The following is a 57,671-nucleotide window of genomic DNA, read 5'->3' as shown; positions in this document are numbered from 1 at the left end:
CATTAATGCGCATATAAAATGCTTTAATATCTTTTGGATAGTTCTGCATGATAATAGGCGCGCCAACATGCTCTTCTGCCAAATAGCGCTCATGTTCAGACGACAAGTCAACGCCCCATTCAACTGGGAACTCAAATGCCTTGCCGCTGTTTTGCAGAATTTCAATCGCATCGGTATAATCCATACGAACAAATTCAGAGTTCACCACGTTTTCTAATCGAGTAATAACGTCTTTGTTTACGCGTTGTGCAAAGAAAGTCATGTCGTCTAAACGTTCTTCTAAGACTGCTTTGAAGACATATTTCAATAGGTCTTCAGCTAATTGTGCAACCGTTGATAAGTCAGCGAAAGCGACTTCTGGTTCAATCATCCAAAATTCAGCTAGGTGACGACTCGTATTTGAGTTTTCAGCTCTGAAAGTAGGTCCAAAGGTGTAAACTTTTGACATAGCGGTGCAGTATGTCTCAACGTTTAACTGACCTGATACTGTTAAAAAGGTTTCTTTGCCAAAAAAGTCTTCTTTATAATCAACGTTACCTTGCTCATCATGTGGAATGTTCATCATATCAAGTGTTGAAACGCGAAACATTTCACCTGCGCCTTCCGTATCCGACCCGGTAATAATGGGCGTACTAATCCAAAAATAACCCTGCTCATGGAAGAAGCGATGTACCGCTTGTGATAATGAATTTCTAACGCGTGTTACAGCCCCTATGATGTTAGTGCGTGGGCGTAAGTGAGCATGTTCTCTCAAATATTCAATGCTATGACGCTTGGCGGACATTGGGTAAGTATCTGGATTTTCTACCCAACCCAATACTTCCACTGACTTTGCATCAATTTCAATGCTTTGCCCTTGTCCTTCAGATTGTTTCACTGTGCCAATCACTGACACTGAGCAACTGGTTGTGAGACGTATGATTTCATCATAGTTTTCAAGCGTATTCAGCGCAATCACCTGAATAGGGTCAAAACAGCTACCATCGTGCACGTTAATAAACGAAAGACCCGCTTTAGAATCACGACGGGTTCTTACCCAACCTTTAATTGTCACAGTGTCGTTGACACCATATTTGCCAGCCAAAACATCGGCGACTGGTGCATATGTCATATTATTCTCCATGGGCATAACTAGATTTCACCAATTCATTTTTTATTGCTTCACTAACCTGCTTTGCATTAAAGTTTGTATAAAAAAAATGCAAGTGTCAAAATTAGCAAAGTTGTACGCAAGGCGTGCGATATTAGAGACTTCTCATTCAGGTCTCAATTTAGCTGCCAAGTATACTTAACTATGCGGCACATAACAGTAGGCAAATTGGATTATGCAGGATATTCATAAAAAAAATCAGACTGAAAGAGAGGACGCAGGAAAACCTTCAGGGTTTACTAATCGTCGACACACGACTGTGAGCAAGGAACCTTTATTTAGGTGCATGGTTATTTTAAACGCTGCCGCCTGGGTTTCGCTCATAGTCGCACTGGTGCTGTTTCACTATGCTCGCCCAGAATTTATCAGTGGCATGCAAAAATTTTGGGGAGTTGAAGGTCGAGTATATTGGTCAAAAGAACATGTCGATGGCTTGTTGGCTATGTTGCAAGTCTGTTTGGGCTTAAGTTTGGTCTCAATGATCCTGCGCTTGCGAAGGAATAGACGAAAGAACGATAGCTTTGGTATAAATCTTTTTATTTTAGCGAGCATTACTATTATCAGTTTAATCACGCTGAACACAATTTTTTACACCACGCTGTAAGTTATAAGCTAATGTCATCAGCCGCACATCGCTGCGCTAAAGCACCGTATTTCTGCAAGACTCTGACGCTGGCTCTAATCAGTTGACTCAGTATCACGACTATTACAACTATCCTAACTATCACGACTATCGCAGCTATCACAACTATGCTTTGTCTGTTAATGGAGACACCGTTATGGTGAGCTTAAGTTGTTGTAAATTATGGTATTTATATTTAATTTAAATGAGGTTCCGCTTGCCTTTTAATTAAGTGTCTGTTTTTCGCTTCACATTAACGCTATAAAAAGGGTGTGTTTTTCTTAAATATCTGAATTTAATCAATTAAAAATATTGGCTTGTATTTTGTATAGGCATTGTCGAGAGCTTCTTTCACGCAGCCTATTACTGAGAATACGTTCGTTGTAGGTAGTAAATAACAAAAGCGCCACTGGTACTTGTAATTTAGAACGCATTTCACAGGCGCTAATTAAGGAAATAATATGGCTAATTTCAAAAAATTAATGACAATTGCTTTAACCATCATGCTGATGCAGGGTATTTTGGCACTACTTGTCTCGTCTGCGGCGCATGCTCAGGAAAGCCTGATGACGACGCTTGATAACGATCAAGACGGTCTAATATCTTTACGCGAAGCCGCCGGGCATGAGGCACTGCTTGAAAACTTTACTAAAATTGATAGCAACGAAGACGGCTTCATTAGTTTGGACGAACTAGAGGTTAGCAAGATAACCAAAGGCTGAACATTGATCATTGGGCTATTATTTTTTGTGTTATCAATATGCAACTATTGATGCTACGCCCCGGCTATGTAATGCTTGAAAAAATCCACTTGAAATTATTTCGCCACGTGCAAATACGGTCTCTCAAACAACTCATATTTGGTAGCTTCATTGTTGCACTCATTCCTCTGTTTACTTTGCTATGGCAAAGCCAAAATGACTTAGCCAAATTAAATCATAATACGGTAAAAGAGACGCAGTTTTTTGTTCAAACAGCGGGCACTATTAGAAACTTGGAAAACATGGCTCTTGATATCGAAAGATTGCTGCGACAGCACTTCGTTCTCCCCAATGCCACGCTTAAACGACTTAATGACGACTCTTTGAATTTATTGCAAGAACAGCTAACGCCATTTTGCCAACAACTAAATGATGCGGATGTATGCGGACACCTGCATCGACAACTCATCCAACTTGAAAATTACAGCTCAATGACTGATAAAATAGTGCTTGATGCGCATTTACAGTCGTTTCGGATAGCCGTTAGCACATTGAGCGATGGCGTGCGTGATACTGTCAATGAGCGCGTATCTAAACAGCAAGACTACCTATCTAAATTGCAGCAAAAACAGGCATGGTCAACGGCAGTGTTGACCATTCTCTCGTTGACCCTTATTATTTTCGCTACTAAATTGATTATTAAGCCGGTGAATAAGCTAAAAGACATTATTGGTGCTATTGCTGAAAATCAAAATGATCTACCTGCAAAATCTTCTTCGGGACCACGTGAATTAATTGCTGTTGAAAAAGATTTATTTGCCCTACACCAACGCATTCAACAACTTGAAAAAGTAAGGACGGCGCTATTGCGACATGCATCGCATGAATTAAAAACACCACTTGCTAGCTTCAAAGAAGGATGCGCATTGCTTGCAGAAGAAATGGTAGGGCCGTTGAGCATGCAGCAAAAAGAAGTCGTAACTTTGCTCCAAGCCTCTACCACAAGATTAAATTTGTTGATTGAAAAGCTGCTCGATTACAATGCCCTATTGCAACAAGCTGAACCTTCCATTGAAAATATTAAAAGTGCTAATATTATTCAAGAATGTTTGACTCAAAATGGCTTAGCATTAAAGCAATCTGGCTGTATTGTTGAGGTTGAAGTAAGTGATGGCGCACTGAATATACCCACTGATGCAGAATTATTTAGGCGAATATTGGACAATCTTATTTCAAATGCGATAGCGCATGGCGCACTTAAAACTAAAATTTATGTTTTAATTACAGTTGATATTAATAGTTACATTCTGGATATTGCTAATCATGGCAATCCAATCTCGGTTGAGGCACGCACTGACATTTTTGAACCTTTTAAGCGAGGCGACTTTATGCGCAATGACAAAGTTATTGGTGCTGGATTGGGCTTATCCATTGTTGCCGATTGTTCTCGATTACTCGGTGGTACAGTGACTATTGTCGATGTTGATTACGCAGAGGTGTGTTTCAGAATTAAATTACCAAGGAATGTTACACAATGAAAATTTTGCTTATTTTATTGGCTATGTTTTCACTCATCGGTTGTGGACTGCTAAAACCACTGAAGAGCGAACCAAGCGAAGTGGTTAGGTTAATGTCGACCAAATATTGTCAATCTCCAGAAACAATGGCTCGCTTTGGCGATTACTGTGAGCTTGACGCTTGGTCGGACAAATTGATCTTACTATCAACTATTTCATGGCCAATCAGGAGCGATATGATTGAAGCGTTGCCAAATGACCCCAAATCACTTATCGAAAAAGTGTTATTGAGCCAAGGCGACGATACGCCATACCGTAATCGATTACGCGCACAACAATGGATTGAAGACTTGCAAATGCTGACCGACACGTCGATGACACAAGTATTGGATATTCTCATATTCCAACCGAGCCAACAGTTATTGGAATTAGAGTCGGCGATCACTATTTTGAGCAAAGTTAATGCGCGTCAAGAAAAAACGATTACAGCTCAAGAAATTCAACTTGTAGAAAAAGATAAAGAGATAGAAAAACAACGTAAACAGGTTGAGCAATTGCTCGATATTGAGGCATCGATGGTGAATCAAAATAGGAGTGATAGCAAATGATCACAAGCCCAGTAAAAAATGATGAGTTGGCCGCTAGCCAAACTAAAAATATGCCTCGATTATTACTAGTGGAAGATGACGAAAATCTACTGCGCCTATTAACTATTCGCCTTCAAGGTGAGGGCTATGAGGTGACACCATCAAATAATGCAACTCAAGCATTACGTATGATGTTTAATAATACATTTGATGTTGTATTGAGTGACATTCGCATGCCCGGATTAGATGGTTTGAGCTTTTTTGATGAAATAATTCATCGTTATATTAATTTGCCTGTTGTGTTAATGACTGCCCACGGCACTATTAAAGACGCCGTTGCGGCAACACAAAAAGGGGTCTTTGGATTTCTTACAAAACCCATAGACCATGACGAACTAAGAAAAGTATTGGCTCGAGCAACACAGAAAAATACAACCAGCAATATTGGTGATTGGTGCAAGGATATAGTCACTCGTGCACCTGAAATGACCAAGTTATTGCATCAAGCACATCGTATTGCAGGCAAAAATGTGAGTGTGCTAATTAACGGTGCTAGCGGAACGGGTAAAGAATTACTAGCAAAAGCGATTCATCGCGCGAGCGATCGTGCAAATAAGCCTTTTGTGGCAATAAATTGCGGAGCGTTACCAGAAAACTTACTCGAATCTGAATTATTTGGGCATACCAAAGGGGCATTTACGGGCGCAGTGCAATCATCAACCGGATTATTTCGCGAAGCACACGGTGGTACCCTGTTTTTAGATGAAATTGGCGATATGCCAACGTCTTTACAAGTCAAGTTGCTGCGCGCGATACAGGAGAGAACAGTTCGACCCGTAGGCAGTGCGACTAATATCGATATTGATGTCAGAATTATTTCAGCAACGCATAAAGATTTGCAGCTTGAGATGGAAGAAGAGCGTTTCAGAGAAGATTTATATTACCGTTTGAATGTAGTCAATTTACGCATTCCGTCACTCAAAGAGCGGTTTGAGGACATTCCTTTGTTGACCAATCATTTGCTAAAACAAAGTGCTGAAAGGCACGGCGTAAAGGTGACTCGATTCTCATTAGATGCGTTAAAACGTTTGGCAACCAGCGATTGGCCGGGTAACGTAAGGCAGTTAGTTAACGTTGTTGAGCAGTGTGTCGCATTAACACATACTCCCGTGATCCCCCTGAGCCTTGTGGAACAAGCGTTATCTGAACTGTCACAAAATTGGCCAACATTGACACAAGCAAGAGATTCTTTTGAATATCAGTACTTGTGCCGATTACTACAGTTAGCCGACGGCAATGTGACGCGCGCTTCTGATCTAGCGGGTCGCAATCGTACCGACATGCACAAACTATTGAAAAAGCATGGTCTAAATGCCGCTGATTTTCGCGGCAATAAAGACTAATTTGGATATAAGCGCTGAATTGCAAAATGAATTGCAGACGTGAGTTTTTTTAATTGCTCGGGCTCAATAATATACGGAGGCATAATATAAATTAGTTTACCAAATGGTCTTATCCATACGCCTTGTTCTACGAATATTTGCTGAATTTCAGCTACATTGACTTGCTGTTTCATTTCTACCACGCCTATAGCGCCGAGCACTCGGACATCGGCGACAGATTCGTAGTCGTTGAGGCCCGCAAGCTCTTCACGTAGTTGTTTTTCTATACGAGGAATTTGTTGCTGCCATGCACCTTCGAGAATCAAATCAATACTCGCATTGGCAACGGCGCATGCCAATGGGTTACCCATGTAAGTTGGTCCATGCATAAATACGCCAGGGTCGCCAACACACGTTCCTTCGGCAACTTCGTCGGTGCATAACGTTGCCGCCATCGTTAAATAGCCACCCGTTAATGCTTTGCCTAAGCACATAATATCTGGACTGATTTGAGCATGCTCACAAGCGAATAATTTACCCGTTCTGCCGAAGCCCGTGGCAATTTCATCGCAAATCAGTAGGACGTTAAATTCATCACAGAGCTTTCGACAGGCTTTAACATATTCAGGGTGATACAAGCGCATTCCGCCGGCACCTTGTACTACTGGTTCAAGTATTAAGGCGGCTATTTCATGATGGTGCTGTTCTAGTATTTCTCGCATCGGCAATACATCATCCGCGTTCCACGTTTGATCGAACTGGGTTTGCGGCGCAGGAGCAAAAAAGTGCTCAACTAGGCTTTTTTTAAATAAGCTGTGCATACCGTTGACTGGATCGCAGACCGCCATCGCAGCAAAGGTGTCGCCATGATAACCATTGCGTGGGGCGATAAGTTTGACCTTTTGTGAGCGTCCTTGACATGCCCAGTACTGTAACGCCATTTTAATTGCGACTTCAACTGCAACAGAGCCAGAGTCTGCCAAGAATACTCTGTTTAAACCGTCGGGCGTCATGTCGATTAACTTACGACATAAATCAATTGCCGGTTGATGGGTAATACCACCAAACATAACGTGTGCAAAAGCGTCGATTTGTTTATGTGCTGCCTGATTAAGAGAAGGATGATTATAGCCATGAACTGCTGCCCACCATGATGACATGCCATCAACTAACTTTTCACCGCCTACTAAAGTCAGTTCAACACCACTGGTGCCAACGACTTCATAACATGGGAGAGGATTTATTGCTGAGGTATATGGGTGCCAAATATGGCGTTTGTCAAATTCGATATTGTTCAATTTTCAGCCTGCTGTACAGTTTTTTATTTTAGTAAAGTTGACAACTTTGTCGGTGTGCATAGACTAGAGGACATAATAAGAATAGTAAACCCTACAAGCACGATAAAACGTGATGGGACTAACCAGGATAATAAGTATTCATGAACACTTCCGCGACGTCAGCTAAGCCACAAAATAATAAATTTGAACCAAGACATGATTGGACTATCCCTGAAGTAAATACCTTATATGCGTTGCCCTTTAACGATTTATTGTTTCAGGCACAATTGGTGCACAGAGCTCACTTTGATCCTAATTACGTTCAAGTAAGCACATTATTATCGATTAAAACGGGTGCTTGTCCTGAAGATTGCGCGTATTGTCCTCAAAGTGCTCGTTATGACACTGGTCTTGAAAAAGAACGCTTGATGGAAATAAATAAAGTTATTGAGCGTGCTAAAGAGGCCAAAGAAGCCGGTTCCACTCGTTTTTGTATGGGTGCGGCTTGGCGTAATCCAAAAGCGCGTGATATGCCATATGTCACAGACATGGTGCGTGAAGTGAAAAAACTGGGACTAGAAACCTGCATGACTTTAGGGATGTTAACTCGCGAGCAAGCGATAGAGCTTAAACAAGCAGGTCTGGATTATTATAACCACAACTTAGACACATCGCCTGAATTTTATGGTGACATTATTACCACCAGAACTTATCAAGACCGTTTAGATACACTGGGTAATGTGCGCGGTTCCGGCATGCATGTTTGTTCCGGTGGTATTGTAGGTATGGGTGAAACCGGTGACGACCGTTCTAGTTTATTAGTGCAACTAGCGAATCTTGAGCAACATCCAGAAAGTGTACCCATCAATATGCTGGTAAAAGTAGAAGGCACGCCCCTAGACTCGGTAGATGATTTAGAGCCATTTGAATTTATTCGCACAATTGCGGTTGCACGCATTATGATGCCGCAGTCTTTTGTGCGCTTGTCAGCTGGACGCGAATCAATGAATGAACAAATGCAGGCCTTGTGTTTCATGGGAGGCGCGAATAGTATTTTTTACGGATGTAAACTGTTAACAACGTCAAATCCAGAGACCCAAGAAGATGTGATGTTGTTTAATAAGTTAGGAATTAATTCAAAGCAAACTAAAGACTATTCTGATGAAGCATTTGCAGCGGCGTTAACTGATGAAATAACGCAAAAGCAAAATGCGTCGCTATATGTCGATGCAAGCGCTAAAACAAGTAAGCCCAGCGCTGAAACTAAAATAATGGACGAAAAAACAATGGACAAGAAAATTAAAACGCAGACTGAGCAGTTGATTAGCTAATGTCATTTGATTTTATAAAGCGAGAGTTGGCGCAAAGAAGGGCTGATTCATTGCTCAGAAAGCGTGTTGAAGTTGTCAATAATACCCAAGGTATTATTGAGGTCGATGGTAAGCATTATATTAACTTTTCGAGCAACGACTATTTGGGCTTGAGTCAACATCCTGACGTGTTGCAGAGCTTTGCTGAAGGCTTAAGTCTATACGGTGCTAGCAGCAGTGCCTCTTCTGTAGTCACCGGATACTCTCGTGAACATCGATTATTAGAAGAGGATATTTGCAAACACACGCACTTTGATAACGCATTGCTATTTTCAAGCGGTTTTGCGGCCAATCAGGCCTTATGTCAGGCGCTTTTTCAAACTGCTAATTTAAGCACGCAAGTGCCGCGCAGCATCGTCGCGGACAAACTAATGCATGCATCATTCATAGACAGCGCCATGCAGCTTAACAATGGCCCAAAAAAGGCCGTATTCTCAAGATTCAAACATAACGACCTCCAGCATCTGCAATCTACGTTAACGCCGAAGACGGACACCTTAGTTGTCACTGAAGGTATTTTTAGCATGGATGGTGACAAGGGCGATATTTCAGGTATTGCAGCAATCTTAGATAACACAAATTCAAATGCATGGTTAATGGTTGATGATGCTCACGCAATAGGTTGTATTGGTGAAAATGGGATGGGTAGTTCTGCACTACCGGTGCACAAAATAACTCGCCGTGCACCAAAGATCGATGTGTTAATGGGCACTTTTGGTAAGGCAATTGGCACTCAAGGCGCATTTATAGCGGGTTCAAATGAACTCATAGAATACATGGTGAATTTCTCCAAACATTACGTTTACAGCACCGCAATGCCTGCGGCACAAGCGCGAGCAACTAGAACCAGCTTGCAAATAATGCGAAAGGGGATAGAGCGTGAAGCACTGTATAAAAATATTGCTGTGTTTAAAAAGCTGGCAACTCAAGCAGGTTTGCCTATCTTACCTATTGATGGGCCTATTCAGCCTATTATTATTGGTGACCCAGTAAAAGCAGTAGCATTGAGTGAACATCTAAAAAGCTTAGGTATTTGGGTTAGTGCAATTAGAAGCCCAACCGTTCCTAAACATGCTGATCGACTGCGAATTACCCTCAGCGCACTTCATCAGACCCAAGATATTCAGGCATTGGTAGATGCATTAAGTATCAGTATAAGCTCGCTAAAAACTTCGGAGCACAACAATGCGCGTGAAGCAATGAATGGCGCAAGCAATGAATAGCGCAAGCAATGAATAGCGCAAGCAATGAATGGCGCAAGCAATCAAGTGCATGAGTTTATTCAAGTTGTGCAAACCAACAGTGCACAGGATCTCACTCAAGAAGTAAATAAAAAGCGTGTTGCTGAGCACTTTTCAGCCGCTTGTGGTAACTACGATCAGTATGCACAAGTGCAGAAGCAAATTGCTGAAGTGAATATTGAGTTACTTAGCCACGTTATTACTGGGCGAAGCAAATTTTCAGTAGATTTAGGTTGTGGCACGGGTTTACATACCGGCTCGCTTGCCAAAATGTCAGATAATTGTTTAGCAATCGACATCTCTCATGGCATGTTGAAAGTCGCCCAGATAAATAATGCTGATGTGACAACGTTTACCAATAAGGCAATTCTGTATTGCAGTGGCGACGCTGATAGCTTGCCGCTTCAGTCGCAATCAATTGACGTACTTCATTCCTCAATGGCATTGCAGTGGTGCTCCTCGCCTAGTTTCGGGATCGCTGAAATTACTCGGGTGTTATCAACTGGCGGTTCGGCGCAACTGGCTATTATGCTGGATTCTTCACTGTATGAACTTCGAGATGCATGGGAGAACATTGGCATAACGCCAAGAATAAATAATTTTTTTAGTCAACAGCAATGGCTACAAGCAACTCAAGATTTGCAGATTGAACAAATTAATAAAAATTCAAATGTGAAAATAAATATTCAACAACAGGTGCGTAGCTTTACAGAATGGCATTCCAGCAGTTTAGATATGTTAAGGGCATTGAAGCTAATTGGTGCGGCGACAAAATACAACAGCATGGAAATAGCCGAAAATAGTCATTTACAACTCTCTCCAGTAACAGTCTCCAACGCTATTAGTAAACAAGAATTGATTGAACTCGACAAACAAATGCAACGGCAGGTGTGCGCTCTGTCTGAGCAATATCAACAACGAAACGCCGGTGATAAAGGCGAGGGTAATCGGGGTTTGCCGTTAACTTACCAGATTTTATTTCTAACTATTCAAAAGACACAGAGTTAAGCATGAAAAGTGTATTTATTACCGGCACTGATACTGATGCAGGAAAAACCTATGTCAGCGTTTTATTGCTCAATGCAATTAATAAGGCAGGCTTTAAAACTATTGGTTTTAAACCGATAGCAGCTGGGTGTGAGCAAACACCACACGGTTTACGAAATGACGATGCCCTAAATTTGCAGGCTGCTGCGAGTCATAAAGTGCCCTATGCTATGGTCAATCCGATTGCTTTTTACCCGCCGATTGCACCGCATATTGCTGCTGCTCAGGTGGGTGGAAAGATTGATATGCAGCGAGTAGCGGGTGCGTTAAAAGCATTACAAAACGAGGACGCAGACTTTTTGCTGGTAGAGGGCGCAGGTGGTTGGCGCTTGCCCACATCATTGCCATCAACGCCCTTACGATCTTCATTATCGAGCGCTTCAGATGATAGTAAATGTACTCAATTAAACGACAACAAAAAAGTGGAATTCTTATCTGACTTTGTAGCCAAGTCAACGTTGCCAGTAATATTGGTTGTTGGGGTGAAGCTAGGGTGTTTGAATCATGCAGTGCTGGCGTTTGAACAAATTAAGCGCGACAATTGCGATATCATCGGCTGGGTTGCAAATCAGATTGATCCAAATATGAATTGTTACGCTGAAAATCTCGCATCCCTGCATGCACTTCTTGACGCGCCCTTTCTTGCTGAAGTTAAGCATGCTCAGCAAAGCATCGAATTTACTCATAGTACGCTAAGGCATATTCTTGGCTAATTATAGATAAACCGACATATCACTGCCTGCAGGCACTACTTTTCGCTGCGTTCCAGTAAATACAACAGCATCAAGTTGACCCATAAGCGTTAGTTTTTGACCATCACGCAGCAATGCACTGCCTTCACGAATGCCGATAACTGGAACTTCAGGATATAAAGTACAGAATTCGGTTATGCGTTGGTCTCGTGTTTCACCATTGTGATGAGGAGCAACGTAGTCGGTGTAATGCGGGTTTATCTGTGCTGCAATGAAACCAAAAGTATCGAAACTAAGCGGCTGAATGATTGGCATATCATTTGATGTTTTGATACTTAAACCACATAAGTTTGACCCCGCACTCCAGCCAATATACGGCATACCCTTAACAACTCGTTGCTGAATAGGCAGCAGTAAATCTTGATTATATAATTCATTGAGTAGATTAAAGGTATTGCCGCCACCGACTAACACAGCTTGGGCACTTGCAATAGCGTCGCCTGCATTTGCATGTCGATGAATACCGCTAACGTTGAAGTCGGGTAGTGCTTCTTGGACTTTTGCAGTGTAATCATTCCACGGCAATGTTACACCAGCAAACGGGATGAACAACACGTCGGTAATCCCGATTAAATGTTGTTTTATCATCGATTGAGCATGATATAGATATGGCTCATCGTCCTTCTTGGAACTGCTTAGCATCAGTACTTTAGCTAAATTAAGCATATTTAATTGTTATCCTTTTAAATTGATATAAAAACTGATGTTAACAAGAGAGCTAATTGTTATAAACTTAGTTCTCATTTTTATTTGAAAAAAGGTCTGTTGACCTAAAAATAAGGCAAAGGTAATCGATGTCGTCGCCAGCAATACTTTTCGTATGTTTAGGGAATATTTGTCGTTCACCCACGGCAGAGGGAGTGTTTACTCTAAAAGCGAAGCGCTTGGGCCTTGATTTTAAAGTTGATTCAGCCGGTACGGCAGGTTATCACAAAGGGGCAGCTCCAGATAAGCGTTCTCAAGAGGTCGCTAGTGCTAGAGGCTATGATCTTTCTCGTTTAAAGTGCAGAAAAGTAAACGAGCAAGACTTCACCGATTTTGACCTAATTTTAGGTATGGACGAAGCTAACGTAAGAGATTTAAAGCGCAAATGTCCTGAGGAATATCATGTCAAGATTGCGCTATTTTTAGATTATACACAGTCCGAATTTGATGAAGTTCCCGATCCTTATCACGGCGGCAAACGAGGCTTTGAACTCGTTCTTGATCTGATTGAAGATGCATCAGATGGCTTATTGACGCATTTGACTCGATAAGAACCTCAATGAGTCAACGTAAAACTATTGTTTCATCCGTCGTCGTATTTATCCTCGTTGTCATCTTGTTTGTCTTCGCCGATGGGCTTGCTTGGTTCACGTCGGATATTGAGCAACATATTTTTATCAATATTCGGCTGCCGGTGCTGCTAACCGCTATTGGCGTTGGTAGCGCGATCTCAATTAGCTCCGCTGCACTGCAAATTCTATTGAGAAACCCGTTAGCTGACCCTGGTATTATCGGCATTAGTGCTGGCGCAAGTTTAATGGCGGCGATCGTACTGCTGACTGGAAGCATTGCTTTTTTACCTCGCGTTTTTGATTCTGTAGCTTACTACGTGCTTCCCATTGCTTGTTTTATTGGTGCTTTGTTGAGCAGTTTTATCATTTACGGATTAGCTCGAAAGCTGCAAGCATCAGTTAGTGCGGTGATTTTAGCCGGTATTGGTATTTCGACGATTGCGGGTGCAATCATAGGTTGGCTATTTATATATGCTCCTCCCCAGTCGATTAAAAACTTGAGCTTTTGGTTAATGGGGAGTTTGCACAATACCAACTTCACCAGTCTTGCCTTCGCTCTTCCTATCATTAGTATTTCAGCAATATTACTGATAATGCAGGGGAAAAAGCTTAATTACTTATATCTCGGTGGCGCATCGGCACAACTTAAAGGTGTCGATCCGATTCAGTTTGAACGAAAAATACTCCTCCTAACGGCATTACTAGTAGGAACGAGTGTTTCTATTGCCGGCAGTATTGCTTTTATCGGACTGCTTATACCGCACTTTGTCAGGCAATTAGTTGGCCATGATAATCGTATAGTGTTGCCTATATCCGGACTAATGGGCGCAACATTACTTATCATCACAGCATTAATTAATGAATGGTTATTCAGTATGATTGTGCCTGTATCAATGTTAACCGCCACCATCGGCGGTCCATTGTTTATTTATAGTCTGTTAAAGCAGCCTAGCGCGCTCACAAATGCTAACCGCGACTAAGCGCGACTAAACGCTAGGGTGCATTCCACTGCTTTGTGCCACTGTCCTAATAATTTTTGTCGCACGTTCTCATCAATATTAGGTGTGAAGCGTTTCTCGATTTTCTTTTGCGAAGCAATATCAGCAAGATCTTTATATAAACCGAGTTTTAAGCCAGCTAAATAAGCTGCACCGATTGCTGTTGTTTCCATATTTTGCGGACGTTCAATTTCAACTTGCAATATGTCCGACAAAAATTGGCATAACCAGTCATTTGCTACCATTCCGCCATCAACCAATACTTTAGAAGAAGCAATGCCATCACTCTCCATTGCTTGTTGCAAGTCATAGGTTTGAAAGCATACCGCTTCAAGGGCAGCGCGTGCGAAGTGCGCTTGCGATGTGCCGCGTGTCATACCATACAGACTAGCCCTAGCATCAGGGTCCCAATGCGGAGCACCCAATCCAGCAAAGCCTGGGACTAGAAATACGCCATGGTCGTAGTTGAGTGATTCCGCGAGTGTCTGGCTTTCTTTAGCGTCGTTAATGACACCTATACCATCGCGTAACCATTGAATATTTGCTCCTGCGGTGAATATTGAACCTTCTAATGCATAGGTGGTTTCACCATTCAAGCTATAGCCGATCGTTGTTAGCAACTTGTGTTTTGATTTAAGTGCTCGATTACCCGTATTTAGCAATGCAAAACAACCTGTTCCATAAGTCGATTTTACATCTCCTTGGGCAAAACAACACTGGCCGAATAATGCAGCTTGCTGGTCACCTGCAACACCAGCAATTGGTAATGAGCGTCCAAATAGGCTGGCTTCAGTGTGGCCAAAATCATCTGCGGATTCTAATACTTTGGGCAAAACAGATGCTGGCACATCAAACAGGCTAAGCAAGTCATCATCCCAACATAAACCATGAATATTGAAAAGATTAGTGCGCGACGCATTTGTTGTATCAGTTACATGATTAGCGCCACCGGTTAAGCGCCAAATTAAAAAAGAGTCGATGGTACCAAAAGCCAGTTTGCCTGCGTTTGCAAGTTGTCTTGCACCATCTACTTCATCTAACAACCATTTTATTTTTGACGCTGAAAAGTAGGGGTCTAGCAATAAACCTGTTTTGGAGGAGACGTTATCTTCATGTTTTTTTATACTATTGCAAAAAGCAGAGGTGCGGCCGTCTTGCCAAACAATCGCGTTGTAAATTGGTTTGCCGGTGTCTCTGTTCCAAATTACGGTTGTTTCACGCTGGTTGGTAATACCTATACCAGCTACGTTAACGCCTTTTTGCTGTGCTTCATGCAACACCGATTTACATGTTTCAACAGTCGTTTTCCATATCTCTTCAGGATCGTGTTCAACCCAACCATTGTTGGGATAAAACTGCGTAAATTCTTTTTGAGCAACAGCTATTTTAGTACCGTCCAATGCAAATACGATAGCCCTAGTCGATGTTGTTCCTTGGTCTATTGAAAGAATACCTGATGTTTTAGACATGTTGTTCCGCCTTTATTGTATGATATTGCGTAAGTCAATCTTTGTATTAGATTAAGCAGTTTTTAATGGCCTTGCAAATTGATTACGGTGTTAATACGTCATTTAAATCGTTAATTTGGATATTATATTTGCATAGGAACGCCGTTAACAGTAGTCAAAACTAAATGTGCTATGCGCCCTGTAACAGCGCTCTTTTATTAAAAGTAAGTGAACAAAATATAATCTTAACAAACGTCGAAATAATAATAAATCATATATATAATATTTTATTGAATGGTTTATCATGGTGAGGTGTAGAAATGGCAATCGCTAAGGGGTCTAACTGTGATTTTGAGAGAAACGAATATAACCAAGCTGTCGGCTGAGGTATTCGATGTGCTTGTATTGGGCGCGGGTATCAATGGTGCTGTGTCAGCGGCTTCTTTATCAAGAAAGGGTGCAAGCGTGGCGATGATTGATAAAGGCGATTTTGCTGGTCACACTTCGTCTAATTCGTCTAATCTTGCCTGGGGGGGGATTAAATATTTAGAGAACCATGAGTATTTTCTGGTTAATAAATTATGCAAAAGCCGCAATCATTTGATGCGCAGTTATCCTTCAACGGTTCAAGAAATTCGTTTTTTAACCACATTACAAAAAGGCTTTCGTTTTCCTGCCTGGTTTGTTTTTATTGGTACTTGCCTATATTGGTTAATGGGAAGGTGCTTCACTCAAATGCCTACCTTTATGTCTTCAAAAAAAATAAAACATACCGAACCCGCTATTGATATATCAAATGCACAAGGCGGTTTTGAATATTCAGACGCGTTCTTGCACGATAATGACGCTCGTTTTGTTTTTAACTTTGTGCGTAGCGCAATGGACAACGGTGCTGTTGTGACCAATTATGTTGGTGCACACGGCAGCGAAAAAATAGAGGGTATTTGGCACACAAAAGCGGTCGATGAGCAATCTGGTAAAACATTTACCATCCAATCCAAAGCAATTATTAATGCCTGCGGCCCGATGGTGGACAACTACAATGACGACGCCAATCAAGTCACTGAGCACAGCCATTTGTTTTCCAAGGGCGTGCATTTAATTGTTAACAAGCTCACTAAAGTTGACAAAGTGTTAGCCTTTTTTGCATCTGACGGGCGTTTATTTTTCGTTATTCCCATGGGCCAGAAAACCTGTATTGGCACCACTGACAATCAAGTAGAAAATCCGATGACATCTGTCACCGAAGAGGACCGCGACTTTATTCTTGATAACGTAAATGCGCTGTTAGATTTACCCAGCCCATTAACGAGAGATGATATTATTTCTGAACGTTGTGGTGTCCGCCCATTAGCTGTGAAGGGCGCAGGTGGCAAGGCTGATTGGGTTCAGTTGTCTCGCAAACACGCTGTAGACGTTAATAAAGAAGACAAGTATGTGAGTATTTTTGGCGGCAAACTGACCGACTGTATTAATGTAGGGGAAGAGATAGCTGACCTTGTGCAAAATTTAGGTATCGTATTGCCAAATAAAGATGCTATTTGGTATGGCGAGTCTTCAAATGCGATTAAAGAAGAATTTGAATATAGGGCGGGCTTGATTGGTTTAGACGATATGACGCCAAGTTACAGCTCAGAAAAACTCACGGTGAGACTGTGGCGTCGTTATGACATTTATGCATTGCAAATTTTAGATGAAATTCAACGTGACCCAGCGCAAGCTGAGCAATTGATGCGTAACGCAGAATATTTGCGTGCGGAAGTTCACTATGCGGCAAGAAGAGAAATGATTACAAACCTCGAAGACTTTCTACGTCGACGTTCTAAAATTGAAATGGTGTTAAGAAAGACGGAAATTATCAATACACCGGGAATTATTGAGGCATGCCAAATCTTGTTTGGTGATCAAGCTGAACAAAAGCGTAAAGAGTACGTTGACAAAGTACTCAAAGATTACCCTGATGCACCTGTGGCTCAGTCAAAAGTAGCATCTTAGTAAACTATATCGGCTTGCTTTACAGGTCTCAAATAGAGACAATAACGGCCTTATGATATGCACACAAAGCCGTTTTTTATTTTAAGGTATAACTTCCTGTATGCTAACCGTTTCTCAAGTCGTTCTCGAACATCGCTTAGAAAATATAAATATCAGTATGCATGCTGGTGAATGTTGGCACGTGCTGGGTCAAAATGGCGCAGGCAAAAGTTCACTATTTGACGTGATAGCGGGGCTAGTAGAGCCTGATAGTGGCGTGGTTAAGTTAAATGGTCGAGATATATCTGCATTTCCAATTTCAGCGTTGGCGACTAAGCTGACCTATTTGCAACAGCACTATGCGCTATCATTTTCGCTAAATGTGTCGGAAATTTTAACTTTTTACGCCGGGCACACTGATATTCCGCATGACATTGAGCAAGCACTTTTAATCAAGCCACTGTTGCATCATAAATTAAACAATCTCAGTGGCGGCGAACAGCAACGTGTGCACATTGCGCGATGCCTAATGCAAGTTTGGCATACCGTTAAAAATGGCGACGCCTTGATTCTTTTAGATGAGCCGATCCAAAGCCTTGACGTGGTATTTCAAGAACAAACCTTAGCGATGTTTAAAGCGCTATCACAAAAGGGAAATTTGGTGGTGCTGAGCATTCATGATGTGAACTTGTCTCTGCGTTACTGTGATCATGTTTTGATGATAAAAAACAAATCGGAATTTTGTAGTGGTGCTGTCAAATCTGTTATGACCGCTGAGAACATAACCGAGCTCTATAATTATCCGTTCACTGAAGTTATAAATCCCAATAACTCAGAAAAACTCTTTATTAGAAGCCCACTTTAACCCCCCCTTATGATATGCTTGAAGTCTTGTTGTGGTTGAGCTAATCGATTGTTAGTCAGTACTCAAATAGCTTCTGATAACTAGCTTCTGATAACTAGCTTCTGAAAAGTAGCTTTTAATAAGTAGCTTTTAATAAATAGCTTTTAATAAATAGCTTTTAATAAATAGCGTGTGACAAACAGTTATTGAAACGCACACATAAACATAAAATATATTATTCATCAATACGAACAATACATAACAGAGTAAAAGGAAACACAGTGAGTCAATGGAAACCCGATAGTTGGAGAGCAAAGCCGATACTTCAACAACCCACATATCAAAACCAACAAGCACTTAAAGAAGTAGAAGCTAAACTAGCGGGTTATCCACCGTTGGTATTTGCTGAGGAAACACGTCAACTTTATAAGCAACTTGGCGATGTATGTGAAGGTAAAGGGTTTTTATTGCAAGGCGGTGATTGTGCCGAATCATTTGATGAGTTCAATGCGCCAAAAATTAGAGATACGTTCAAAGTTATTTTGCAGATGGCTATTGTATTGACTTTTGCGGGTCGTTGTCAGGTGACAAAAGTAGCTCGTATGGCTGGGCAATATGCTAAACCTCGATCGTCTGACGTTGAAACCATCAACGGCGTTACCTTGCCAACTTATCGCGGTGACATTATTAATGGTTTTGATTTTACAGAGGCTTCTCGCCAACCGGATCCTAATCGTTTACTCGAAGCTTATAATAAAAGCGCTGCGACACTGAACTTGTTGCGAGCATTCGCGCAAGGTGGTTTGGCCGACTTACATCAAGTTAATCGCTGGAATATGGCGTTTTTAGAAAATAATCCATTAAGAGAACGTTATCAAGATATGTCTGATCGTATTCAAGACACATTGTCGTTTATGGATGTGATTGGCATAAATGCACAAAACAACAGTGCATTGCATGAGACGTCATTATTTACCTCGCACGAAGCCTTATTATTGAATTATGAGCAAGCATTAACGCGCATCGATACGTTAACGGGCAAACCTTACAATTGTTCTGCGCACATGTTGTGGATTGGTGAGCGCACTCGTCAATTAGATCATGCGCATGTCGAATTTTTCAGCGGTATTAACAATCCTATCGGTGTTAAGATTGGCCCAAGCATGCAAGAAGATGAATTGATCCGTTTAATTGATGCCTTAAACCCAAATAATACGCCTGGGAGATTAACCTTAATCACCCGTATGGGAGCAAACAATTTAGGTGAAAAGCTACCGCGATTACTTCGCCGAGTCAAAGCTGAAGGTCGCAATGTTGTTTGGAGCTCAGATCCAATGCACGGAAATACCATTACGTCTAAAAGCGGTTATAAAACGCGTAATTTCGATGCTATTTTGTCTGAAATCATTCAGTTTTTTGATGCTCATAAAGCAGAAGGAACACATGCCGGTGGTATCCACTTAGAAATGACTGGTCAACATGTAACTGAGTGCACAGGTGGTGCATATAAAATAAGTGACGCTGACTTATCCCAAGCATATCAAACTCAGTGTGACCCGCGTTTAAATGCCGATCAAGTGTTAGAAATGGCCTTTTTAGTCGCAGATCATTTAAAGAGCGCAAAAGTGTAGCCAATTAATAAGGCTCGGCAGCGAGCCTTACAATGAGTCAATGAGTCAATGAGTTACATAACTCATTGATTTATATAATTACAATATTTATATTTCCCTCCAATCCTTGAAGTCCGGTGACGCCGTTAATTGTTTTTATCAAAGCAGCATAAAAACATGACAAAAATTTAATTTTTTTGAGCGAACTGTTTATTATTTGCACCAGTCTAATCGAGTATTATAAAATTAAAAGAACCTACCATGTTAAAACATTTATTGATAATATCTGTTGTATTTGTCCTTGCTGCTTGCAGCAGGAATGATACTGACATCATTGAACCTGCAGAAATATTTAGTCCTAGCGGTAGTTTCGACGCTACGCTTAACGCTGGCCAGCAAGTTCCACAAACGGGCAGTGCTGATACTGCAACGGCGTCTATCGAATATGATTCTGACGGTAATTTAATAAAAATAATGCTAGATGTAAGCTCTGTAAATATGCTGACAACGGCCACTTTACATATCGGTGCAATAGGACAAAATAGCGCATCATTGTTTACGTTTGAAAATAACGACACTGACATGCTTGAGCTATCTAATGTGGTTAGTCCGCAGCAAATTAGTGCCTTACTTGACGGTTTAATGTACATCAATATCGCTACGATCGAGTTTCCTGATGGAGCGATACGTGCGCAAATATTGGCGCCGGATGTAGTAGTAATCGGCTTCTCACTAGCCGGTTCTCAACAAGTCCCTGTTGTTGCAACGTCAGCAAATGCAGACGGCTATGCAAGCTATAATAAAACAACGCAAGCACTAACGCTGAAAGTTAACACAACAGGGGTTGAAGACGCCACTATGGCGCATATACACACGGGTCCAATTGGCGAAAACGGGCCAGTTTTAGTTGCTCTTGAACAATCAATCGATGATGTTAATGTTTGGTCTGTACCTGAGGGTACGACGTTGAACGCAGAAATATTTGGCGTCTTAGCCTCCGGTGGACATTACGTTAATGTGCATACACCAGCTCATCCATCGGGTGAAATACGTGGACAGATTGAGTAAATAAGTGCTACTTCACAATAGACACTTAACAATAAAGGAATGGTTATGCATGCCAGTAAAGAAGGTGTTGGTATCCTATTTGCCTCTTATAATGAAGAGTTCGGAACGATGTTGGAGCAGGAAATGATTCAAGCGGGTAATAACAAAACAGACACTTGAGTGATAGTAGCCCAGCGGTAAGAGTCGATGTATCTGATCTATTCAGCCGGCGTTTATAACGACAATACGCTCTTCTTCTGTCAGTACTTGAGTGAAAACCGTTGCTCGACGCAGATTGCGCATTTTCACTGATTTCTCCAAAAGTGCCGCGATTAACTGCTCTGGTTTATCTTTCAATTCAAGAATAGATAACCAAGTTAAATAAGCCCCATAACTCATTTGTCGTGCGGCATAGCGCACTTCTATTCGGGCTTGAATCTCAGAAAATAAATCAGGGTGTGCAAGGCATTTTTCTATCATTGCTTGGTGTAAATTAAGAATTTGATGGTCAATGCCTACATCTTTTACTGGTACTTTTTCATACTGGGGTTTGCGCTTCGATTGCGCGCGACGTTCAGAATTAAAAAAGCGCATATTAATATCGGTTTTTATCGCGGGTTTTCACTGCTTCTATATCTTTAGAGTGTAAAAATGCAGCTCGTGTGGTGTTTCTATTTTCGTAAAGTAAAGGAGCAAGTAGTGGCTCCAAGCCATTTAGTTTGATTTCATACATTGATGCTAATTGCTCTCCTAGTTTGCCACTAGGAAAACCTTGCTTATGAAACCAGACTAAGTATGGCTCCGGTAAGTTGAGTAGTTTGGTGCCAGCATATTTACCAAAAGGCATAACGGTATTAACTAATGTTAACAGGGCTTCCTGCGACTGACTGCCAAAATCGATGTTCATATTCTACTCTTCTTATCTATATTCACGGTTAAAATTGCTTGCAGCTATAATACGTGAACAATGGTACGTAAAAATAGCACGTAAAAATAGCACGTAAAAATAGTCCGTAAACCAATAATGTCCGCAGTGACACGAAGCATGTCACCCAGTGTTAGTGTTTTTTTGTTGTGCTTGCCATAAATTCGTATATATCCCATTTAGCTTAAGCAAGTCGCCATGTGAACCCTGTTCTGCAATTTGTCCCTTGTCCATAACAATAATCATATCAGCATCAACAATAGTCGAAAGTCGATGTGCAATCATAAAGCTCGTATAGCCTTTGGCTATTTCTCGCAAGGCCGACAGTATTGCTTGCTCCGATTGTGAGTCAAGTGAAGATGTGGCCTCATCGAACACCATAATAGGAGGGCGTTTTAATATTGTTCTAGCAATCGACACACGTTGTTTCTCGCCACCACTGAGCTTTAGACCACGTTCACCAACTTGGGTGTCGCCTTTGTCCGGGAGAAGGCCTACGAATGTATCTAAGTGGGCTAATTCTATTGCTTCTTGAATTTCTTTTTCAGAGGCATCAGGGCGTCCATAGCGAATATTTTCATAGAGAGTGTCGTTAAATAAAACGGTATCTTGGGGCACGATCCCAATATGTTGTCTAACCGAATCTTGGGTATATTGCGCGATATCCTGACCATCAATTTTTATACTTCCCACAGTGGGGTCATAAAACCGAAACAACAATTTTACTAGGGTTGATTTTCCCGCTCCACTCTCGCCAACCACAGCGACTTTGGTGCCTGCTTTGACTACAAAATTAACATTTTCGAGTATCTGACGCTCTTTATGATAAGCAAACCCAACGTTCTCAAAGACAATTTCACCCTTCGTCACATGCAGCTCTTTTGCATCCGCCTTATCAACAATAGCAGGCTGTTGTTCTAACAAGGTAAATAGGTTTTCAATATTAGTTAATGAGCCTCTAATTTCACGATACACAAAGCCTAAAAAGTTCAATGGCATAAATATCTGCATGGTAAACGCATTCACCAATACAAAGTCACCAATGGTCATGTTGCCGTTCGCCACATTAATTGCAGCTAAAGCCATCATCGAGGTCATCGCACCAGCAATAATAAAAGCTTGACCGCCATTTAATGCAAATAAGGATAGGCGATTTTTTCGCCGTGCATTTTCCCATTTTTCAAGGTCAACGTCGTAGCGGTTTGCTTCAAATTTTTCATTATTGAAGTATTTGACGGTTTCGAAGTTGAGCAGACTATCGATGGCACGCGACGTCGTATTATTATCCGCTTGATTTACCTGTTTTACATATTTTGTACGCCAATCGGTCGCTTTCATCGAAAAAAACACGTACAGCACAACAGAAATAAAAATAACCAAAGCAAAACTGGCACCGTAATTATAAAACAAGAGTCCGACTACCATGCCGATTTCAAGCAGAGTAGGGCCGATATTAAAAATTAAAAAGCGCATTAAAAAACTAACACCCGATGTGCCGCGCTCAATATCGCGCGACAACCCCCCGGTTTGACGAGAAAGGTGAAAATCGAGGTCCAGTTTATGTAGATGATTAAATACGGTTAGGCCTAGTCGACGCATTGCGCGCTCGGTAACACGACCAAATAGGGTATCTCTTATTTCACCGAACAATACGTTAGCAAATCGCAGGACACCGTAAGCAATAATAAGACCGATTGTGGCGGCCATTATTACTTCTTTTGTGGTGTTTAAATTAAGGTTATCTACCGTATCTTTTAATATAAAGGGGAGTGCTACACTGGCAACTTTGGCAGCCACTAAACAGCCGATGGCAAGCCACACTCGGGTTTTAAATTCAGTAAGATAGGGTAATAGTTTAGTGAGAACGCGCCAGTTTATTGCGGCGTCTTCTGGATCATTGTAGCGGGATTGTCGCATAGTTTTGTTGTATTACCTTTGATAAAGAGGAGACATTCTAGTCATTAGATACTACGTGAAATATCCGTTAAACGTTTAACAGATTGCGCAGTTTTTTGTATTTTTGAGATTGTTCAAAATTAAGTTTTTTCTGTTCGAGAACATTTATGTTGCGGCTAACGTGTAAACCCAACTCTGAAATAGCCGTACTCATTTGTAGTTTTGAAATGACATGCAACAAATTTAACGCAATCGCGGTATTTTTCGGCATTAATGCCGATGCTTGTGAAAATATTTCAAATGCTTTGCCAAAATTACCGGTATTAAAGGCCTGGATCCCTTCCTTGTTTAACTCTTTTGGATTCAATTGAATACGTTGCTTTTCTGTTTTTTCCTTACTTATTAACTTTGATAACAGCGAGATATCGGAAAGTTGACCGTCACTATAATTAATACGCTGTTGAGCGCGCGCTTCCAACACGTTATAGAGTGCAATAGCATCGTCTTTTAATCCGATTTCGTGTAAGGCTTTTGCCTTATCTATTAGAGCTTCATCTGACATCAATGAATTATCTCTACTAAATTGTTCGACAATGTCGAGTGCCTTTTCATTTTCGTTTTGCAAATACAAGATGCGAGCCTGCATCACTTTTACTTCTTCAGCATGTTCTTCGATGACATAGTTTTTTTTCAATTGAGTTAAAAATTGCTTGGTCGCATTCATAATATCGTGCAGTTGTTTTGGTTCAGCACTCATCGCATAGTCGATACCCGCACGCACCGCATTCTTATATAACTCGGGTGATTCTTTTACTGAATTTTTTGCAAAAGCCAGCATGCGTTTAGTGATATCAAACTCGGTTTCATGATCGTGTGATAATTTAGCCAATAAACGAGCTGTATTTTGACGCTTAAAATTTTTGGGTGAGCTCTCGGTAGCCATTAATGCACTTTCAAGTGCCTCATCAAATTTATTATGCTTAACGTGTAATATAGCTAAGAGCTCATAACCTATTGTTTTAGTTTCTCTTTTACAAGCCAAGTTAATGATTTTCTTTTCAGCTTCATCATCTTGATCAAGTGCAATGAGGCACTTAATAAATCCAACTTCAGCCCAACTAAGCGCTTGTATTTTTAGCATTGATGTAAAAAAGGCACCTGCGTCAGTGTAGCGTTGGCTTAGCAATAACACGTCACCTTTGGTTTTGAGCGCGATTGGAAAAAGTTCTCGATTATTTTGAGATGAGAGCACTTTGTCAACTTCAGTGAGGGCTGAGTTATACTTTTGTTGCTCGATAAATTCGCAAGTCGCACTCATTAGCTGCTTTTTTTTGTATACGCGGTTAATGCGTTTCTCAAGCTTTTGAGTGTCGACTGGTTTCGCAATAAAGTCGTCAGGAGGTAAATCGACAATACTTTGAATAATTTCAAAGCTAGTGGTGGTGCTAGTAAAAATAAATCCAGTTTTGCTATTTAACAATTTTAACTGCAATAACTGCTCGTAAAAATACAGGCCGTCATGCTCAGTTTGAATACTATATGCACAAATAATTAAGTCAAAAGGCAGCTTCTCAATCGCCAGCAGGGCACGACTAGTTGATTCGACATATTGGATATCTCTAAAACCAATTTTCTCTAAAGGTGATGTAAGATATTTTTTAGCGCTGACCACATTGTCAATAATGAGGATACGTATTCTTGTTATGACAGCCACATCCATGATCTTCTACTATTAATTCTTATTACTGAATTTATTATCGTTATATCCTTAATATACTTGAATTAAATCTTTTTTAGTATGCCTAAATTAAACAATAAAAAATCAGCTGATTGAAATTAGAAAAACAGTCGCAGATACTATATCGCGGTAGCGGTGTTAGATAAATAAAGTGGTGGCAAATACAGAGCAGGAATGGGCGCGACAGCCACCATTTGGCTTATTGAGGCAAGGCTATTTTTTGTGAAGTATTGATGGCTGTTATGCGTGTTGCTTAAAAGTTTCAGTAACACACCGATTACAAAGTTGAATGACAGGCCGTAGCTCATATTTCAACTGCGTTTGATGGTATTTAATCAGAGTCGTCAAAGTAGCTTATTGTTTTTATTACATTTATGCTGAAATTAGATGCGGGGTTATTATGAACTCATAGTAACAACGATAAAAAGCAGTGGAAATTGTCACCTAATCAGGGCAAGCTATTGATATCAATCAACGAATGCAGAGCTTATTAGATGAAACAACCTGCATGGCTCAGTTCAACAAATGATTCTTTTGCCGTTATGACAAAAGAATACTAAAGCGTTATGTAACTAAGTAAGGGAAGCAGTTGAAAAAAGAAATTATAGGGAAATACGTTGCAATCTCGGGATTACTGCTTTTTTGGGCGCCACTTTGGGGAATCGCTGATTACGTTTTCATTATGGCATCTTCATTCCAGGAGATAACTCTGTTCGGAACTAATGAGCCTAGAATACCGGCAGACGAGATGTCATCAGCAGCGATCTCTACAGCTATAGGGTTTCTCTTATTTCCGGTAGCGTTAATCCTTTTGGCAGTTTCCGTTGTGGGCCTGAATTATCGAACGCGTTGGCTGTTTTGGGCGCTAGTAATATATTCAACTTTATTACTATTCATGATCCCAATCGGTACTTTGTTCGGGTTAATAGTGTTGACACTGCTAGTTTTAAATAGGAAAAAATTTGGACCAGTCAATCACGTTACACAACAATAGTGAGCGTTTTTTGCAGCTCAAAAAATTATTAGCTAAAAAAAGTTGTGGCCGATGAGCGTCTGTTTTATCCCGGTTGTTAATTTGCATCGGCAATTGACTCACCCTTGTATTCACTAGCCAAGTTCAGCTACAGCGATGTCGTCACAAAATCAAGCTGAGCTTAAATAATTTGCTTGGTTTTTGGCTTCACCAAACAAGCGACGATCAAAACTACGATGCCAATGGTAGCGCTGACCGTGATGACGGTATAGCTTGGGTCTGAATTGAGGCGCCTGATAACGATAAATACCAAACCCCAAATAATGGGGAAGGCGTAAGCCCGATTGCCACCGCTTTTAAGGATGATAAATACTCCCCAAATAAGCGCAAGCGCGAGGATAATAGTATGGGAGAGTTGAGCATCTACCCCAGCGTTTGTCATTAATGTCACCGTTTGAGTGGTCCAGTTTAAGAACACGGCTATTGAGCACCAGCCTGCGATTAGCGACAGGCCCAACCATGTCACGATTTTCTCAAATCCTTTAAGATTCCCCTTCTCGGTGGTCACAATCAGCATGGCTTTGACCAGCAGTAACATGGTCGGGATAAATATAATTGCGGTGCTCAATAGTGCCCAGTTAAAGGGCTGCATTGGTGCGAAAGCATTGACAAGTCCCCACAGGCAAACGCCCGCAAAACCAGCTGCGCTCCACCATCCTAGACGTCTAAACACACCATGTTCGCGGTTTCTCGGACGTGCTTGAACAAGGCCGTAAGCAATGCAGAGCAAAAATATCGGCAGCCATATTGAAAACGCCGCGCCAAACGGTGTTAACAAATTCGTGTTGGGATCTGACATATCGCCTGGGCTGTTCGCTCCCTCAATGACAAAACCAAGGCTGGAGCAAATCCACATCAGCGGCGCGAGGATTACGTTAGATATTTGACGTAGGCTATCGTTCATGATTTCACTCTGTATATGATGGAATTGAATTTATGTAAATTGTGAATATTAATTACCTATAATTTGCCTAATTCCTGTTACAAGCGAGTTTAAGTCCGCTTGTATATTATTAAAGTCTTGCCTGCGTGTATCAGGACAATAAACGGCATACCTGATCTATGCAACAACCCAAGCCTTCGTTGTAAGAGTTCGCGTTCAATTAATAGTATACTGCGCATGTCTTTTCATTGTGTGAGTAGCTATGGAGTATCTTAGCTATGCTTCACTGTATGACGAATTTGATTTGGCCTGTTACCCATATTCAATTGACCCTGTGTAGTCTAAAATGATATGCATCGGTAGTGATCCCTAAGGCGGTGTGAATTCGTTTAAACTGTCATACAGTTCTTTGCGGACTGACTGGGAAACAGGCCAACAGACCCCTGTTTATTCAAGTGAGACGCATATCTCGCAAATTAAGTTATTAGCATGAATCATAAAGTAGGTTATTAGCATGAATCATAAAATATTTTACGTCGTCTTGGTCCTCAGTCTGAGTTTTATTGGTTTCAAGGCCATTGGACTCAATAATGTGGCTTCTCAAGAACCGCAGTATGCACCATCCGATCCATCTCTCAAAGTAGCCACGTTCGCAGGGGGCTGTTTTTGGTGTGTTGAGGCCGGTTTTGAACAAATTCCTGGTGTAGCCGAAGCAGTCTCCGGCTACAGCGGAGGTATTGAGAAAAATCCGAACTATCAGCAAGTTGCTAGTGGTGCAACGGGTCATACTGAGGCTGTTCAAGTTTATTACGATCCACAGATCATCACTTATGAGGGACTGCTACAAGCACTTTGGCGAATGATGGACCCGACTGATGTCGACGGTCAGTTTGTAGACCGAGGCAAACAGTATCGTCCCGCTATTTTTTTCCACAACGCTGAACAAAAACGTAGCGCTGAAGCTTCTATTCAGGCTTTGCAAAACAGTGGTCGTTATGACAAACCAGTGGCGCTGGAGGTTACCCAGTTCGAGTCATTTTATGACGCAGAGGAATATCATCAGGATTATTATAAAAAAAATCCGATAAGGTATAAGTACTACACTTTTAACTCCGGCCGCTATCAGTTTATTGATAAGATATGGGGCGAGGACCGTGAAATTGACTATGCCCAATACCGGCCCAAAACCAGCGAAGCTGCTGATAGAGGCCAGCAGGGTGGACTTGATCAGCAGGCCTTTCAAAAGCCAAGCGACGAACAACTTCGTAAACAATTGACCAGTATTCAGTACAAGGTTACCCAGCAGGATGCGACCGAGCCCTCCTTCAACAATAAATACTGGGATGAAAAACGTGCCGGTATTTATGTGGATGTGGTTTCTGGTGAACCGTTATTTTTGTCCACCGACAAATACAAGTCAGGCACAGGATGGCCTAGCTTTGTTCGGCCAATTAGTTTGAATGCTGTGGTGGAGAGAGAAGATCGCTCTTGGTATGGGGGAGTGCGCACCGAAATTCGCAGTGCACTGGCAGATTCCCACTCAGGCCATGTTTTTAAAGATGGCCCGAAACCAACGGGATTGCGCTATTGTATGAACTCAGCCGCGCTGAAATTTATTTTAAAAGCTGATATGGACGAAGCCGGATACGGTCAATACGTTGACCTAGTGAAAAAACCCATCAGTTAGGGTTATTGGATACCTATGAAAGCAACACGGCATACGCTTATTCTCGCCGGCGCCGGCCATGCTCACCTTGTCGCTTTGCGTGGCTGGGTCGATAATGGATTTCGACCCCCACAAGGCACAATATTACTCAGCCCCAATTCGCACGCTTGGTATTCAGGAATGATGCCTGGCCTCGTTGCCGGCCGCTTTACTCAAAACGAGTGTGCGATCGAACTTGCGCCTTTATGCAAGGCCTGCGGTGTTGACCTAATGATTGGTGAAATAGCCACATTAAAAGCAATAAGCCGCAAAGTGCAGTTGCTTGATAAACGAGAACTTGAGTATGACTATCTTTCATTAAACGTAGGTTCTGTGCCACCTCAGCCCAGTCTAAACGACGGTAGTATTAATGTCGCCCCAGCGAAACCGTTTGCGGCTTTTAACAACCATTGGCAAGCGTGGCGAGTGCATAACGACCCAATACAGATAGCGATACTGGGCGGTGGTGCGGCAGCATTCGAGCTTGCACTAGCTTTGCATCAGAGTTTACCCCAGGCGCAGTTATCATTGATTTGCAGCGGTGATCTGCTGGATGGCTATTCGTTGGGGTTACGCAAACGAGCCAGCAAAATACTATATAAACGCGGTATTGACCTGCGTAAAGGCACTCGAGTCGATTGTATCGCGGATGGTTGGCTATTGAGTAACAAACAACGAATACAAAGTCCCGATGCGCTTGTGATTGCAACAGGCGCTGCACCTCAGCCATGGCAGTCTGCCTCTGGTCTTAGTTGCGACAATTCAGGCTTTGTGCGAGTTCGGGCAACTTTACAAAGTGAAAGTCACCCCGAGGTCTTAGCGACCGGAGATTGTGCAAGTCAGCCTGGTGCATTCCATTCTGGCGTTTATGCGGTGCGACAAGGAGCGGTGTTGAGCGAAATCATTCCCGAGCTGTTGGCAGGCAGGACATTGCGTGAATACCAGCCCCAACCACGTTCGTTAGCCTTGCTTTCCACTGCTGATGGCAGCGCACTCCTGAATTATGAGCGTTTTAGTGTGGGTGGACGCCTCTTAGGCATGTGGAAGGACTATCTAGACCTGAGCTTCATGAAGCGTCATCGGCTGGACTGAATTGCGCAGGCCCGCAGCGTATTTTGAGGCAGTTAAGTGCGCAAATATGTTCAGCCTGAACAATCTCATTTGTCGCACGATGCCTTCAAATCTTGCTCTTTTAAGGTATAATAGCCACCGTAAATTCTGGTGAATACAGTGATACTTCCCGCGATTGCAAAACCATAGGCTAACCATGGAAAATGTTCTGGCCAGATGCAAAACGCGACAAAAATTAGAATGGTCTCCGTGCCTTCGGTTAAACCATGTAGATAATAAAAACTTTTGTATTCAAATTGAGGCTTAATTAACTTGTATTTTTCCGCCGGTATAGCAAAGGCTAAGAAGCTTGAACCTGTTCCAATAAAAACGGCTAATAAAATGGCTGCTGGCAGTGCATTTTGAGCCGTGTCCCCAAGCGCAAAGCCCACTGGCACCGCCGCATAAAAAAGAAAGTCTAGGCAAATATCTAAAAAACCGCCTGCGCTGCTGCTAGACCCTTGATACCTTGCAAGTGCACCGTCTAATCCATCTAAGATCCGATTACACAAAATGACGGTTAAGGCCAAATACCACCATTGCAAAGCTAAAAATGGGATTGCCAACAAACCAACGGCAAAGCCGGTGAGTGTTAATTGATTTGGCGTTATCTTAGAATGGTCGATAAGTTTAACCAAGGGCATTAATACTACTTTTACCGCTGGCGTAATGCTTGCGTCTAACATTATTAAGTGCTCCTTGGATTTGACAAATTAATCACCTTACCTGCTGCGGCATCTGCGTCACTTTGATCATGGGTAACCAATATAGCGGTCAAACCGCGCTGGCGTATTTGTTCAAATACTAGCTCTCTTGTTGCTTGCCTGAGTTGACTGTCGAGCTTGCTAAAAGGCTCATCTAGCAAAATTACCCGTGGCTCGTTTAACAATACCCGCAGCAATGCAACACGGGCTTGTTGGCCACCTGATAGACTTTTAGGTGCTCGCGTTTCCATACCCGATAAGTCAACCGAGGCCAATGCCTTTGATATACGCTGTTTTTTGCTGCTGGATTGTGAAGCCTGCATGCCAAATTCGATGTTGCCTGCAACTGTAAGATGATTAAACAGTAATGGATCTTGAAAAAGAAGCGCAATTCGTCGCAAATGACTGGCAGTTTGGCTTATATCTTGGCCACCTAGCAAGAGTTTCCCTTCTGCTGTGAATGCAGGATCTAGCATTCCCGATAGCCAACTTAGTAAAGTCGATTTGCCGCTTCCTGATGGCCCCATGATGGTCAATATTTCACCCGCCAATACGTTTGTATCTAACGTAAACAAACGTGACTCGTTTTTGTAAATACATAAGTTTTGAATGCTTAACATGTTGTTTGCTGGATCCATTGCTTAATACCTTGGACGAAAAAAAAGTTTAGGGATCAGCCAAGCAAGTATAAATCCGAAGGCTGGCAAGAGAATCTGTAGTATGACATAGACCGCGCTTATACGCCTACTGGCGCCGCTTGCAATAGCAACAGCTTCAGTGGTTAGGGTATTTATACGTCCGCCACCCAGTAATAATGTTGGCAGATACTGACTAAAACTAATGGCAAGTCCAAGCGCACTAGAAAATAAGATAGGCGGCATTAATTGAGGCAGTTTTACCGAATAAAACACGCTCCATGGCGAACGACCTAAGGACGCCGCCACCTTTGCATAGCGCAAATCGAGCTTGCGATAACTTGTGGCTAAAGACAAAAACACATATGGCATAACAAATAGTAAATGACCAACCACCACCATGCTAAATACGGCATTAATACCAATGATTTCTTTGACCCATACAATACCAAATAAAAAAGCAATACTGGGCACCAACAAAGGTAAATAAATCATGAGACTAGTAAAAGAACTTAGCTGTGTACGGCGTTGTTGTTCTGCCTCTAATGTGAATAAAGCAAGGAATAAGGCAACACCGGTGGCAGCAAGGGCGACTAAAATTGTGTCGCTGATAGTTTCTGGTAATTGTTGTAAAGCGCTTTGCCAGTGCTGGGTAACTAGTTGATCGGGATACGCTTTTGGAAAAGACCAATAGCCAGCAAATGACCAAAGCACTAAGCCAATCAATGCCAAAACGATGGCAAAAAGCACAACAAGCGTTATGCAATGAGTTAGGAATTTCCAAGTGACATCAGCATATGTTCTACGTCCATTTATCAAACTAGATAAACAAACTCGTTTAACGCATTGTTCTAATAACCACCAAGTAAACAATACACACAGAGTTAGCATAATTTGCACTAGCGCGCCTGCCGAGGCTTGGATCCTTAAGTGCAAGTCGACATCGTTAAACCACTGCATAATAGCAACTGCCAGAGTGGGTGGCGTATTTGGACCTAAGATTAACGGAATTTCTATGCTGGCGCTAGAATAGGCTAATATGGCATAGATAGGTAAGCGTATAAAAGGATAAAGCATAGGTAAAACGGCTTTGCAAAAGCTGGTAAAAGGGTGATAGCCGAGGCTGAGTGCGACTTTGTATTGTCCCTCAATAGCTTGCTTAATTTCTTTTTGCTGCATGGCTGCCATTGCCATTAATAAAATGAAAGGCAGCTCTTTTAAAGTAAGCCCCAAAATGATACTAAACCCGTAGGGGTCGTTTGGTAAAAGTATATCAGGTGGCAATTCAGCACCGCTCAACCATGGCGAAAATAAACGCATAATCAAGCCAGATGGCGCAATTAGAAATCCAATTGCGATAGCGGCTGCCGCATGAGGAATAACCAATATTGGCCCTAAAAGTGTTTGAATGTGTCCTAATAGTTTACTGTTGAAGTAGTTTCCCAGTATTAAAATACTTAAGAGGACCGCAAAAAATGTGCTAACAAAGCTAGTTGAAAAACTTAAGGCAAGCATTTTGACGAAACCGGGAGTTGCAAATAAAGCCTCAAAACCTCTTAAGTCAACAGTATCTTCGCCAAGTGCAGGTAACCAACCAAATGCCGGCAGTATAACGCCTAATAAGCCGGCGACAACAGGCATTATCAGCAGTGTTATTAGAATGCTCGGACTGAACTTTACCCAACGTGTAAAAAGCGATGTGTCGACTATCATTGCTTTGCACCGTATCGTTTTTTCCATTCTTTGGAAATTACTGCGCTCCACTGTGGATGAGGTTCACTCAAAGATGGACTTGTATCCAACTCGGGCAAGGCGCTTGGATGCTGTTGAGGCGAGCTAAACAGCAATTGTTTATCGAGTGCGAGTAAGCTTAAATCAAGTACAGTCCGGTCACCCCAATTACTTGGCTGCTGCTTTTTTGCTTGTGCTTCTATGCTCATTAAAAAATTAGCGACTACTTTTGCGCCAGCCTTATGCTTGGCGTTAACCGGTATAGTGACAAAATGCACATTGCTTAAACTACCGTCTTTCATTGCATAACTTCGAATGCTAAGAGGTAAGTCAAAACGGTCGACAGCGCCGGGTATATCAGAAGCAGAAAACGTAAAGCCTAGGTCAAGCTCGCTGTCACCAACTAAGCGCCTAATGCTTGTGCCATCGCTCACAAAGTATTGACCTTGACGCCATAAGTGTGGGTGAAGTTTATCTAAAAATGCCCATAAAGATGATAATAATTGGCGTTCACTTTGCGGTGTTGGTGCTACATATAGCTGCTCATAAATGCCTACATCCTGCTGCTGGTTGAGTATTATCAATGCATATTTTAAAAAGCTCAAACCTAAGAAATCAGGCGGTTTAGCATAAGTAAAGCGTCCTGGGTTAAGCACGCTCCAAGTTAATAGTTGTTGCAGCGTTGTTGGCGGCGTGGATACGGTCGCACTGTTGTAATAGAAGGTCAGTGCGGCTCTTCCCCAAGGTGCTTCCATGCCGTTTGTTGGCATACCAAAATCCATCGTCATGGCCGGGTTTTGATCTGGATTGGTCAGGGCAAAATTGGGTAGGTTGCTAACCCAGTTGGCTTCAAGTAAGTTGTTTGTCGCCATAGTCGCAAAATTTAGGCCATTTATCCATAAAAGGTCAACCTGTCCTGCGCTGGTATTCCCCGCTGACGTTTCTGCAAGCACGCGACTCACAGCATCACTGGTTTGCGCCAGTTTGACGTGCTCTAAATTGATGCCGTATTTGTTATCAACTCTTTTTGTAACCCATTCGAGGTAACGGTTAACTTGAGGATCGCCGCCCCAAGCATAAAAATAAACACTGTCGTTGCGAGCGTCTTGGAGTGTCTGCTGCCAAGCTGTTTTTTCTGATGATGTCTGCGCGTTAATACCCGGACAAACCAAGAGTAGTGTCCAAATTAACCAGCGCCTTAACCTCAAAGGTTTATTTTTGATGATGGGCAAGCGATATCCAGCCTATTTTTTCACATCGTTTAACTGCCAATTATAGTCTGAGTAAGTGATTGTTATCTTTTTATTCTCCAATTTAGCCATTTGCTCGGCAGTCAAGTCGAGTGACTCAGGATACAATAGTAAAAATGATCCTACGCTATTTGCTCCTCTGAACTCTTTTTCAAAATCGCCTTTGTACCATTTAAATATTGACGACAAATATAGTTGCTTATCCTGCACATAGTTTCGGCTTTTATCTGATAAGAACCTTCGCGTTTGCTGTTCCAGCTGGGCATCAAGTTGATCAGCATCGTAAGCTTCTTCACGCAGCGCTGGACAGCCTATACTGGCGCAATTGACCGCGAAATGAATACGCGGCTCTTTATATTTATTGCCGCCTCTGATGAGCTCGTGTTCTATGTCATCAAGACTATAAGTATGCCCTAGTAATGGAATAAAAGACCTTCCCCAAGGCGACCGAAAAAAGCGACCTAACTCTTTAATGGATTTAACATCCGGATACTCAGTTAGAATAAGTTCTACGGTCCATGCGTTATAAGCATTGATTAAAAACGCTAATTGCTTGGCATCACTCCACTGACTGAAGTCTGCGAGACTGATTTGTTCAAGCTCGTTAAGATAAGCCTTTAGCTGACTTCGTTGTGCTAAAAAACCGCTGTAATCTACCGCGGTGCTGTGGCCCTGATTGATTGGACTTACGTGTTCAGCTAACAAGGTGTTCCAGCTTTCATGCAGCGTTTTTGCTTGCACTAAAGGGGTAAAAATGGCGAGTAAAATAATGCTCGCTATTGCATAGCCTTTTACTCGTGAAGATGTGACCGCCCAGCTTGTCAATGTGTGCATATTATTATCTTCTTATGAACGTATGGTACTTCTCGAGTAATTTGAGCACTGCTTGGGGAGCATGCGCCCGTTTCCATTCACCAGCAGCATATTTATTAGCCTCAGCCCAAGTCGGGTAGCTATGAATGGTACCCAAGATTTTTTCAAGACCAAGACCGTGTTTCATCGCTAAAACAAATTCAGCGATTAAGTCGCCAGCATGCTCTGAAATAACCGTCACCCCTAGGATCTTGTCTTTGCCTTTTAACGTAATTACTTTTATAAAGCCTTTGTTTGCACTTTCAGTAATGGCTCTGTCGAGCTCTTCAAAGTCATAACGCGTTACCTCGTACTCAATTTTTTGTTGAATAGCTTCTTGCTCATTAATACCTACTCGGGCAACTTCAGGATCGATGAAAGTAACCCATGGGATCACGCGATAATCGACCTTAAACTTTTTAAAATGCCCAAATAGACTATTAACCGCTGCATACCAACCTTGATGCGCTGCAACATGCGTAAACTGATAAGGTCCAACAATATCGCCAGCAGCTAAAATATTCGGGTATTTGGTTTCTAAAAACTCATTAGTACTAATTGTACGACCGCTTTCAATACCCAAAATATCCAAACCGTAACCCTCTAAACGAGCGGCGCGGCCAACTGCACAAATCAACTGATCGTATTCTATCGAAAGTTCTTTTTCAGCGTGCTTCACGATGATGAATTTTTTGTCATCACGTTGCTCAAAGCGCAAGGCCTCGTGCTCGGTTAACACATTCACACCGCTGTCCTGCAAGCTTCGCATGGCGAAGTCAGAGACCTCTTCGTCTTCTTTTGTCATTATACGTTTGGCAAGTTCAATTTGAGAAACGTCAGAGCCTAATCGGGCAAATGCTTGTGCAAGTTCACAGCCAATAGGACCGCCCCCCAGCACCACCAGTTTTTTAGGAGCCTCTTGCAGTTTTGCAAACTCTGTCCACATGGTGTCGCTGGTAACATACGCAGAATCATCAATACCCGGTAACGGCGGAACAAATGGGCGTGCACCGGCAGCAATAACGATATTACGGGCGCTTAAGCGTTGTTTACTGCCATCATTTAACGCAATTTCTACAGTCCAAGGATCTACAAAGCTAGCGTAACCTTTAATAACTTCTACGCCTAGCTTAGTGTAGCGCTCAACACTGTCATGCGGGGCTATTTGCGCAATAATGTCGTGCACGCGCTGCATGACTTTTGCAAATGAAAAGCTCACTTTGGTCTCGTCGAAGCCGTATTTTTCTGCTTGTTGGAATTGGCTGAGTACTTTTGCACTCTTAATGATAGCTTTACTTGGGACGCAGCCGTAGTTTAAGCAATCGCCCCCCATTTCGCCAGCTTCAATCAACGTCACTTTGGCTTTCACGGCGGCGGCAATATAACTGGTTACTAAACCGCCGGCACCCGCGCCAATTACAATTAAGTTGCGGTCGAAACTTTTTGGTTTGTTCCAACCTTTATATACACGCTGTTTTTTTATGATGTTTATAATGGTTTTGGCTATTAGGGGGAAAATACCCAACAGAACAAAGGAAAGAATAAGGTCGAACGATAAGATACCTTGTAAGCTATCGAGTTGTGAAAGCTGCGTGCCTGCGTTTACATACACAAAAGTACCGGCCAACATGCCTATTTGACTGACCCAATAAAAGGTCCATGATTTAATTGAAGTTAAGCCCATTAGCAGGTTAATTAAAAAGAACGGAAAGAGGGGGACGAGGCGCAGTGTAAACAAATAGAAAGGGCCTTGTGTGGCCATGCCTTTATCTATCGAAGATAAGCGTTCAGGAAATTTTCTTTTTATGGTCTCTCTTAATATATAGCGAGATACTAAGAAAGCTAATAATGCACCGAAGCTTGAAGCAAAAGAGGCGAGTAGCAAACCTTCAACTAATCCAAATAGCGCACCCGCAGTGATGGTCAGTATCGCTGCACCTGGCAATGAAAGCGCGGTAACGGTAACATATATTAAGAAGAAACCGCCTAATACCAAAACAGGGGAAGCGTCGCGCCACTGCCTAAAGTCCTCAATGGAGCTCTTAAGACCTTCCAAAGTGAGGTAGGTATTCAAATCAAAGTAGAAAAAGCTAGCGATTAAAGCAGCTAAAACGACGACTACGGTAAATTTTTTAAACATATTATCACTTCCTTAAAATGAGTAGGTCAGCTTCACTTCGCTATGAATGGGCAGCTCTGGAAAGACCAATGTTGAGCCAAAAAATCCGCCTTCGAAAACGGGCCGCCAATTTTTTTCATTGGTAATATTAGTAACTGCAAAACGAAGGGCCAACCGCTCACTAAACATATAACGAGTATTCACATTGAGGCTAAACTGGTCACGGATCATCACCGTTGCTAAAAAATCTAAGGGATAACTCTTTGTGTAAATACCCGAGAAACCGACGGTCCAGTTTTCTTTGATGTTAACACCGGCGCTTAATCCTAAGCTTTGCTGCGGGATCCCTTGTAGCCGATTAGTTGATGCTGGAAATGGCGTGAAGTTAGGCGAGCCTAAGGCCGTCCCTTGAATAATATCAGGGCGAGAGTTGTCAAACGCATCGGCTACTTGTCGAGATTCTTGGCTTGCTCCGCTGTTGTCGTAACGCACATCTATGTAAGTATATCCGGCGTTGAGCCAAAAGCGCTCGTTGCTATAAAAGGCTTGCACTTCTAAACCGGTTGAACGAATTCCTGTGTTGCTGCCATCTCGGTTTCTCTGACTTCTCTTTTGATTAAACCAAGCGCCATCTATATACCATCCGCTGTCGTCGGGTGCATACTTTAGGCCCACTTCAAATAAACTATTATCGGTGGCAAAATTTAGCTCGCTAATGGTGTTATCACCACCCAAGGTATTGCCTCCTGCCATGCTGTTTGAGGTGGCTTCATTGTAACTTGTGGCAAGATATGAGGTTAACGAAGGAGTAATAGCGTAGCTAACGCTAATTTGCCGAGAGAGCAGAATATCATTAATACTGTCGTAAGCAGCCATTTGTCCTCGCGGTGTAATGGGGTCTTGGGCGTTAACATCGTAATAATCAAGTCGCAAGCCGATACTTGTGCTGAGTTCGTCCGTCCATTTGCTCTCGTGCTGCACAGCCAAACCGGTTTGTAAGCTGCTTGAATCAGTGGTGTCTGATAGGGAAAAGTCACCCATGCCGTCACCATTAATATCGTATTGCCCACCGGGCGAAACAAATACGCCAGGACGCAGTTCGACTAAGCGGTCTTGTTGCGCGCTCGTCAGCGGGATGCGCCGATTTGTGATAGGGCCAGTTAGGTCGATTGGCGCATCGGCTTCTGTGGTAAATTGACTATAGCCGAGCACACTATTATAGCGAACATCAATTGCTAATATACTTTGTTGATTGGCGTTCCAACTGTATGCTAACTCGGTGCGGCTTTGCGCAGTTTTAGCAGCATCAATAATCTCTACAAAACTATTTTGGGCAATTCCTTCACGCTCAAGGTGCTGATAATAGGTCGTGTTTTTTAGGTTTATTCTATCGTTAAGTTGACGTCGGTAGATGCTGTGCATTAAGAAGGTGGTTGCATTGTTAATATTATCGGGGTCTGTTAATACTCGGTTTCTGTCGATGACAATTTGCGCCGTCGGTGAGATGATTGCGCCAGCGCCAGGAATGAAGCTGCCGTTAGCCTGAACACCTTGGCCTGTGATATACAAGCCATTATCAATCAGATTTTGGGTAGGTCGATTTATACCTGCGTTGTCAGTAAACTGCACATCGTAGTATTCAAAGTTAATATTCCAAGTGCTGTCGGAGTCTGGCACGAATAGAAGTGCGCCATACAAGCTGTCGCTTTGATATGAGCTAAAATCATAAAAGTCACCATTGTCGATACGCTCATAGCTTAGCCGCAAGCCACTTTTATTTTTAACTAACACCATTGACGTATCTATTTGGGCGCGATAACTATCCCATCTGCCTGCTAAAACAGAAAATTGACTGTCTTGTTCGGTGATGGATGCTCGTTTAGACTGTAAATTAACAAACCCACCGTTGCGTTGACTGGTGCCAAATAATACTGGAGGTGGTCCTTTTACAACGTCAATTTGTTCAATTGCGTTGAATGATAGCGGCACACCAAAGCCATTGTTACCTGCTTGACGCCTCACGCCGTCTTGCAGTAACTCGCCTAATTGCCCTCTGATGGTTGGTAGGCTAGGAGCGCCAAAACCTGTCGCAGCATAAGTATTTGGGCTAACGGCTAAAATATCTTGCAAGGTCGTGATATTCAGTGTTTCCATCATTTGAGCCGAGATGGGGGTTATCGAACGAGGAATATCTTTGATGGTTAAGCCATCGCCAAAGGGGCCATTGATTAAAGCCTCTTTAGGTGACATTAAACTCGCATTAGACCCACTATCAGTGACCTTAATGACTTCAATTGACGCTTCTGTTGTCTGCTGAGCCGCGACTGTAAAACAAAAAAGTGAAAGCAGGATAGATAGCGCAACAACCGTGTGGCGCGGTGTAGACGAATTTCGTCGCATATTTGATAAATCCATGTAATTAGTTAAAACAGTATCATTACGCTGTCTGACATTAAGTGATCATATACAAACAGTGTTGCTGCAGACACTAGCTTGGCTTAGTAGACCCTTATTAGGAAATTATTCTTTCAAATAATCATAAAACGACCTGTCGTTTTTACCCAAACTGCCCAATAACGCTTCGGTTAGTTGTAATTTTGCATAAATGTCAGCTCTGTATGAATGTCACCCATGTTGAAGTTAAGCCAAACGTCAAGACCACCTTAACGTCAGGGCAGCACTGATTACCCTGTAGCAAATGACTTGTTTTGCTCTACACCCGCTATTTGCTGATGTACTTTTAGCTATTGAATTGATCTATAAAGCGTTGAATTCTTTTCGCATTGGCGCCCAAATCACTTTGGCCAATCCTCGACACTGAGCGCAAATCGATATAGGTAGTATCTGGCGTTTGCGAATTTGACCGCAGTCTAATAACGATGTCATCCTTAAATTGCCATAAAGTGGTTGTTTGTGTCGCTTCGATGATGCCCTCATGGGCTTGATTTTTATTGACGGTTTCCCAACCTATGGTTTTATTGACGATGTCCCAACCTAAACTCCCGGCGACAAAAACAGCTTTATCAAAGGCGTTAACTATGTCGGTGTCTGCCGTAATTGTCTTGATATCCGGGTATGCGTTTCTCTGAATTTCACCTAGATTGCCGTTCTCAATACTATATGCCAGAGGATTCGTGCCTGCGCCGCGAAGATCAACAATTGCGCGAAACTGAGGAGGGTCGACAATATCAGTAGAAATGTTATGAATTGCGGGTACCGAACTTGCGACAAATACCTGAGAGCCCAAGCCCACAATTGGTATTAAACTTATCGCTACTGCTATTAGGGCGTTTCGACTGCTCGTTGGTTTAGAGCGCCGGTGTATAAAAAATAGCACAAGGCCGACTAAAAGCACGGCAACTGCCAAATAAAACGAATAGTTTAAAAGCTTAAAACTTGTGCCAAATTGGTACAGGCCCAGTCTAAATCCGGCGAGTGCAAGTGGAAATCCCAACGCACTTAGCACTGCAAACCAGTTAAGTAATTTACTCATAATGTTTGTGACCACTTATTAGTTGATTATTATAGGGATACGTCAGCCATAGATTACCACTAACGCAGTGCAATAAGAACACAGATGATACGTAGCATAAAATAAGATGGATGCTGACCTATTTCCCATCTAAAGATGCAAAAACGATTGTGGCTATCTTTTTTAGTGTCGACTGACATTACGAAACTCACATGAAATAGTTACAATAATTTTTAAATATTTGAAGAGTGCTGTCTTAATAAGATTGATAAGCATGTTATACTAGCTATATTATTTACGATTATTTCAATGGAGATCTTTTATGACATATATAAAAACTGCGCTTATTCTAGGTTCTGCTTGCACAATATTAGCCTGTACTCCGTCGGCTCCGCCTGAGGCTGATTCCGCCGAGACTGAGGCGATGTCACAGGTTGAAGTTATGCCTGATTCAACTGAAATACCAGAGGTTGAAGCACTTGTACGCGACATTAAAATGGCAGACGGCACAACCTTAGGTTCTGTTTCTTTGACAGACTTAGCTGAAGGCGGAATACAGGTAACCATCAGCATAAGCGGTTTAGACGGTGCAGGAACCCACGCGATGCATTTTCATGAAAAAGGCCTTTGCGAAGCGCCTGGCTTCACGTCTTCAGGTGGTCACTTCAACCCAACTAACGTTTCCCATGGCACAATGTCACCAGATGGTCCTCATGCGGGTGACATGATGAACATTGAAGTTACAAGTGATGGCATAGGCACGCTTACTGTGGTCAATGAGCGTGTTTCTATCAGGGGCGACTATGGTCTTCCTGCTTTGATTGATGACGACGGTGCGGCTCTCATTATCCATGAAAAGGCAGATGATTTTACAACACAGCCAACTGGGGCTGCGGGCGGACGTATCGGTTGCGCCGTACTCTAAAAAAAGTGCATATGTGCGATATTTTGCACATATGCCATTTATAGCAAAAAAGCACTTAAAGATAATTAAAACTTCTAGCATCTTAGCCGTGTTTTAATAATTAGTTTTAAACTCGGCGATAAATTTCCCTATAGTTAAACAATAACAAATGATGGAGAAGAAATTTCCATCATTCTTCGCACTCTTAATTCGTCAGGCGAAGGGATCGAGTTGCCTTGGTCCGCTACATTTATTTATGGCGGCAGACATTGTTCAAGGTGTGCGAGCTACTTAAATAAGAAGCGAAAGCAACTATGCCCTTCAGGAAACTAAAAACACAAGTAACAAGCCTAGTGAAATGGGTAAGCTCAATACTCACTTGCGAACAGAGTAGCCATGTAGCACATCATCTGCCAGTAGCGCTGCACTTTCAGCCATTATCCTAGCTCTGCAATTGGGACATAATCCGCGACGCTTGTTGCTGTAATGCCAACAAGATAGTTCATCCCTGTGCATATTTTCATCCGCTTAGATCGCAAAATAACATCCATAGAAACAAGTGATAACGCCATTTTTCAGGGCAGGATCACACTTTAAGTTATAATAAACGTAATACTGATCGCAAAATGATATAACAGGCGGTGAATTTTATGGTGAACAACGGATCAGTTCGTCTAAGTTAGTTACCTGTAGTCAGTTTATGTCTTTTTTAGCCTGTTTTGAAAACCTCGAAGATAGCCGTATCGATAACAACAAACATTATGATTTACTCGATATTATTTTCCTGACTATGTCTGCTGTTTTATCTGGCGTCAAAGGGTGGAAAGCCATCCAGATCTTTGGTGTCGCCCAACTTGAAAGACTCAGGGAGTTCCGTGGGATCGCCAATGGCTCAAACGGGTAAACGCTTTACAGATATATAATTCTTTCCACTTTACTTGTAGAACAAATTGCTTATCCGGTGGCCCAAAATGTGTGTTATTTACGATAAAAATCATTGATTTTGATGATGGCTTTCTTTCAACAGAAATGTGAAATTAGAGAAAAGGAGAGAAAGTGAAATTAACTAATACTTCAATGAATAAATTCGCCTTACCCTGTGCCATTGCTTTGCTATCGTGCGCTGCATATTCAGGGTTGTTTTCGATGCCACTGTGGATTGGCGGAGTGATCGATTCCTATGATATATCTTCTACCCTTGCTGGTTATATGGGGTCAACTCAACTATTCGCCTCAGTAATCGCCGCATTACTGGCTGCATCCCGAATAGATAAATTTGGGTTAACACATGTTATTGCGTCTGGTTTGGCCGTCATTGTCGCGGCAAATTTTATCTCAGCAACCACAGACAATACCATTCTGCTTTTTGCTGGCAGGGGAATTTCCGGTTTTGGAGAGGGTTTGTTGTTAGCTTCTTTGAACAATGCAATATCCAGAACTGATACACCTGATAAATATTTTGCTATATCGCAAACATCAATAGCCCTATTCGGTATTTTACTTTTTGCTGCAACACCACACAGCATTACTCAGTTTGGAGTGTCAGGTGTGTTCATTATGGTAGTCATTACAGCATCAATTGGCTTTTTGGCATTACTGATATTCAATTTCTCGTCTATAGAGGCTATTAAATGTGCTATTGCGCCAACCGCCGTCAATACAAAACGTTATTTGTTGCCATTGTTATCACTTGGCGTCTTGTTTATCGGTTGTCAAGGCGCTTGGGCTTATATGGAACGGATGGGAGTCGAAAAAAGCCTTAGCATCCAAGAAATCAGTTTTTTTCTTATTATTGGCCAGCTTTTAAGCCTCGCGGCTCCATTTTCCGCCACTCGGTTTGCGGCCAAATTTGGCCGCAAAATGTCTATTACCATGGGGCTAATAATATCGGGTAGCGCAGTGTTATTAGCCAGCCAAAAAATTGCCAATGAAAGCTTTTTTGTCGCGGCTGGGATTTTCCAGTTTGGCACACTTTTTATTGTTACCAGCTTTTATGGTTTTCTAGCTGCAATCGATTCTACTGGTAGCAGCGTGACTGCTGCGCCTGCCTATTTAAGTTTTGGCAGCGCGCTGGGACCCGCGGCCATGGCTGGCATTCTTCGTGTCGAAGGGTATCCTGAATTGGGATTTGTTATCATCGTTATTTACATCATTGCAGTCGCACTTTTATATGCTTTTTCGTTTGATGATAATTACGTGACTAGTTCAAAGTGACAGTACCTTACGAAAAATCTCTGTTTTAAGTAAGTCACTTTGATCCATTATTTGATTAACAGTGACGGCATCTTTGTATTTTTGCATTATAGGAGTAATGGGGTCATTATATTGAAAATATTGTTGATAAATCGCCAGATTATCTTCTGACCTATTCAAGAATAAGGGCTCAATAAATTTTGCTTTTTCTTCACCACATAAAAAAGAAGCAAAATAATCGGCTGAAAGTAACTCTAGTAAACATGTATCCGCATTTTTGCGTATTTTGTGAGCATCCAAACTATCGTTCAAATGCCGAATAACCGTTAGTACTCCTTGACATTGTTTTTCTGTAAGGTTCATAAAATTAAAGTTACGTGCCCTTTGGAGAGGGGCATAAACCTGTTTGGAAATTTATAGTGAAATTATCACTACGATATAAATATGTATATATCTGGCCTGCACCATCAAGTTTATAACTGAGTGGCTTAATGTCTTTTACAATACATCTCCAACTATATTAATCTTTGGCCCTGCAGTTTTCTTGCACGCCAAAGCTACCTTGTTCCATTTCTAATACTTTTTTATCTAATTTTTCCATGATCCGCATTAAATCTCGGTACTCGCTGACGTCTAATGCTTCTATTAATTCTTTTTCCCAATCTAAAGCTCTGGGGGCGATCTCAGCATACATTTCTCTACCTTTTTCTGACAGAGACAAATAAACCGCTCGATTATCTTCTACAGCTTTTTTTCTATGAATGAGTTGTTTCTCTTCGAGTATTTTTATGGCACTAGATACCTTAGATTTGTCCATAAAGGTGATCCTGCCAATATCTTTGCCATTAAGCTTTTCATGTTCTGCTAAGCGCGCCAAGATCCGCCACTCTGAAATAGAAATGTCAAACTCGGAACGATAAATTTTTGAACAGCCATTACTGATATTGGAGGCAAGATCCACCATTCTTTAGGGAACAAATTGATTCAACATAACCGTTCTGTTCCCTCGTTCTTTCAAGATTAGTTGCTCCAAATTAAAAGTTTGAACGACATTTTTATCACAGCTGATAAAGTCACACATCTTTTATCTTGAGCATTTTTAAAATTGTCAGAGTAAACAGTCATTACTTATAGTGATTGGTATAAATCACTGGCTAATTTTGCAGTTGATCCCACACTTCTTGGTCTTTTTCTGCCGTCCAAATTTGTGGCCAGTCAGTACCATCAAATTCGTCCCAAAGACTTTTCATATCAAATGGTAGGCAGTGCTCGAAGATTGGCCACATTCCGAATTTAGGGGCAAGCAAGGTATGGGTTTCATCAAATGCTTGTTTCAATGTTCCGCCGTTTCTGTGGACTTCTCCAACTTTTTCGATCATACCATTCAAAAACCCACGGGTTTGCTCTATGGCAGCATCAACCTTATCTCTCCCTTTTGCTACAGCATCGCGACCGCCAACCAAAATGTCTGCCTGATAAGCTTTTACTCTGTCCAACGTGCCCGACGACCAGTCAAAGTGAAACGCATCACCAGTATACAAGGCTGCTGCCGCTTCAACTAAATCACCAGCAAACAATATTTTGTGTTTAGGCAACCAGGCTACTATGTTTCCAGCGTTATGTCCTCTGCCACAATGTTCTAAAATTAGGCTTCCGCGCTCACCACCTAAAGGTATTTCGATACGTTCATTAAAAACAATATCAGGGTAAGTGAGTCCGGGAATACCGTCTGGCTCTCTGAAAAGTCTTGGCATTCTGCCAAATTCACTTCCCCAGTCCTGCATACCGGATTCTTCAATCAAAAACTTCGTTTTTTCATGAGCGATAATGGATTCTGCACCAAAAGCGGATGCCCCAACACTCGTAAGGCATGATAGTGAGAGAGAACAAGATATTTTATTGGTTTATCGGTATGCTCTCGTAATATTTCTATTCAATCATTAGCCGCTATAGGTGTCGCTCTGGTTTCAAACGCGATAACGAAACCTTCTGCTTCAATAGCGCCAACATTTGGGTCACCCTCAGCGGTTAGCGCATAAACGCCATCGGCAAGCATTTCAAGAATTTCAGTTTTTTCACCTAGATCTGCAGATGATGCAAACGGCTTTATAGACATAAGAGTAACCTCGACTTGAGTTAAGTAAATAAATAATATTGATAATGCAAATTAAATAAACATTCTCGCATGAGATTAAATATAAATAATAAATGGAATTTTATCTAATTTAATCTCAATTTAGATGTGATTTTATTATTATATTAATCTCATCTGAGAATTTATTTCGAGATTTGATGGGCGCCTTTTTATGCAGAAAACTTATACAAATCCAGTTTATACCTACGTCAGTCATCCTGATTTGAATGCTAAGGAAGCGGTGCATCATCCTGTAGTGATAGTGGGGGATGGTCCTGGCGGCCTAGCCTTAGCAATAGATTTTGCATTGCATGGCATCAGCACAGTGGTATTGGATGACAATAATACTGTCAGTGTGGGTTCACGGGCTATTTGCTTTGCTAAACGTATGCTAGAAATAATGAACAGTCTGTATTACCGCACAAACAACCTGACGACCTATGGCGTATTGACCTACAACTTGGCTAGGATGCCGATCCGGAACATCAAAAACAGGAACAGGTTATCGGTCCCCGTATCCAAGCAATGCTTGGCCCAGAAGCGGAATTTGATATTGAATGGTCTAGTGTTTACACCTTTCGATGTCACAAGATGGATCATTTTATCCACAATAAGGTCGTTTTTGTTGGTGACGCGGCGCATCAGGTCTCTCCTTTTGGTGCACGTGGCGCAAATGGTTGTATATAATCAGCAGAGAATTTAGTCTGGAAAGTGGCAGCGTGTTAAAGCGTCAGGCTCCTGTAGCGCTAATTGAAACGTACAATACGGAGCGTCAACAAGGTGCTAAAGAAAACATTCTGAACTCAACAAGAGCGACTGATTTCATTAGGCCTAAAAACCACATAAGTCGGGTGTTTCGGGATCAAGCCTTGCGCTTCGCCAAACAATTTGAGTTTGCCAAAACCTTGGTCAATAGTGAGGGTTTGTCAACGCCATGCCAATTACAGATTCGTCTTTAAACAGCTCCGAACAGGGCAATTTTGAGAGCTTACTATGCCCTGGTAGTGTACCCCAAAGATCCCCCATCAGTGTTTCTGGCGAAGAACAATGGTTCCTCTCCCATCTTGGTAACCAGTTTGTTATTTTAGTCGCACTATATTCTATAGGTCCAGAAGAAATCACTGAAATTATTAATTTATCAGGCGTTGTCAATCTTAAAATACTACTCACTGGGCAAATAACCCTTTCAGCCACAATTATCGGTAAAGTGACCAAGATTGATTGCACTAAAGGTGCGCTCTTTGAAAGATATGATCTCAAACATAACACAACCTATCTGTTTAGACCGGATCAAATGATTTCAGGACGTTGGCGTCAGTGTTGGTCATAAATCCTAGAAAAAGCGATGCGTAAGGCCCTAGGTTTCGAATTGGATGCTGAACTATCTGATAGAAAAAGCAAAACATTTAAGGCGTAAAAATGAGACTCAATACCAAGCCAAATTTATCTCCCCCTGATTTGTTTTACACCTCGCTGACCGATGTACATCAGCAATTAAATAGAGAACAAAGTGAAAGTGTGAATGCACGATTGGTCCTTTTGTTAGCCAACCATATCGGTTTGATGGAAGTGTTGAAATAAGCGTTAACTATTTTCCAAAGATATCGAATAAAAATACCTATCACTGCCCTAAATGACCCTACAGGTTTTGGTAATGAACACGGGGCACTCCCCATTGATGAGACCCGTTGTGAAAAGGAAGGAGATCACTATCCCCCGTGTCAGCATCTGTCTCTTGATCACATATCCTGTAACTGGTTTCGCATAAATCTCGCACCTTCTAGATGCTGGCTCAGTGCAAACCATCCTTTCCACAAAGCTTCCCAACCAACAATTCCTGTTCGTTTACTGTTGTGCCACCCGCCTAATTTGGCAATGGCATAATATGCCCAGTAAAGTGAAGGCGCTTTTTTAGGTAACCCTTTAGTTTCTGTCTTTGACCAGATTAATTTCTCTGCAATGCCCCATCTAAAGTTTTATATCTTTCTTGGTCTTAATCTTAGCTGACGGACATCTAGTATTTCAAAATATCATCAATTTCGATGATTCAATCAGCGAAATAATTAACTTACATTCAATACAACTAATTAGTTTGCTGATTAATATCAATTGGATAAAAGAAAAATGTCGACAAATAAATTCACCATTAATGAAACACAAAAATTAATATTAAACAGCACCTTAAACAGTGAAAAATTAGTGCATCAAGCGTTTACCAATATCAAATGGTACGCCGATTTCAATGCATTTATCACAACTGACTATGATAGGGCATTAGATCAAGCTAAACACCAAGATATTAGTCGAGCAAAAGGTGAGGTTGTAGGGCCGTTAGATGGGATTACTGTCGCCGTGAAAGATAATATTCATGTCGCAGGCCTTCCAAACACCGCAGGCACACTCGCGCTCAAAGATTTCATACCTGATAAAGATGCAACGGTAGTGACGAAGTTAAAGAACGCCGGAGCAATAGTGATTGGAAAGACCAATATGCATGAACTTGCATATGGAGTCACTAGTGCGAATAAGACTTTTGGGGCCGTTGCCAATGCAATCTCAAAAACATGTTTTGCTGGTGGAAGTAGTGGAGGAACAGCTACGGCAGTGGCACTTAACATGGCAACGATTGGTCTTGGGACCGATACAGGTGGATCAGTCAGGATCCCTGCTGCATTAAATGGATTGGTTGGATTTAGACCAACTGTTAATAGGTACTCTTCAAACGGATTAACACTTATTTCTCACACACGCGACACTGTCGGGCTAATTACAAATTCGGTCAAAGACGCTCAAGTAGTTGACGAAGTTTTGAGTAACGAAATTGAAAAGTTAGGTCAAGTATCTTTGGCTAAATTAAGAATTGGTGTTCCTAGTAAATATTTTTATGAAAACTTAGAGCCCACTATTGCTAAAAGAGCAGAGTTATTTTTAGAACAGTTAAAACAAGTGGGTGTAGAGCTGGTTTATGCGGATCTTGAAAATATAAGTGAATTAAATGAGCTGGTAGGATTTCCTGTAGTGCTTCATGAAACTAAAGAACTGCTTAAAGCTTATCTTAAGCATAACTATCCACAGGAGACGGTTGATAGTTTGTTAGAGAAAATTTCCGATCCTGAGGTGAAAGGTATCTTAGAGATGTCGCTAAATGGGAGTATCACAGAAGAAAGTTACCAGAATGCAATTAACGTCGCAAGACCCGCACTTCAGAAACTGTATACCACATATTTCGATAGCAACCATGTTGAAGCAATTATCTTCCCAACGACACCGTTATCAGCAAGACCTATCAATGGTAGTTCGGAAACAGTCGAACTAAACGGCAAGAGAGTTCCCACTTTTCAAAGTTATATACACAATACTGATCCCAGCAGTAATGCCGGTATTCCAGGTTTGAGCATCCCACTAGGCAACAGTGATGATGGGCTGCCATTTGGTATCGAAATTGACGGGCCAACAGGCAGTGACCGAAGGCTTCTCTCCATCGGCGCCGAATTAGAGTCACTTATAAGATCAGTGTTTTGTTAAGTCCTTACTGAGTGGCGTGACATACATTATTCTTCACTTGTATTAAATGCACCAGTAAGTACTAAGCAGCATAGTTTAAAAAGAATCTTTATACAGCAATTCTGAAGGTGACTAACCTATTAGTGATGTTGGATGAGCACGTTTAGTTAGGTATTTGAACGATTGAGTTAAGTGCCTTTTAGCAATGCAGTTTTATGAATAGATAAGCAATGAATTTCTTAAGCACATAACCAAAACATAATAAAATGGGAGCAACACATTATGAGTAAACAAAAAAAGTACATAGCAGGATGCGTAGCAATGGCTATCTTATCCATGTCGCATACGCAAGCACAAGCTCAAGACGTCACAGATGAAGAGCAAGACGCAAAACTTGAAATAATAAATATTACCGCTCAGCGAAGGACACAAAATTTGCAGGAAGTGCCCATTGCCGTTACGGCATTGAGCGCGGAAAAAATTGAAAGATCAGGTATTCACGATTTAACCGATGTCGCTACAAGAGTACCGGGATTAACCTTTTCACCGTTCTCACCGGGCCAAAATATATTGGCCCTGCGTGGGGCATCGTCTAATGACGATGGAGCGGGTACGGATAGTTCGGTAGCTGTGTTTATCGATGACGTCTATTTAGGACGTGTGTCAAATGTTAATCCAGAATTATTCGATCTTGAAAGCATAGAGGTGTTACGCGGCCCTCAAGGAACCTTATTCGGAAAGAACACGATAGGCGGGGCGATTAATATTACTTCAAGTAAGCCCAATACAGATGAGTTTGAGGGCAAAGTTAAAGCTACGCTCGGCAATTTTGGGTTAAAAGAGTTGGGCGGTCTTGTCACTGGCCCTTTATCAGATGACTGGGCTGGTAAAATTTCCTTTAACTCGAGAACGCGTGATGGATGGGTAGATAATGTCTTCCTAAATAAAAAACAAAAAGATGATGATGCTCAAGTCGTTCGCGGGCAGTTACAATATAGTGGAGATACATTCACTGGGCTTTTCTCAGCCGATTATAATCAGCTTGATGTTCAGGATAGTGCGAGGATCCCAATTGATACAGGTGAACCGGGTGACCCGGCATTTTGGGCCACCAACGTGCCGGGAAGCTATGCCGAACTATGTGCTGGAAGAGGACCTGAATGTTCCGCTGGTCCAGTAGATGGTTTTGTCAAAAAAGCCGCTTGGGGTGTTAGTAGTAAGTTAGTTTGGGACTTCAAGTCAGGAGAGTTGACCTCTATCACAGCGTATCGCGAAAGTGAAAATGATTGGAATATGGATTCCACCGGAACCCCAGCGTCTCCGCTTCCGTCTTCTGTATTTGGCCTTGTGAATGACGATATCTTTGATGTTACCGAGCAATTTACCCAAGAATTTCGGTGGGTTTCATCGATAGGTGACAGCATAGAGTATGTTTCTGGTCTTTGGTATTCAAAAGAGGATACGGATAGAACCGAATGTTTTGATAATGACCCGACACCCAGCGACTGTACACCTGACGCAGATGGAGGGTTGACCGATTGGTATCGGCAAGTCAATGAAGCAACTTCCTACGCGGCATTTGGTCAGTTCGATTGGGAACTTGATGAGCAATGGACATTAACCTTGGGGGGGCGTTACAGCTATGAAGAGAAAGAGATTGATAACGAGGCTGTTGCAGGGGACTTTGTTATTATTAATCAAACGTTCTCTAACACGGTTAAAGATGATTGGAATGCATTGACACTTAAAGGTTCGATAGCTTATCAAGTATCAAACCAAACCAATGTATATTTTACCTATGCTGAAGGATTTAAAAGTGGAGGATTTGCCGCGGCACCTCAAGGCATTGAATTCACACAGCCCCTAGATCAAGAAGAATCTACTAACTTTGAGTTTGGCTTTAAGTCGGATTTAAGCGATCTATTTCGACTTAACGCCGCATTATTCTATACCGAATATGAGGGACTACAAATTCAAACGTTCGGACCATTAACGACTGGCGCCTCATTTGGGACCTTTCAAACTTTTAATGCTGGAGATGCCAACATCGCTGGGATTGAATTAGAAGCAACTTGGATAATTAGCGATAACCTCATATTATCTGGCTTTTATGCTTACCAAGATAGTGAGTTTGAAGAGACCAATATTCCTGGCACGGCTTTTCCGAATCAAGAAGGACAAGATCTCATTCGTACCCCAGAGGTTAAATATAATATTGACTTAAATTATTATATACCTTTGGATAGCGGTGCCGAGATTAATACTAGTCTAAATTATCGATTTACTGACGATCAGAGAGGGGAGTTGGACCCTTGGGCAATACAGCCTAAATTTAATCTACTGGATGCTAGAATTACGTGGACTAACAGTGATGAAACACTCGATGTGTCTCTATGGGGTAGGAATTTGACTGATAAAGAATATGTGTCGCATCTCTATACTATTGCCTCTAGCGTAGTGGCAGTTTTTGGAGATCCACGCACATTTGGTTTATCTGTAACTTACAGGTTTGACTAAAAGATTGCACATGCCGAGTTTGTACACAAAGTGAACATCGAGCGGCCCATGCGCTTGATGTTCATTTTAGTTCATGATTTAGAATTATTTGAAACCAGTGAGTTTATTTAGCACTTTGTGGGATAGAGAAGTGCGATTGTGAACGCTAGTTTTTGCGTAAATATGTTGAACGTGGGTTCGAAGAGTACAGCAAGCAATACAGAGCTGATTCGCAATATCTTCGTCTTTTTTTCCTCTCAATAACTCTCTAACAATTTCTGCCTCACGTCCGGTGAATGAAAATTCTTTTGCAATTAATGCTAAATCCCATGAGGCGTTAATAATTGAAGTGTCTTGACTGGTTTCTTCACTATTTGTTTCACTACATCTATGCATATTACGTAATGAGTTTGTGAAATGAGGGCTGATCCTTTGAAGCAAATCGACCGATGTGCGATCAAAGGCTTGACGCTTTTTATTGCGCCAAATTCTGATGTCGCCTATATTATTATTACTGCAGTCGTAGGCATATAAATTAACCCCACTGTGCAAACCATCATGGCTTAAAAAGTCATTATAAAACTCCGTTCTTTCTAATTCCTTTTGATCAATAACCTCATTTACGCACGTTGCACGTTTACGCTTTTGCAGTTTATAGGTAATGGGGTCATGAAACTGATAATATTGCTCATACTCATTAAGCTTTTTTTTGTCCATGTTAATCGAGACCCCTTTTCCAAATCGACTGCCTGCTGAATTCCAAATATAAGAGGCATAATAATCAGCGTCTAATAATTTGAGTAATGCTTCACCTAGAGTTGACCGCATTTGAGAGGAGTCAAGTCCATGACTTAAACATTCTGTTACATAAAGGAGTTGTTTGTATTTAGTTTCTGAAGTACCCATATATTCCCTAACCCCACAGTTAAATACTCATTCTATCCAGGCTATTAATGCTATATCACATCGTTAGCTTATTGTACTGATTAGCGATTGTATAATAACCACGCTAATTCATAATTGAACAAGGAAAACTTATTTGACGCCTAGTTTGTAAGCAAAATTCCTTTTTATGACCGAGAAAAGGTACGGCGATTAAGAGGATAATATCCTGCGTAAAGATTCTAGGTGTGCTTACCCATTGGTGTCACTGTTCATTGTCCTGACCACGATGATTATAGGTGCCATACGGAAAAGTATGATGATCACGTCATGCACGGTTTTATATTAAACCATGTCCGCATAAAAGCGTTTTATCATGCGGACTAAGCTATATGTCCCGTCAAGATTTTCTGCCTGAGCAACCAGCGCCTTCTACTTCGCCAGATGGCGTTGGCTGCCGTGTTATGCAAATAGTCCGCTGACGTCGCATCATAGAGTTGCAGGCCCGCTTGCAAATCAACGCCAAAGCGCGACAAAAGGCCACCATCAGTGACATAGTCGATGCCTGGAGTATGGGCATAAGCATCGGCGTCATGGGTGACTTGCAGGCTCGACCAAGCGACCTGCAGATGTTTTCGCTCTTCAGTGTTAATGGATTGCGGAGCCACTAGTTCAAAGGCATCAGCTTCAGTCATGACCTTGGTGAAATCTTCTAAGACCTTGTCCACGCCTTTGCTGCCTGCGGCTGCATTGCCCACTTGTAGCATCTGAGAAGTGAAAAAGGATGGGGTGTCAACCTGCATAAAATCTTGCAGTGAGATAACTTGGTACTTACTGGAAAAATGATGACCTTGGTGAGCGACCTGCAGCGCCTGCTGCAACAATATAGGGTCGCCATAAATAGCCACCCTATCCACAGCCTCTGCGTCAATAAGATCGGCATACTGCCCGGCCCCAGACAGACCAAAGGCAACATCAATCTCAATGTTGGACAGGTGTGTCTCTAGTAGCGCATTCAAGCGCGTCACATCTCGCTCGTGTTTATCCTCGTGCAGACATTCGTCGATAAACAAACCGGCAGACTTGACCATGGGTGCAAGCCAGCTATTCTCTGCGGCATAGCCCGACGAGTTTACGGTGAAGGTGGGTTTGACCGACTGACGGGCAAAACCATTCAAAGACAGTTCGTCGATACCTTTGCGTTGCACTTTTTCCATATTGATCAGCATGCCGTAAGGTCTGACCCCAGTCACGACTGCATTCTGCAACAGGGCAAAGGATTTATTTTTGGGAGTGTTTTTTTGCACCGCGCGCCCGAGTGCGGGGATATCAAGACTTGCGCCTTGCTGAAAAGGTGTATATCGGCTGTGCATCTGAATATTGTCACCCGCCCAGATGCTAGGCCCGCTGATCGACCGCCACTGCACCTTTAACTGGCGGTCGAGATTATTATAGCCAAGTGATGACGACATCACAGACTTACACCCACTGTCCAGTACAAAGTTTGCGTTACAATTGTATGGATTAAATGTTGTCGCTCTATCCAGTGCTGCGAGTTTTGGTGTGATAGCAGCCCCCGCCACTGTCATTAAAGTGTGTTTTATAAATTCCCTTCGTGATTGCATTTTTCTACCCTCCGAGCTTTATATGAATACCGTATTAGTGGCGTTTAATATGAATAGGGGTCTGGTGCATTTTGGACCAGATTATTGATATTGGTCGTATCAACTTTGCTGGTCCAGCTCCCGCCAAATTCAGCCTGTGCGGCTTGCTGGATGATGCCGGCGCTTGTATTCAGTGCCGACTGAAATGCACCTTCAACCCAGCCGCCATAATTACTGACCGCATCGCCGGCAAAATACACTTTCTTGACTGCAGGGTGAACATAATAGTTACCGTAAAATTTCATATCCCAAACATAGTTATAAGTATAAGATTCAGTGTTCACTTTGTAGGCATAGATCAAGTTTGCACCGTAACTAGGCCTGTCTAGTTTAAAGCCCATTTTGATGAAAGGTACTTTACTCCAGCGCACTATGGCGAAGTTCAGGATGTTATTATTTTTTTTGAAAAACCAGGTAAATGGTGCCCATAGTCCTGCGTTAAACCCTGTCCATGCCGAAAAACCAGAGAATCGGCTGCGTATCGCTTTCCAAATGTTGTTGCCGAGGTTGAATGCACTACTTGAGCTACCAAAAAACTTCCCAGTCGAATTTAATGCGCTCTGAACGCTTGCGTCATTGTTCAATAAATTCGCCTGAATATTCGCCGCATCATTTGGCCAAAAGTTCTGGCCATAGTCATCGCTGCCCCAATTGTAGTGCAGTGCCACTGAGGTGGTGGCGTCCTTAAACGGCAGTAAAGGCCCGGTTGCGCTGGTGTTGTTATGTACCGGGAATACATAGGTTAGGCCCAGTGGCGCATAACCCGGCGCGTTTTCGTTGGCATTACCAAAACATGTTTTGATCAGTGCATCGTAGGCCGTATTGTTGGGGTCCACTTGTAGGTAGTTAGCCCCTGTGTCACCTGATGCAGGGCCTGACATAGTTTGGAAAATTTTTACACTGTCCATCCCGTCTTGACCTTCCAAGTCCCGTTTGATATCACTACTGAAACCTGAATACGCGCTCCTGTTATCATAAAAGGGGAAGATGTAATTTTGCGTGTAATTATTGATGCGCGATACTGGGAAATTGGCTTGAGCGTTGGCTAACAAGTCCTGGGATGCCTGGCTAGTCATCGCCAGAACGATGTAATCCCTCCAACCCGAAGTACTAATTAAACCGTTACTAGAATAGCGGATGATGTAGCTACCTCTATCCTCATCATAGACGAATGATTTGAACTGTGTGTCGTATTGGAAATAAACCCCTGCGGCCTTGCATTTGTCGTATAGCTTCTTGGGTAGATCCCCCAAGTTAGGCACGGCAAACTCGGTATCATAGCGCCAAATAAACAGGCGTATAATTTCCAGAACACAACGGCTGAACAGTGGGCCAAACCCACCTGTACCTATGCCTATATAGCCGACTTTTTTGATACGGTCTGCAGTAAAGTTATAACCACCGATATTGAAAGCCGAATCACTCAGAAAGTCATGGTAAGATCTATGATAAAGCTCATTAACCGCAGCCGTCCAAAATGTATCGACCTGGGATTGATAACTAGGGGTCAGGCCACATTCGATCATATCTGCCACGTCTTGGACTGTGAGAGAGGTGCCAGGTGGACTGTAATGACTAAACCGTTCAGCGTGTTTTTCGCTGATTGTTTGAAACGCTGCAGGCAACTCTTTCTGACTAGCCGGCGAATGTGTTTGGCCTGTATTCCAAATACCTTTGACTTCATCGCCGGATGTTCCCGGATCACCCCCAGTGAATGTGGTCGGCACTTTTCCGACATTGGGAAAGGCAGTAAAGGTGTCGTTACCACCGGCAGCACCTGAGATTTTCATATAGTGCCAAAATAAATAAGCATTGGATGGGAAACGCATCGCACCCAGTTGGCCAGTGGCACTTTGCCCCCCCCCTGATACGATAGTCGGTGCTATACGCCCCGCGCCAATAGAACCGTTGGTTGGTTTCGAACCTGCTTCAAAGAGAGTTACAGTCATACCGGCTTTTTTTAATTGGTAGGCTGTCAGCAATCCAGACATCCCGCCACCGACTACTGCGACATGTGGGGTATTGCCGTTCCAATTTATGGGGTTGCCATCTGAGGTGAAAGGCGACTTGGCTGAGTTAGCCGCTTCAGCCGCAACAATGTCCGAATATACCGCATTGGTATTATCAATGTACACACGGTTGTAACCGTCCATAAGGATTTGATTAAGGGTTTGCTTAACCAACCCTGTTTCAGGGTCGATAGTTTGAGTCGGTAGGGTAACAGTACAGTAGCTATTAGCAGCAGCTTCATGGACTGGGTAAAAACTTGCAAGAGACATAGTTAACACTCCATATTTTGTGGGTATATTTTTCTGTATAAGCTCGTTTAACGTACTTTTTTGCGCTTTTTTCGGCTGTAGATATTTTGCCTTTTGCTATGTTCTGCCAACAACATTTCGCAAGAAGTGCAGACAGGCCCTTGCTTCCACTCGTAATATAATCAGTAATATGCTCTTTTCCATCTTGCCCAAATAGCGCTAACAAGAATGACTTTTTATTGCTGTTCAGCATTGTTCAACTAAAACCTAGCTTACAGTGTTAACTTTAGCCAGCTTTCAGGGTAATTATTTTGCTGTCTGCGTATTTATCGTAGTACCGACAATAACAACTTAGTGACATAACAGTTAAAGCATCAGAACACTATCGCTATACCTGCCCAGTATGCTAAAAATGTCGTTAAGAATTTTCACAACTCAGTAGACTAAATTGAACATAACAGTAAATCTAGACAGTTGTTATCATCATAAATGATGATATTTTGAGCGCTCCTCAAATATCCGAAAAAATTGTTTTACTGATTTTTTTAAGCTTTTAATAAGCGTGGAATTTCTGCATTTTTTGTTAATGGGTAAATGGCATTACCAGCTATAAGGCTTTGGGCGGGTTTTGGAGCTTGTCCCAAGCGGGTACTGTCAAGTTGACGAACAGACTCAGAAACGTGCGATAATCAGGGCATGAAAAAGACCAATATTTATGCCGGATATCGCTACCCATCTT

General features: G+C 42.1%; 50 protein-coding genes and 1 pseudogene (1 of these 51 running past the window's edge). 27 read left to right on the top strand and 24 right to left on the bottom strand.

The window, feature by feature from the left end; genetic code table 11:
- Nucleotides 1-1,111 carry the 5' portion of an asparagine--tRNA ligase gene (gene asnS, locus CXF81_RS08305; protein ID WP_101180905.1) on the bottom strand. Its footprint begins 287 nt before the window's first position, so 1,111 of the gene's 1,398 nt are visible here — the first part of the coding sequence; the start codon lies at nucleotides 1,109-1,111; its stop codon lies beyond the left edge, outside the window.
- A gap of 214 nt (nucleotides 1,112-1,325) precedes the next feature.
- Between asnS and CXF81_RS08300 the strand changes: the two genes are divergently transcribed.
- The 5 genes from CXF81_RS08300 (at nucleotide 1,326) to CXF81_RS08280 (ending at nucleotide 5,980) form a co-directional block, all read left to right on the top strand.
- Nucleotides 1,326-1,754: a hypothetical protein gene (locus tag CXF81_RS08300; RefSeq protein WP_101180904.1), complete on the top strand. Its 429-nt coding sequence runs from the start codon at nucleotides 1,326-1,328 to the stop codon at nucleotides 1,752-1,754.
- Nucleotides 1,755-2,233: 479 nt separating this feature from the next.
- Complete coding sequence (locus tag CXF81_RS08295; RefSeq protein ID WP_101180903.1) at nucleotides 2,234-2,494, top strand: calcium-binding protein; 261 nt, start codon at nucleotides 2,234-2,236, stop codon at nucleotides 2,492-2,494.
- 38 nt (nucleotides 2,495-2,532) lie between these two features.
- Nucleotides 2,533-4,011, top strand: coding sequence for a sensor histidine kinase KdpD (locus CXF81_RS08290; RefSeq protein WP_101180902.1), 1,479 nt, complete (start codon nucleotides 2,533-2,535; stop codon nucleotides 4,009-4,011).
- Complete coding sequence (locus tag CXF81_RS08285) at nucleotides 4,008-4,598, top strand: hypothetical protein (protein WP_101180901.1); 591 nt, start codon at nucleotides 4,008-4,010, stop codon at nucleotides 4,596-4,598. Before CXF81_RS08290 ends, CXF81_RS08285 begins: the two co-directional genes overlap by 4 nt.
- Nucleotides 4,595-5,980 (top strand): sigma 54-interacting transcriptional regulator, encoded by a 1,386-nt coding sequence (locus CXF81_RS08280; RefSeq protein WP_101180900.1) that lies wholly within the window; start codon nucleotides 4,595-4,597, stop codon nucleotides 5,978-5,980. The genes CXF81_RS08285 and CXF81_RS08280 overlap by 4 nt, the downstream gene beginning before the upstream one ends.
- On the opposite strand, the gene bioA is transcribed toward CXF81_RS08280, so the two are convergent.
- Complete coding sequence (gene bioA, locus CXF81_RS08275; protein ID WP_101180899.1) at nucleotides 5,977-7,257, bottom strand: adenosylmethionine--8-amino-7-oxononanoate transaminase; 1,281 nt, start codon at nucleotides 7,255-7,257, stop codon at nucleotides 5,977-5,979. The genes CXF81_RS08280 and bioA overlap by 4 nt on opposite strands.
- 140 nt (nucleotides 7,258-7,397) lie before the next feature.
- On the opposite strand from bioA, the gene bioB reads away from it, so the two are divergent.
- The 4 genes from bioB to bioD are packed head-to-tail and all read left to right on the top strand — an operon-like array spanning nucleotide 7,398 to nucleotide 11,607.
- Nucleotides 7,398-8,567: a biotin synthase BioB gene (bioB, locus tag CXF81_RS08270; protein WP_101180898.1), complete on the top strand. Its 1,170-nt coding sequence runs from the start codon at nucleotides 7,398-7,400 to the stop codon at nucleotides 8,565-8,567.
- Complete coding sequence (locus CXF81_RS08265; RefSeq protein WP_101180897.1) at nucleotides 8,567-9,829, top strand: 8-amino-7-oxononanoate synthase; 1,263 nt, start codon at nucleotides 8,567-8,569, stop codon at nucleotides 9,827-9,829. Before bioB ends, CXF81_RS08265 begins: the two co-directional genes overlap by 1 nt.
- A 24-nt stretch (nucleotides 9,830-9,853) precedes the next feature.
- Entirely contained in the window at nucleotides 9,854-10,855 is a 1,002-nt protein-coding gene (locus CXF81_RS08260; RefSeq protein WP_101180896.1) for a methyltransferase domain-containing protein, read from the top strand.
- A gap of 2 nt (nucleotides 10,856-10,857) precedes the next feature.
- A complete protein-coding gene (gene bioD / locus CXF81_RS08255; RefSeq protein ID WP_101180895.1) occupies nucleotides 10,858-11,607 on the top strand; it encodes a dethiobiotin synthase in 750 nt (249 codons plus the stop codon).
- On the opposite strand, the gene pepE is transcribed toward bioD, so the two are convergent.
- The gene (gene pepE, locus CXF81_RS08250; RefSeq protein WP_101180894.1) at nucleotides 11,608-12,312 is read right to left on the bottom strand and encodes a dipeptidase PepE; all 705 of its coding nucleotides are present in this window, start codon (nucleotides 12,310-12,312) and stop codon (nucleotides 11,608-11,610) included. It lies immediately after the preceding gene.
- A gap of 128 nt (nucleotides 12,313-12,440) precedes the next feature.
- Here pepE and CXF81_RS08245 point away from each other — a divergent pair, with 128 nt between their 5' ends.
- Together CXF81_RS08245 and CXF81_RS08240 are read left to right on the top strand one after the other, a co-directional pair.
- Nucleotides 12,441-12,902 carry a low molecular weight protein-tyrosine-phosphatase gene (locus tag CXF81_RS08245; protein ID WP_101180893.1) on the top strand — a complete coding sequence of 154 codons (462 nt, stop codon included), beginning with the start codon at nucleotides 12,441-12,443 and terminating at the stop codon, nucleotides 12,900-12,902.
- An 8-nt stretch (nucleotides 12,903-12,910) separates the two neighbouring features.
- Nucleotides 12,911-13,903 carry an iron ABC transporter permease gene (locus tag CXF81_RS08240; RefSeq protein WP_101180892.1) on the top strand — a complete coding sequence of 331 codons (993 nt, stop codon included), beginning with the start codon at nucleotides 12,911-12,913 and terminating at the stop codon, nucleotides 13,901-13,903.
- On the opposite strand, the gene glpK is transcribed toward CXF81_RS08240, so the two are convergent.
- Nucleotides 13,900-15,390: a glycerol kinase GlpK gene (gene glpK, locus CXF81_RS08235; RefSeq protein WP_101180891.1), complete on the bottom strand. Its 1,491-nt coding sequence runs from the start codon at nucleotides 15,388-15,390 to the stop codon at nucleotides 13,900-13,902. The two genes, CXF81_RS08240 and glpK, sit on opposite strands and share 4 nt — an antisense overlap.
- A 324-nt stretch (nucleotides 15,391-15,714) precedes the next feature.
- Between glpK and CXF81_RS08230 the strand changes: the two genes are divergently transcribed.
- From CXF81_RS08230 to CXF81_RS08215, 4 genes are all read left to right on the top strand, one after another.
- The gene (locus tag CXF81_RS08230; RefSeq protein ID WP_101180890.1) at nucleotides 15,715-17,364 is read left to right on the top strand and encodes a glycerol-3-phosphate dehydrogenase/oxidase; all 1,650 of its coding nucleotides are present in this window, start codon (nucleotides 15,715-15,717) and stop codon (nucleotides 17,362-17,364) included.
- A gap of 100 nt (nucleotides 17,365-17,464) precedes the next feature.
- Nucleotides 17,465-18,208 (top strand): ABC transporter ATP-binding protein, encoded by a 744-nt coding sequence (locus tag CXF81_RS08225; RefSeq protein ID WP_101180889.1) that lies wholly within the window; start codon nucleotides 17,465-17,467, stop codon nucleotides 18,206-18,208.
- Between the two features lie 260 nt (nucleotides 18,209-18,468).
- Entirely contained in the window at nucleotides 18,469-19,818 is a 1,350-nt protein-coding gene (locus CXF81_RS08220) for a class II 3-deoxy-7-phosphoheptulonate synthase (protein WP_101180888.1), read from the top strand.
- A 240-nt stretch (nucleotides 19,819-20,058) separates the two neighbouring features.
- Complete coding sequence (locus CXF81_RS08215; protein WP_101180887.1) at nucleotides 20,059-20,865, top strand: CHRD domain-containing protein; 807 nt, start codon at nucleotides 20,059-20,061, stop codon at nucleotides 20,863-20,865.
- Nucleotides 20,866-21,066: 201 nt separating this feature from the next.
- Here the strand turns inward: CXF81_RS08215 and CXF81_RS08205 are convergent, their stop codons facing one another.
- The 5 genes from CXF81_RS08205 to CXF81_RS08175 all read right to left on the bottom strand — a co-directional run bounded on the left by CXF81_RS08205 (nucleotide 21,067) and on the right by CXF81_RS08175 (nucleotide 27,340).
- Nucleotides 21,067-21,438: a hypothetical protein gene (locus CXF81_RS08205; RefSeq protein WP_101180886.1), complete on the bottom strand. Its 372-nt coding sequence runs from the start codon at nucleotides 21,436-21,438 to the stop codon at nucleotides 21,067-21,069.
- Between the two features lies 1 nt (nucleotide 21,439).
- Entirely contained in the window at nucleotides 21,440-21,751 is a 312-nt protein-coding gene (locus CXF81_RS08200) for a DUF3820 family protein (RefSeq protein ID WP_101180885.1), read from the bottom strand.
- A gap of 141 nt (nucleotides 21,752-21,892) precedes the next feature.
- A complete protein-coding gene (locus CXF81_RS08195) occupies nucleotides 21,893-23,686 on the bottom strand; it encodes an ABC transporter ATP-binding protein/permease (RefSeq protein ID WP_101180884.1) in 1,794 nt (597 codons plus the stop codon).
- A gap of 67 nt (nucleotides 23,687-23,753) precedes the next feature.
- Nucleotides 23,754-25,379 (bottom strand): response regulator, encoded by a 1,626-nt coding sequence (locus tag CXF81_RS08190; RefSeq protein ID WP_157825527.1) that lies wholly within the window; start codon nucleotides 25,377-25,379, stop codon nucleotides 23,754-23,756.
- A gap of 1,178 nt (nucleotides 25,380-26,557) precedes the next feature.
- The gene (locus CXF81_RS08175; protein WP_101180880.1) at nucleotides 26,558-27,340 is read right to left on the bottom strand and encodes a hypothetical protein; all 783 of its coding nucleotides are present in this window, start codon (nucleotides 27,338-27,340) and stop codon (nucleotides 26,558-26,560) included.
- 493 nt (nucleotides 27,341-27,833) lie between these two features.
- Between CXF81_RS08175 and msrA the strand changes: the two genes are divergently transcribed.
- Nucleotides 27,834-29,006, top strand: a complete 1,173-nt coding sequence (gene msrA / locus CXF81_RS08170) for a peptide-methionine (S)-S-oxide reductase MsrA (protein WP_101180879.1) — start codon at nucleotides 27,834-27,836, stop codon at nucleotides 29,004-29,006.
- 15 nt (nucleotides 29,007-29,021) lie between these two features.
- Nucleotides 29,022-30,116, top strand: coding sequence for an FAD-dependent oxidoreductase (locus CXF81_RS08165; protein ID WP_101180878.1), 1,095 nt, complete (start codon nucleotides 29,022-29,024; stop codon nucleotides 30,114-30,116).
- A 65-nt stretch (nucleotides 30,117-30,181) separates the two neighbouring features.
- Here the strand turns inward: CXF81_RS08165 and CXF81_RS08160 are convergent, their stop codons facing one another.
- The 8 genes from CXF81_RS08160 to CXF81_RS08125 form a co-directional block, all read right to left on the bottom strand.
- The gene (locus CXF81_RS08160) at nucleotides 30,182-30,820 is read right to left on the bottom strand and encodes a CDP-alcohol phosphatidyltransferase family protein (protein WP_101180877.1); all 639 of its coding nucleotides are present in this window, start codon (nucleotides 30,818-30,820) and stop codon (nucleotides 30,182-30,184) included.
- A 2-nt stretch (nucleotides 30,821-30,822) separates the two neighbouring features.
- Nucleotides 30,823-31,476, bottom strand: a complete 654-nt coding sequence (locus tag CXF81_RS08155; protein WP_101180876.1) for an ATP-binding cassette domain-containing protein — start codon at nucleotides 31,474-31,476, stop codon at nucleotides 30,823-30,825.
- A gap of 3 nt (nucleotides 31,477-31,479) precedes the next feature.
- Entirely contained in the window at nucleotides 31,480-33,186 is a 1,707-nt protein-coding gene (locus CXF81_RS08150) for an ABC transporter permease (RefSeq protein WP_101180875.1), read from the bottom strand.
- Complete coding sequence (locus CXF81_RS08145) at nucleotides 33,183-34,436, bottom strand: ABC transporter substrate-binding protein (protein WP_101180874.1); 1,254 nt, start codon at nucleotides 34,434-34,436, stop codon at nucleotides 33,183-33,185. Before CXF81_RS08145 ends, CXF81_RS08150 begins: the two co-directional genes overlap by 4 nt.
- A gap of 12 nt (nucleotides 34,437-34,448) precedes the next feature.
- Entirely contained in the window at nucleotides 34,449-35,288 is an 840-nt protein-coding gene (locus CXF81_RS08140) for a DUF547 domain-containing protein (RefSeq protein ID WP_101180873.1), read from the bottom strand.
- A 4-nt stretch (nucleotides 35,289-35,292) separates the two neighbouring features.
- Nucleotides 35,293-37,446 (bottom strand): FAD-dependent oxidoreductase, encoded by a 2,154-nt coding sequence (locus tag CXF81_RS08135; protein WP_101180872.1) that lies wholly within the window; start codon nucleotides 37,444-37,446, stop codon nucleotides 35,293-35,295.
- Nucleotides 37,447-37,458: 12 nt separating this feature from the next.
- The gene (locus CXF81_RS08130) at nucleotides 37,459-39,825 is read right to left on the bottom strand and encodes a TonB-dependent siderophore receptor (protein ID WP_101180871.1); all 2,367 of its coding nucleotides are present in this window, start codon (nucleotides 39,823-39,825) and stop codon (nucleotides 37,459-37,461) included.
- 340 nt (nucleotides 39,826-40,165) lie between these two features.
- Complete coding sequence (locus CXF81_RS08125; protein ID WP_101180870.1) at nucleotides 40,166-40,918, bottom strand: DUF1499 domain-containing protein; 753 nt, start codon at nucleotides 40,916-40,918, stop codon at nucleotides 40,166-40,168.
- Nucleotides 40,919-41,219: 301 nt separating this feature from the next.
- On the opposite strand from CXF81_RS08125, the gene CXF81_RS08120 reads away from it, so the two are divergent.
- The 3 genes from CXF81_RS08120 (at nucleotide 41,220) to CXF81_RS08110 (ending at nucleotide 44,015) form a co-directional block, all read left to right on the top strand.
- Nucleotides 41,220-41,822, top strand: coding sequence for a superoxide dismutase family protein (locus CXF81_RS08120; protein WP_232771849.1), 603 nt, complete (start codon nucleotides 41,220-41,222; stop codon nucleotides 41,820-41,822).
- Nucleotides 41,823-42,501: 679 nt separating this feature from the next.
- Nucleotides 42,502-42,705 carry a transposase family protein gene (locus CXF81_RS08115; RefSeq protein ID WP_101180869.1) on the top strand — a complete coding sequence of 68 codons (204 nt, stop codon included), beginning with the start codon at nucleotides 42,502-42,504 and terminating at the stop codon, nucleotides 42,703-42,705.
- A 152-nt stretch (nucleotides 42,706-42,857) separates the two neighbouring features.
- Nucleotides 42,858-44,015: an MFS transporter gene (locus tag CXF81_RS08110; protein WP_101180868.1), complete on the top strand. Its 1,158-nt coding sequence runs from the start codon at nucleotides 42,858-42,860 to the stop codon at nucleotides 44,013-44,015.
- Here CXF81_RS08110 and CXF81_RS08105 read toward each other — a convergent pair.
- The 4 genes from CXF81_RS08105 to CXF81_RS20055 form a co-directional block, all read right to left on the bottom strand.
- The gene (locus CXF81_RS08105) at nucleotides 44,007-44,357 is read right to left on the bottom strand and encodes a hypothetical protein (protein WP_157825526.1); all 351 of its coding nucleotides are present in this window, start codon (nucleotides 44,355-44,357) and stop codon (nucleotides 44,007-44,009) included. The genes CXF81_RS08110 and CXF81_RS08105 overlap by 9 nt on opposite strands.
- Nucleotides 44,358-44,514: 157 nt before the next feature.
- On the bottom strand, nucleotides 44,515-44,958 hold the full coding sequence (locus CXF81_RS08100; RefSeq protein WP_232771847.1) for a MarR family winged helix-turn-helix transcriptional regulator: 444 nt from the start codon (nucleotides 44,956-44,958) through the stop codon (nucleotides 44,515-44,517).
- 190 nt (nucleotides 44,959-45,148) lie between these two features.
- A complete protein-coding gene (locus CXF81_RS08095; protein WP_369828670.1) occupies nucleotides 45,149-45,889 on the bottom strand; it encodes an MBL fold metallo-hydrolase in 741 nt (246 codons plus the stop codon).
- Between the two features lie 38 nt (nucleotides 45,890-45,927).
- A complete protein-coding gene (locus tag CXF81_RS20055; RefSeq protein ID WP_198556352.1) occupies nucleotides 45,928-46,110 on the bottom strand; it encodes a hypothetical protein in 183 nt (60 codons plus the stop codon).
- A gap of 190 nt (nucleotides 46,111-46,300) precedes the next feature.
- Here CXF81_RS20055 and CXF81_RS20645 point away from each other — a divergent pair.
- From CXF81_RS20645 to CXF81_RS08070, 7 genes and pseudogenes are all read left to right on the top strand, one after another.
- Nucleotides 46,301-46,525 (top strand): annotated as a pseudogene (locus CXF81_RS20645) (FAD-dependent monooxygenase); the annotation flags it as partial.
- Nucleotides 46,526-46,653: 128 nt separating this feature from the next.
- Nucleotides 46,654-46,815 carry an FAD-dependent monooxygenase gene (locus tag CXF81_RS20640; RefSeq protein WP_369828669.1) on the top strand — a complete coding sequence of 54 codons (162 nt, stop codon included), beginning with the start codon at nucleotides 46,654-46,656 and terminating at the stop codon, nucleotides 46,813-46,815.
- A 32-nt stretch (nucleotides 46,816-46,847) separates the two neighbouring features.
- On the top strand, nucleotides 46,848-47,087 hold the full coding sequence (locus CXF81_RS20045; RefSeq protein WP_198556350.1) for a hypothetical protein: 240 nt from the start codon (nucleotides 46,848-46,850) through the stop codon (nucleotides 47,085-47,087).
- Nucleotides 47,063-47,458, top strand: coding sequence for a hypothetical protein (locus CXF81_RS20040; RefSeq protein ID WP_198556349.1), 396 nt, complete (start codon nucleotides 47,063-47,065; stop codon nucleotides 47,456-47,458). Before CXF81_RS20045 ends, CXF81_RS20040 begins: the two co-directional genes overlap by 25 nt.
- An 89-nt stretch (nucleotides 47,459-47,547) precedes the next feature.
- Nucleotides 47,548-47,709 (top strand): DUF2783 domain-containing protein, encoded by a 162-nt coding sequence (locus CXF81_RS08085; protein WP_101180866.1) that lies wholly within the window; start codon nucleotides 47,548-47,550, stop codon nucleotides 47,707-47,709.
- Between the two features lie 543 nt (nucleotides 47,710-48,252).
- The gene (iaaH, locus tag CXF81_RS08075; RefSeq protein WP_101180865.1) at nucleotides 48,253-49,653 is read left to right on the top strand and encodes an indoleacetamide hydrolase; all 1,401 of its coding nucleotides are present in this window, start codon (nucleotides 48,253-48,255) and stop codon (nucleotides 49,651-49,653) included.
- A 261-nt stretch (nucleotides 49,654-49,914) separates the two neighbouring features.
- Complete coding sequence (locus tag CXF81_RS08070) at nucleotides 49,915-52,149, top strand: TonB-dependent receptor (protein WP_101180864.1); 2,235 nt, start codon at nucleotides 49,915-49,917, stop codon at nucleotides 52,147-52,149.
- A gap of 84 nt (nucleotides 52,150-52,233) precedes the next feature.
- Here CXF81_RS08070 and CXF81_RS08065 read toward each other — a convergent pair whose 3' ends face one another.
- The 3 genes from CXF81_RS08065 to CXF81_RS08055 form a co-directional block, all read right to left on the bottom strand.
- Nucleotides 52,234-53,034, bottom strand: a complete 801-nt coding sequence (locus CXF81_RS08065; RefSeq protein WP_101180863.1) for a helix-turn-helix transcriptional regulator — start codon at nucleotides 53,032-53,034, stop codon at nucleotides 52,234-52,236.
- Between the two features lie 359 nt (nucleotides 53,035-53,393).
- Complete coding sequence (locus CXF81_RS08060) at nucleotides 53,394-54,635, bottom strand: hypothetical protein (RefSeq protein WP_157825525.1); 1,242 nt, start codon at nucleotides 54,633-54,635, stop codon at nucleotides 53,394-53,396.
- A 44-nt stretch (nucleotides 54,636-54,679) separates the two neighbouring features.
- Complete coding sequence (locus CXF81_RS08055; RefSeq protein WP_101180861.1) at nucleotides 54,680-56,953, bottom strand: FAD-dependent oxidoreductase; 2,274 nt, start codon at nucleotides 56,951-56,953, stop codon at nucleotides 54,680-54,682.
- Between the last annotated feature and the right edge of the window lie 718 nt (nucleotides 56,954-57,671).

It is taken from the genome of Glaciecola sp. 33A, assembly GCF_002836745.1.
Taxonomy (GTDB): domain Bacteria; phylum Pseudomonadota; class Gammaproteobacteria; order Enterobacterales; family Alteromonadaceae; genus Glaciecola.
The sequence above is the reverse complement of the archived record's forward strand: the minus strand, read 5'-3'. Positions and strand labels throughout refer to the sequence as shown.

What these genes read in the sequence shown, in the direction of transcription:
- CXF81_RS08300 (WP_101180904.1), top strand. Translation starts at nt 1,326, where the DNA reads ATGCAGGATATTCATAAAAAAAATCAGACTGAAAGAGAGGACGCAGGA.
- CXF81_RS08295 (WP_101180903.1), top strand. Translation starts at nt 2,234, where the DNA reads ATGGCTAATTTCAAAAAATTAATGACAATTGCTTTAACCATCATGCTG.
- CXF81_RS08290 (WP_101180902.1), top strand. Translation starts at nt 2,533, where the DNA reads ATGCAACTATTGATGCTACGCCCCGGCTATGTAATGCTTGAAAAAATC.
- CXF81_RS08285 (WP_101180901.1), top strand. Translation starts at nt 4,008, where the DNA reads ATGAAAATTTTGCTTATTTTATTGGCTATGTTTTCACTCATCGGTTGT.
- CXF81_RS08280 (WP_101180900.1), top strand. Translation starts at nt 4,595, where the DNA reads ATGATCACAAGCCCAGTAAAAAATGATGAGTTGGCCGCTAGCCAAACT.
- bioB (WP_101180898.1), top strand. Translation starts at nt 7,398, where the DNA reads ATGAACACTTCCGCGACGTCAGCTAAGCCACAAAATAATAAATTTGAA.
- CXF81_RS08265 (WP_101180897.1), top strand. Translation starts at nt 8,567, where the DNA reads ATGTCATTTGATTTTATAAAGCGAGAGTTGGCGCAAAGAAGGGCTGAT.
- CXF81_RS08260 (WP_101180896.1), top strand. Translation starts at nt 9,854, where the DNA reads ATGAATGGCGCAAGCAATCAAGTGCATGAGTTTATTCAAGTTGTGCAA.
- bioD (WP_101180895.1), top strand. Translation starts at nt 10,858, where the DNA reads ATGAAAAGTGTATTTATTACCGGCACTGATACTGATGCAGGAAAAACC.
- pepE (WP_101180894.1), bottom strand. Translation starts at nt 12,312, where the DNA reads ATGCTTAATTTAGCTAAAGTACTGATGCTAAGCAGTTCCAAGAAGGAC.
- CXF81_RS08245 (WP_101180893.1), top strand. Translation starts at nt 12,441, where the DNA reads ATGTCGTCGCCAGCAATACTTTTCGTATGTTTAGGGAATATTTGTCGT.
- CXF81_RS08240 (WP_101180892.1), top strand. Translation starts at nt 12,911, where the DNA reads ATGAGTCAACGTAAAACTATTGTTTCATCCGTCGTCGTATTTATCCTC.
- glpK (WP_101180891.1), bottom strand. Translation starts at nt 15,390, where the DNA reads ATGTCTAAAACATCAGGTATTCTTTCAATAGACCAAGGAACAACATCG.
- CXF81_RS08225 (WP_101180889.1), top strand. Translation starts at nt 17,465, where the DNA reads ATGCTAACCGTTTCTCAAGTCGTTCTCGAACATCGCTTAGAAAATATA.
- CXF81_RS08215 (WP_101180887.1), top strand. Translation starts at nt 20,059, where the DNA reads ATGTTAAAACATTTATTGATAATATCTGTTGTATTTGTCCTTGCTGCT.
- CXF81_RS08205 (WP_101180886.1), bottom strand. Translation starts at nt 21,438, where the DNA reads ATGCGCTTTTTTAATTCTGAACGTCGCGCGCAATCGAAGCGCAAACCC.
- CXF81_RS08200 (WP_101180885.1), bottom strand. Translation starts at nt 21,751, where the DNA reads ATGAACATCGATTTTGGCAGTCAGTCGCAGGAAGCCCTGTTAACATTA.
- CXF81_RS08195 (WP_101180884.1), bottom strand. Translation starts at nt 23,686, where the DNA reads ATGCGACAATCCCGCTACAATGATCCAGAAGACGCCGCAATAAACTGG.
- CXF81_RS08175 (WP_101180880.1), bottom strand. Translation starts at nt 27,340, where the DNA reads ATGAACGATAGCCTACGTCAAATATCTAACGTAATCCTCGCGCCGCTG.
- msrA (WP_101180879.1), top strand. Translation starts at nt 27,834, where the DNA reads ATGAATCATAAAATATTTTACGTCGTCTTGGTCCTCAGTCTGAGTTTT.
- CXF81_RS08165 (WP_101180878.1), top strand. Translation starts at nt 29,022, where the DNA reads ATGAAAGCAACACGGCATACGCTTATTCTCGCCGGCGCCGGCCATGCT.
- CXF81_RS08160 (WP_101180877.1), bottom strand. Translation starts at nt 30,820, where the DNA reads ATGTTAGACGCAAGCATTACGCCAGCGGTAAAAGTAGTATTAATGCCC.
- CXF81_RS08155 (WP_101180876.1), bottom strand. Translation starts at nt 31,476, where the DNA reads ATGGATCCAGCAAACAACATGTTAAGCATTCAAAACTTATGTATTTAC.
- CXF81_RS08150 (WP_101180875.1), bottom strand. Translation starts at nt 33,186, where the DNA reads ATGATAGTCGACACATCGCTTTTTACACGTTGGGTAAAGTTCAGTCCG.
- CXF81_RS08140 (WP_101180873.1), bottom strand. Translation starts at nt 35,288, where the DNA reads ATGCACACATTGACAAGCTGGGCGGTCACATCTTCACGAGTAAAAGGC.
- CXF81_RS08135 (WP_101180872.1), bottom strand. Translation starts at nt 37,446, where the DNA reads ATGTTTAAAAAATTTACCGTAGTCGTCGTTTTAGCTGCTTTAATCGCT.
- CXF81_RS08130 (WP_101180871.1), bottom strand. Translation starts at nt 39,825, where the DNA reads ATGCGACGAAATTCGTCTACACCGCGCCACACGGTTGTTGCGCTATCT.
- CXF81_RS08125 (WP_101180870.1), bottom strand. Translation starts at nt 40,918, where the DNA reads ATGAGTAAATTACTTAACTGGTTTGCAGTGCTAAGTGCGTTGGGATTT.
- CXF81_RS08120 (WP_232771849.1), top strand. Translation starts at nt 41,220, where the DNA reads ATGACATATATAAAAACTGCGCTTATTCTAGGTTCTGCTTGCACAATA.
- CXF81_RS08115 (WP_101180869.1), top strand. Translation starts at nt 42,502, where the DNA reads ATGTCTTTTTTAGCCTGTTTTGAAAACCTCGAAGATAGCCGTATCGAT.
- CXF81_RS08105 (WP_157825526.1), bottom strand. Translation starts at nt 44,357, where the DNA reads ATGAACCTTACAGAAAAACAATGTCAAGGAGTACTAACGGTTATTCGG.
- CXF81_RS08100 (WP_232771847.1), bottom strand. Translation starts at nt 44,958, where the DNA reads ATGGTGGATCTTGCCTCCAATATCAGTAATGGCTGTTCAAAAATTTAT.
- CXF81_RS20055 (WP_198556352.1), bottom strand. Translation starts at nt 46,110, where the DNA reads ATGTCTATAAAGCCGTTTGCATCATCTGCAGATCTAGGTGAAAAAACT.
- CXF81_RS20640 (WP_369828669.1), top strand. Translation starts at nt 46,654, where the DNA reads ATGCTTGGCCCAGAAGCGGAATTTGATATTGAATGGTCTAGTGTTTAC.
- CXF81_RS20040 (WP_198556349.1), top strand. Translation starts at nt 47,063, where the DNA reads ATGCCAATTACAGATTCGTCTTTAAACAGCTCCGAACAGGGCAATTTT.
- CXF81_RS08085 (WP_101180866.1), top strand. Translation starts at nt 47,548, where the DNA reads ATGAGACTCAATACCAAGCCAAATTTATCTCCCCCTGATTTGTTTTAC.
- iaaH (WP_101180865.1), top strand. Translation starts at nt 48,253, where the DNA reads ATGTCGACAAATAAATTCACCATTAATGAAACACAAAAATTAATATTA.
- CXF81_RS08070 (WP_101180864.1), top strand. Translation starts at nt 49,915, where the DNA reads ATGAGTAAACAAAAAAAGTACATAGCAGGATGCGTAGCAATGGCTATC.
- CXF81_RS08065 (WP_101180863.1), bottom strand. Translation starts at nt 53,034, where the DNA reads ATGGGTACTTCAGAAACTAAATACAAACAACTCCTTTATGTAACAGAA.
- CXF81_RS08060 (WP_157825525.1), bottom strand. Translation starts at nt 54,635, where the DNA reads ATGCAATCACGAAGGGAATTTATAAAACACACTTTAATGACAGTGGCG.
- CXF81_RS08055 (WP_101180861.1), bottom strand. Translation starts at nt 56,953, where the DNA reads ATGTCTCTTGCAAGTTTTTACCCAGTCCATGAAGCTGCTGCTAATAGC.